At 61.4% G+C, this 57,671-nt stretch carries 52 protein-coding genes, 7 tRNA genes, 1 pseudogene and 1 riboswitch (1 of these 61 running past the window's edge); of the genes and pseudogenes, 52 read left to right on the forward strand and 8 right to left on the reverse strand.

All coding sequences use genetic code 11. The annotated features are described in order from the left end of the window. The first annotated feature begins 166 nt into the window (after positions 1-166). The 3 genes and pseudogenes from FEF26_RS04985 to FEF26_RS04995 all read left to right on the forward strand — a co-directional run bounded on the left by FEF26_RS04985 (position 167) and on the right by FEF26_RS04995 (position 3,012). Complete coding sequence (locus tag FEF26_RS04985) at positions 167-352, forward strand: hypothetical protein (RefSeq protein ID WP_138252448.1); 186 nt, start codon at positions 167-169, stop codon at positions 350-352. Positions 353-458: 106 nt separating this feature from the next. Beyond that, positions 459-1,565 (forward strand): annotated as a pseudogene (locus tag FEF26_RS04990) (carboxylesterase family protein); the annotation flags it as partial. Between the two features lie 106 nt (positions 1,566-1,671). After that, positions 1,672-3,012, forward strand: coding sequence for an endo-1,4-beta-xylanase (locus FEF26_RS04995; protein WP_138252450.1), 1,341 nt, complete (start codon positions 1,672-1,674; stop codon positions 3,010-3,012). 6 nt (positions 3,013-3,018) lie between these two features. Here FEF26_RS04995 and FEF26_RS05000 read toward each other — a convergent pair whose 3' ends face one another. Beyond that, positions 3,019-3,705: a lysophospholipid acyltransferase family protein gene (locus tag FEF26_RS05000; protein WP_138252512.1), complete on the reverse strand. Its 687-nt coding sequence runs from the start codon at positions 3,703-3,705 to the stop codon at positions 3,019-3,021. An 83-nt stretch (positions 3,706-3,788) separates the two neighbouring features. Between FEF26_RS05000 and FEF26_RS05005 the strand changes: the two genes are divergently transcribed. From FEF26_RS05005 to FEF26_RS05015, 3 genes are all read left to right on the forward strand, one after another. Next, positions 3,789-4,154, forward strand: a complete 366-nt coding sequence (locus FEF26_RS05005) for a hypothetical protein (protein WP_138252451.1) — start codon at positions 3,789-3,791, stop codon at positions 4,152-4,154. Positions 4,155-4,287: 133 nt separating this feature from the next. Continuing rightward, a complete protein-coding gene (locus FEF26_RS05010) occupies positions 4,288-6,117 on the forward strand; it encodes an AMP-dependent synthetase/ligase (protein ID WP_138252452.1) in 1,830 nt (609 codons plus the stop codon). Between the two features lie 141 nt (positions 6,118-6,258). Continuing rightward, positions 6,259-7,611, forward strand: a complete 1,353-nt coding sequence (locus FEF26_RS05015) for a class II 3-deoxy-7-phosphoheptulonate synthase (protein ID WP_243730429.1) — start codon at positions 6,259-6,261, stop codon at positions 7,609-7,611. Between the two features lie 10 nt (positions 7,612-7,621). Here the strand turns inward: FEF26_RS05015 and FEF26_RS05020 are convergent, their stop codons facing one another. Next, on the reverse strand, positions 7,622-9,133 hold the full coding sequence (locus FEF26_RS05020; protein ID WP_138252454.1) for a protein kinase domain-containing protein: 1,512 nt from the start codon (positions 9,131-9,133) through the stop codon (positions 7,622-7,624). A 75-nt stretch (positions 9,134-9,208) separates the two neighbouring features. Further along, complete coding sequence (locus tag FEF26_RS05025; protein ID WP_138252455.1) at positions 9,209-10,327, reverse strand: polyprenyl synthetase family protein; 1,119 nt, start codon at positions 10,325-10,327, stop codon at positions 9,209-9,211. A gap of 12 nt (positions 10,328-10,339) precedes the next feature. Here FEF26_RS05025 and dinB point away from each other — a divergent pair, with 12 nt between their 5' ends. From dinB to nrdR, 24 genes are all read left to right on the forward strand, one after another. Continuing rightward, on the forward strand, positions 10,340-11,548 hold the full coding sequence (gene dinB, locus FEF26_RS05030; RefSeq protein WP_138252456.1) for a DNA polymerase IV: 1,209 nt from the start codon (positions 10,340-10,342) through the stop codon (positions 11,546-11,548). A gap of 131 nt (positions 11,549-11,679) precedes the next feature. Next, the gene (locus FEF26_RS05035; RefSeq protein ID WP_138252457.1) at positions 11,680-12,096 is read left to right on the forward strand and encodes a DUF3040 domain-containing protein; all 417 of its coding nucleotides are present in this window, start codon (positions 11,680-11,682) and stop codon (positions 12,094-12,096) included. Between the two features lie 311 nt (positions 12,097-12,407). Next, positions 12,408-12,839, forward strand: coding sequence for a division/cell wall cluster transcriptional repressor MraZ (gene mraZ, locus FEF26_RS05040; RefSeq protein WP_138252458.1), 432 nt, complete (start codon positions 12,408-12,410; stop codon positions 12,837-12,839). A 140-nt stretch (positions 12,840-12,979) separates the two neighbouring features. After that, positions 12,980-13,978 carry a 16S rRNA (cytosine(1402)-N(4))-methyltransferase RsmH gene (gene rsmH, locus FEF26_RS05045; protein ID WP_138252459.1) on the forward strand — a complete coding sequence of 333 codons (999 nt, stop codon included), beginning with the start codon at positions 12,980-12,982 and terminating at the stop codon, positions 13,976-13,978. Continuing rightward, entirely contained in the window at positions 13,975-14,622 is a 648-nt protein-coding gene (gene ftsL / locus FEF26_RS05050) for a cell division protein FtsL (RefSeq protein WP_138252460.1), read from the forward strand. The genes rsmH and ftsL overlap by 4 nt, the downstream gene beginning before the upstream one ends. Before the next feature lie 21 nt (positions 14,623-14,643). Continuing rightward, positions 14,644-16,419, forward strand: a complete 1,776-nt coding sequence (locus FEF26_RS05055; protein ID WP_138252461.1) for a peptidoglycan D,D-transpeptidase FtsI family protein — start codon at positions 14,644-14,646, stop codon at positions 16,417-16,419. Beyond that, positions 16,413-18,035, forward strand: coding sequence for a Mur ligase family protein (locus tag FEF26_RS05060; protein WP_138252462.1), 1,623 nt, complete (start codon positions 16,413-16,415; stop codon positions 18,033-18,035). Before FEF26_RS05055 ends, FEF26_RS05060 begins: the two co-directional genes overlap by 7 nt. After that, complete coding sequence (locus FEF26_RS05065; protein WP_138252463.1) at positions 18,035-19,495, forward strand: UDP-N-acetylmuramoyl-tripeptide--D-alanyl-D-alanine ligase; 1,461 nt, start codon at positions 18,035-18,037, stop codon at positions 19,493-19,495. The genes FEF26_RS05060 and FEF26_RS05065 overlap by 1 nt, the downstream gene beginning before the upstream one ends. Continuing rightward, a complete protein-coding gene (gene mraY / locus FEF26_RS05070; RefSeq protein ID WP_138252464.1) occupies positions 19,496-20,602 on the forward strand; it encodes a phospho-N-acetylmuramoyl-pentapeptide-transferase in 1,107 nt (368 codons plus the stop codon). Beyond that, positions 20,584-22,122, forward strand: coding sequence for a UDP-N-acetylmuramoyl-L-alanine--D-glutamate ligase (gene murD, locus FEF26_RS05075; RefSeq protein WP_138252465.1), 1,539 nt, complete (start codon positions 20,584-20,586; stop codon positions 22,120-22,122). The genes mraY and murD overlap by 19 nt, the downstream gene beginning before the upstream one ends. 11 nt (positions 22,123-22,133) lie before the next feature. Then, the gene (locus FEF26_RS05080) at positions 22,134-23,609 is read left to right on the forward strand and encodes an FtsW/RodA/SpoVE family cell cycle protein (protein ID WP_138252466.1); all 1,476 of its coding nucleotides are present in this window, start codon (positions 22,134-22,136) and stop codon (positions 23,607-23,609) included. Between the two features lie 18 nt (positions 23,610-23,627). Beyond that, positions 23,628-24,722 carry a UDP-N-acetylglucosamine--N-acetylmuramyl-(pentapeptide) pyrophosphoryl-undecaprenol N-acetylglucosamine transferase gene (locus tag FEF26_RS05085; RefSeq protein ID WP_138252467.1) on the forward strand — a complete coding sequence of 365 codons (1,095 nt, stop codon included), beginning with the start codon at positions 23,628-23,630 and terminating at the stop codon, positions 24,720-24,722. Beyond that, positions 24,719-26,131 (forward strand): UDP-N-acetylmuramate--L-alanine ligase, encoded by a 1,413-nt coding sequence (murC, locus tag FEF26_RS05090; RefSeq protein ID WP_138252468.1) that lies wholly within the window; start codon positions 24,719-24,721, stop codon positions 26,129-26,131. Before FEF26_RS05085 ends, murC begins: the two co-directional genes overlap by 4 nt. After that, the gene (locus FEF26_RS05095) at positions 26,128-26,889 is read left to right on the forward strand and encodes a cell division protein FtsQ/DivIB (RefSeq protein WP_138252469.1); all 762 of its coding nucleotides are present in this window, start codon (positions 26,128-26,130) and stop codon (positions 26,887-26,889) included. The genes murC and FEF26_RS05095 overlap by 4 nt, the downstream gene beginning before the upstream one ends. Before the next feature lie 323 nt (positions 26,890-27,212). After that, positions 27,213-28,403: a cell division protein FtsZ gene (ftsZ, locus tag FEF26_RS05100; protein WP_138252470.1), complete on the forward strand. Its 1,191-nt coding sequence runs from the start codon at positions 27,213-27,215 to the stop codon at positions 28,401-28,403. Then, the gene (locus tag FEF26_RS05105; RefSeq protein WP_138252471.1) at positions 28,300-29,148 is read left to right on the forward strand and encodes a purine nucleoside phosphorylase YfiH/LACC1 family protein; all 849 of its coding nucleotides are present in this window, start codon (positions 28,300-28,302) and stop codon (positions 29,146-29,148) included. The genes ftsZ and FEF26_RS05105 overlap by 104 nt, the downstream gene beginning before the upstream one ends. A gap of 43 nt (positions 29,149-29,191) precedes the next feature. Next, positions 29,192-29,998 (forward strand): YggS family pyridoxal phosphate-dependent enzyme, encoded by an 807-nt coding sequence (locus tag FEF26_RS05110; protein WP_166432922.1) that lies wholly within the window; start codon positions 29,192-29,194, stop codon positions 29,996-29,998. A gap of 49 nt (positions 29,999-30,047) precedes the next feature. Further along, the gene (locus FEF26_RS05115) at positions 30,048-30,674 is read left to right on the forward strand and encodes a cell division protein SepF (RefSeq protein WP_138252473.1); all 627 of its coding nucleotides are present in this window, start codon (positions 30,048-30,050) and stop codon (positions 30,672-30,674) included. A gap of 53 nt (positions 30,675-30,727) precedes the next feature. After that, positions 30,728-31,015 carry a YggT family protein gene (locus tag FEF26_RS05120; protein ID WP_138252474.1) on the forward strand — a complete coding sequence of 96 codons (288 nt, stop codon included), beginning with the start codon at positions 30,728-30,730 and terminating at the stop codon, positions 31,013-31,015. Positions 31,016-31,110: 95 nt separating this feature from the next. Beyond that, on the forward strand, positions 31,111-32,073 hold the full coding sequence (locus tag FEF26_RS05125) for a DivIVA domain-containing protein (protein ID WP_243730423.1): 963 nt from the start codon (positions 31,111-31,113) through the stop codon (positions 32,071-32,073). A 93-nt stretch (positions 32,074-32,166) separates the two neighbouring features. After that, entirely contained in the window at positions 32,167-32,790 is a 624-nt protein-coding gene (gene lspA / locus FEF26_RS05130; protein WP_243730424.1) for a signal peptidase II, read from the forward strand. Beyond that, positions 32,790-33,731 carry an RluA family pseudouridine synthase gene (locus FEF26_RS05135; RefSeq protein ID WP_138252475.1) on the forward strand — a complete coding sequence of 314 codons (942 nt, stop codon included), beginning with the start codon at positions 32,790-32,792 and terminating at the stop codon, positions 33,729-33,731. The genes lspA and FEF26_RS05135 overlap by 1 nt, the downstream gene beginning before the upstream one ends. Positions 33,732-33,739: 8 nt before the next feature. Next, positions 33,740-37,279: a DNA polymerase III subunit alpha gene (gene dnaE / locus FEF26_RS05140; protein ID WP_138252476.1), complete on the forward strand. Its 3,540-nt coding sequence runs from the start codon at positions 33,740-33,742 to the stop codon at positions 37,277-37,279. An 86-nt stretch (positions 37,280-37,365) separates the two neighbouring features. Then, positions 37,366-37,866: a transcriptional regulator NrdR gene (nrdR, locus tag FEF26_RS05145; protein ID WP_138252477.1), complete on the forward strand. Its 501-nt coding sequence runs from the start codon at positions 37,366-37,368 to the stop codon at positions 37,864-37,866. A 90-nt stretch (positions 37,867-37,956) separates the two neighbouring features. On the opposite strand, the gene rpe is transcribed toward nrdR, so the two are convergent. The 5 genes from rpe to FEF26_RS05170 are packed head-to-tail and all read right to left on the reverse strand — an operon-like array spanning position 37,957 to position 42,512. Further along, complete coding sequence (gene rpe, locus FEF26_RS05150; protein ID WP_138252478.1) at positions 37,957-38,607, reverse strand: ribulose-phosphate 3-epimerase; 651 nt, start codon at positions 38,605-38,607, stop codon at positions 37,957-37,959. Next, positions 38,604-40,115, reverse strand: a complete 1,512-nt coding sequence (locus FEF26_RS05155) for an RsmB/NOP family class I SAM-dependent RNA methyltransferase (RefSeq protein WP_243730425.1) — start codon at positions 40,113-40,115, stop codon at positions 38,604-38,606. The genes rpe and FEF26_RS05155 overlap by 4 nt, the downstream gene beginning before the upstream one ends. Beyond that, on the reverse strand, positions 40,112-41,062 hold the full coding sequence (gene fmt / locus FEF26_RS05160) for a methionyl-tRNA formyltransferase (RefSeq protein ID WP_138252480.1): 951 nt from the start codon (positions 41,060-41,062) through the stop codon (positions 40,112-40,114). The genes FEF26_RS05155 and fmt overlap by 4 nt, the downstream gene beginning before the upstream one ends. Further along, positions 41,059-41,598, reverse strand: a complete 540-nt coding sequence (def, locus tag FEF26_RS05165; protein WP_138252481.1) for a peptide deformylase — start codon at positions 41,596-41,598, stop codon at positions 41,059-41,061. Before def ends, fmt begins: the two co-directional genes overlap by 4 nt. Before the next feature lie 41 nt (positions 41,599-41,639). Next, a complete protein-coding gene (locus FEF26_RS05170) occupies positions 41,640-42,512 on the reverse strand; it encodes a cytochrome (RefSeq protein WP_138252482.1) in 873 nt (290 codons plus the stop codon). Between the two features lie 119 nt (positions 42,513-42,631). Between FEF26_RS05170 and FEF26_RS05175 the strand changes: the two genes are divergently transcribed. The 22 genes from FEF26_RS05175 to gltB form a co-directional block, all read left to right on the forward strand. Next, a tRNA-Gly gene (locus FEF26_RS05175) sits at positions 42,632-42,705 on the forward strand. Between the two features lie 27 nt (positions 42,706-42,732). Continuing rightward, positions 42,733-42,803: transfer RNA gene (locus FEF26_RS05180), tRNA-Cys, on the forward strand. Between the two features lie 27 nt (positions 42,804-42,830). Beyond that, positions 42,831-42,902, forward strand: a tRNA-Val gene (locus FEF26_RS05185). Between the two features lie 21 nt (positions 42,903-42,923). Continuing rightward, positions 42,924-42,997: transfer RNA gene (locus FEF26_RS05190), tRNA-Gly, on the forward strand. Positions 42,998-43,024: 27 nt separating this feature from the next. Continuing rightward, a tRNA-Cys gene (locus tag FEF26_RS05195) sits at positions 43,025-43,095 on the forward strand. A 27-nt stretch (positions 43,096-43,122) separates the two neighbouring features. Next, a tRNA-Val gene (locus tag FEF26_RS05200) sits at positions 43,123-43,194 on the forward strand. Between the two features lie 21 nt (positions 43,195-43,215). After that, positions 43,216-43,289 (forward strand) — tRNA-Gly (locus FEF26_RS05205). A gap of 71 nt (positions 43,290-43,360) precedes the next feature. Then, positions 43,361-43,485: riboswitch (FMN riboswitch) on the forward strand. Positions 43,486-43,499: 14 nt separating this feature from the next. Then, the gene (gene ribD / locus FEF26_RS05210; protein WP_243730426.1) at positions 43,500-44,579 is read left to right on the forward strand and encodes a bifunctional diaminohydroxyphosphoribosylaminopyrimidine deaminase/5-amino-6-(5-phosphoribosylamino)uracil reductase RibD; all 1,080 of its coding nucleotides are present in this window, start codon (positions 43,500-43,502) and stop codon (positions 44,577-44,579) included. Continuing rightward, positions 44,580-46,607 (forward strand): 3,4-dihydroxy-2-butanone-4-phosphate synthase, encoded by a 2,028-nt coding sequence (gene ribB / locus FEF26_RS16310; RefSeq protein ID WP_138252483.1) that lies wholly within the window; start codon positions 44,580-44,582, stop codon positions 46,605-46,607. Beyond that, complete coding sequence (gene ribH, locus FEF26_RS05220; RefSeq protein ID WP_138252484.1) at positions 46,604-47,101, forward strand: 6,7-dimethyl-8-ribityllumazine synthase; 498 nt, start codon at positions 46,604-46,606, stop codon at positions 47,099-47,101. The genes ribB and ribH overlap by 4 nt, the downstream gene beginning before the upstream one ends. A 23-nt stretch (positions 47,102-47,124) precedes the next feature. Beyond that, positions 47,125-47,388 carry a phosphoribosyl-ATP diphosphatase gene (locus FEF26_RS05225; protein WP_138252485.1) on the forward strand — a complete coding sequence of 88 codons (264 nt, stop codon included), beginning with the start codon at positions 47,125-47,127 and terminating at the stop codon, positions 47,386-47,388. An 11-nt stretch (positions 47,389-47,399) separates the two neighbouring features. Further along, complete coding sequence (gene hisG / locus FEF26_RS05230) at positions 47,400-48,326, forward strand: ATP phosphoribosyltransferase (protein WP_138252486.1); 927 nt, start codon at positions 47,400-47,402, stop codon at positions 48,324-48,326. 45 nt (positions 48,327-48,371) lie between these two features. Continuing rightward, the gene (gene hisF, locus FEF26_RS05235; RefSeq protein WP_138252487.1) at positions 48,372-49,136 is read left to right on the forward strand and encodes an imidazole glycerol phosphate synthase subunit HisF; all 765 of its coding nucleotides are present in this window, start codon (positions 48,372-48,374) and stop codon (positions 49,134-49,136) included. A 12-nt stretch (positions 49,137-49,148) separates the two neighbouring features. Beyond that, positions 49,149-49,472, forward strand: a complete 324-nt coding sequence (gene hisI, locus FEF26_RS05240; protein ID WP_138252488.1) for a phosphoribosyl-AMP cyclohydrolase — start codon at positions 49,149-49,151, stop codon at positions 49,470-49,472. Then, entirely contained in the window at positions 49,472-51,127 is a 1,656-nt protein-coding gene (locus tag FEF26_RS05245) for an anthranilate synthase component I (protein ID WP_138252489.1), read from the forward strand. Before hisI ends, FEF26_RS05245 begins: the two co-directional genes overlap by 1 nt. Beyond that, positions 51,127-51,711 carry a Trp biosynthesis-associated membrane protein gene (locus FEF26_RS05250; protein WP_138252490.1) on the forward strand — a complete coding sequence of 195 codons (585 nt, stop codon included), beginning with the start codon at positions 51,127-51,129 and terminating at the stop codon, positions 51,709-51,711. Before FEF26_RS05245 ends, FEF26_RS05250 begins: the two co-directional genes overlap by 1 nt. Before the next feature lie 83 nt (positions 51,712-51,794). Next, entirely contained in the window at positions 51,795-52,205 is a 411-nt protein-coding gene (locus FEF26_RS05255) for an HGxxPAAW family protein (protein WP_138252491.1), read from the forward strand. A gap of 11 nt (positions 52,206-52,216) precedes the next feature. Continuing rightward, positions 52,217-53,032 (forward strand): indole-3-glycerol phosphate synthase TrpC, encoded by an 816-nt coding sequence (gene trpC / locus FEF26_RS05260; RefSeq protein WP_138252492.1) that lies wholly within the window; start codon positions 52,217-52,219, stop codon positions 53,030-53,032. Between the two features lie 56 nt (positions 53,033-53,088). Continuing rightward, entirely contained in the window at positions 53,089-54,297 is a 1,209-nt protein-coding gene (trpB, locus tag FEF26_RS05265; RefSeq protein WP_138252516.1) for a tryptophan synthase subunit beta, read from the forward strand. Then, complete coding sequence (gene trpA, locus FEF26_RS05270; RefSeq protein ID WP_138252493.1) at positions 54,294-55,085, forward strand: tryptophan synthase subunit alpha; 792 nt, start codon at positions 54,294-54,296, stop codon at positions 55,083-55,085. The genes trpB and trpA overlap by 4 nt, the downstream gene beginning before the upstream one ends. A 13-nt stretch (positions 55,086-55,098) precedes the next feature. Then, entirely contained in the window at positions 55,099-56,151 is a 1,053-nt protein-coding gene (lgt, locus tag FEF26_RS05275) for a prolipoprotein diacylglyceryl transferase (RefSeq protein WP_166432923.1), read from the forward strand. A gap of 216 nt (positions 56,152-56,367) precedes the next feature. Further along, positions 56,368-57,671, forward strand: partial view of a glutamate synthase large subunit gene (gltB, locus tag FEF26_RS05280; RefSeq protein ID WP_243730427.1) — the start only. It continues 3,298 nt past the right edge of the window; 1,304 of the gene's 4,602 nt are visible here — the first part of the coding sequence; the start codon lies at positions 56,368-56,370; the stop codon falls past the right edge of the window.

The following is a 57,671-nucleotide window of genomic DNA, read 5'->3' on the forward strand; positions in this document are numbered from 1 at the left end:
GACCCTACATCGGCGTCAGATCAAGGATCCGGGGCCAACGTGTACACACATTCTTGCCTATAACCCCCGACCTCCGCATCAAAATACCCCATGGGGTATACTTGGGTCGTTCAGCGCCACCCACCAAGGGGGCAGCGCTGGTTTTCACGAAGCGAGGGAGAGTGTGATGTGCCGAGCAGTTAATTGCCGTGTATGCGGCAAAACGACGTGGGCCGGATGCGGTCAGCATGTCGCGATGGTCAAGAAGAACGTGCCCGCCGTGCAGTGGTGCAACGGCAAGCACACTCAGGGGCAGATTGATTCCGCCACAGCAGGCCGAGGAGGGTTCCTGGCGCGTCTGTTCGGCCGCTGAGCCTCTCGCTCCAAGCAGCCGCACATCATCCCAGGTGACAGATTGCTTGCAGACGTAGATTGGTGGCCCATGACAGTCGAAAGGGGACGTTGTCACCGGTGTTCCCTATGCGCGGTCGGGCAGATTCCAGGAGCCTCGCCCACTACCAGACTGGCTGACTCCGTATGACGGAACACAGCCTGCTCCGGCCTGCCCCCAACCTGCGGTCTCAGACCTTGATCCTGTCATCGGCAGCCAGACCGGTGGCCTGCCGCAAGACGAAGACTGCCAGAATCTCTCGATTACGATGCCGGTGGGTCGCGGAGAAGCAGAGCCCTTACCCGTCATGGTGTGGATCCATGGCGGCTCCTACGTAGCAGGCGCCGGAGATGCGCCCGACTACAACCCCAGCTCGTTGGTTTCCGAACAGGGGGTGATCGTGGTGTCGGTGACCTACCGTCTTGGTGTTTTGGTATATCTCGGCGGCAATGGGCGTCCTCCAAACCTTGGGTTACTCGACCAGCTGGTGGCATTGAAATGGGTCCGCCGGAATATCGCCGCCTTTGATGGCGATCCCAAGCAGGTGACACTCTTCGGCCAATCAGCCGGCGGGGACGCCGTGGCTCACCTCATGGCGGTACAGGGCGCTCGCGCCCTCTTTCGCCGCGCCATTATCCAAAGTCCACCACTGGGCATCTCGCGTGGGCGAGATGAGATGGCGAAAGCCATGGTGAGTGCCGCCTCAGTGCTCAGCTCGCGCACACCGATAGGAGAGCTGCTCGCTGCCCAGGATGCGGCCAAAACAGCGGCCGCCCCCTTTGGGCTGAAAGGCCTCATGCCCTTCGGTAACCAGTACCGAGAGGTGCCATTGCCCAAAGAGCAGCACATTGATGCCGCATGGGATGCTGCTGCGCCGCATATCGACATCCTGGTGACGCGCACCGCGCACGAGACCCGGCTTTTCCTGCCAATCGTCCCCGCCGTCCGTCAGCTGCGTGCCTTGCCGCTGGTCGGAGAACACGCTGCGACCTTCATCAGCTGGATCCTGACAAGGAAGGTCTATACCAAGAGCATTAAGGCTTTCGCCCAGCGTCACCGAAAAGCCGGAGGTGCCGCGAGTGAGTTCACCTTCCGCTGGGCTGCCCCGGGAAACCCCTACGGAGCTGCTCACGCGATCGACGTTCGATTCGGCAGCTATGGGCACGTTTTGCACGCGGTGAGGAACCCTTCGTAGAGGTTTGACACCGGCCTCTTGTTACTTTTAGTCTCATGGGAAGACTAAAAGTGATTCAGGTCACTGTGGTCTGCGGCGAAAACTGTACTCAGCGAGCAGAGGAGTCATGATGACTGTCCATGTCCGAAGCATATTTGTGGTCTTGGGGGTGGGTGCGCTGGCGCTCACGGCATGCGCGGAGCAGCCCGAGGAAAACGGCGTCGCGACCAACGGTGAGACCACCGAGAACGGCAACGGGGAGGACGCCCCGGAAACAGAGGACGATAATTCCGCCGAGGACGACGCCGCTGCGGGCACTGAGTGCCAATTCGCTCCGGAGCAGGCATCGGAACATGAACATGACCGTGACAGTCTGGCTTACTGGGCAGAAGAACTGGACCTGAAGGTCGGTAATGTCGCTGCAGGCGGGGGCCACCACGAGGACGAGGACTATCCCGACCCATTCCCCGACGATGAGGGCTACCGCGAGCATTTGGCGGAAGAGTACAACTCGCTGACTCATGAGAACTACCTCAAATGGGAGTTCGTTCAGCCGGAGGAGGGGGAGTATGACTTCTCGGCGGCAGATGCAGTAGTTGAGTTCGCTCAGGAGCATGGCATGGATGTCCGAGGACATGCATTGTCATGGCACTCTCAGAACCCTGAATGGCTGGAGGAGGGCGACTTCTCTGAAGATGAGCTGCGGGAGATTCTCGAAGACCATGTCCGCACCGTTGTCTCCCGGTATGCCGGATGTATCCAGCAGTGGGACGCCGCAAATGAGATTTTTGACGACGATGAGGACGCATCCATCCGCGATGGAGAGGATGGCAACATTTGGATCCGCGAGCTTGGGGAAGAGATTCTCGACGATATCTTCCTCTGGGCGCATGAGGAGGATCCGGATGCGCTGCTGTTCTACAACGACTACAACGTTGACGGCGTCAACGCGAAGTCTGATGCCTACTATGAGCTCATCGAGGAGCAGCTGGACCGTGGAGTTCCAGTCCACGGCTTCGGCAGCCAGACACACCTATCTATGCTGTACGGATTCGATGATAGCTACCGCGAAAACTTGGAACGCTTTGCGGATCTGGGGCTCCACACTGCTGTGACTGAGATCGACGTCCGTGGTGAGGTCGATGAGGACGACGTGATGAGTCAGGATGACCGAGTCGGGGCTGCCGAGCGGTACGTTTCAGTTCTCGAGGACTGCCTGGCAGTGGATAACTGTGATTCGTTCACCATATGGGGAACTCTGGATGAGCACAGCTGGGTTCCCAACACCTTTGAAGGAGAGGGAGACGCCACCCTTCACAAGCGCAGCGATGACGGCGGCTTTGAGCGGAAACCAACGTACTGCGCCATCCAGCGGACCCTCGTCGACGCCGCTGACGACGAGGCATCTTTCGATGATGATGAGGCCTTTGACCAGTGCCGTGAAGTACTGGAGGACTACGACCTCTGAGGAGGCTCAGGGCTCTCCGGCCTGCTGACCTTTGACGGCTGAGGCGTACACGTCGGCGTACTCCTGGCCGGACAGGCGCATGATCTGAGACATGATCCTGTCGGTGACCGCCCGTTGGGCGAAACGATCGTCGGCGTTGGCGAAGTACGCGTCGAAACGCAGCGGCTCACCAATAATGAGTCCCACACGGTGAATCCTGGGGATGTTGCGCTCAATCGGTTGGACTTTGTCTGTGACGATCAGTGCCATAGGTATCACTGGGACCTGGGCGCGCAGGGCCAGGTGTGCCACTCCCAGCTTGCCCCTGTACAGCCGCCCGTCGGGGCTGCGAGTGCCCTCCGGATAGATGCCGAGAAGATCCCCATTGCGCAGTGCCTCCTCGCCTGCGTCCAACGAGTTCTGGCTTGCCGCGCCTCCCGAGCGATCCATCGGGATCTGCCCGGTGATGTCGAAGAACCAACGATTCCACTTTCCAGAGACCCCTTTGCCCTTCCAATAGTCGTTCTTAGCCAGAAACCTCACCTGGCGAGGAACGATGACGGGGATGAACACTGAGTCGGAGAACGAGAGATGGTTCGACGCGAGAATCGCGGCACCTTCAGAGGGGATATTGTCCAGTCCCTTGACCCAGGGGCGGAAAACAGCATTGACTGCCGGTCCGACCAGGAACCTCTTAGCATTTCGATAGAACAACAAGGACGTCACAGACAGACTCTTCCTCTCGGACTGGCGGACACCGCTACTACTCTAACGGCGCGAGCCGATAGTCTTAGTCTATGAGCAACCGACGCGAGGACGGATCCCACTACCGGCGCAGAACGGCCAGGCCGCAGCCAGGCCGTCCGGTCCCCAAGAACCTCGGACAACGTGGCCCACGCGACTTCAGTCCCGCTGAACACGAGGACGACTTCCGTCCGCCCAACCCCAAGAATCCAGTAGCTGGAGCCAAGCCCGGGGTCGTGATCGGTGCTCTGCTGGCCATCGGCGGCATACTCTGCTTAGTGGTCTTCCCCTTCCTGCCTGTGAACTTCCCCGGGTGGACAACCGCAGCACTCATAGGTGCGATTCTGCTGGGCCTCGTGGTGCTCTTTCTACAAATGCCCTCCAAGCGGACAGGCACTGATGACGGAGCCCGCGTCTAAGAGACCTCTCGCGGCCAAATCCGACGTGTGTTCCGCTTATCCTGGGCAGTCCATGCTGATAGTGTGAACTGAAGCACATATACTGGGTAGTAAGTACAAGAAACCAGTACATCCCCTGGGAGGAGAAAGACCTGTGAAGGAATACGCAGTGCCAGCCGCCGTGGAGGTCGATTCAGGCCTCAACACAACTGACCTGCTGGAACGGCAGGTCGCAGAGAACCCCAATAACGTCCTCTTCGGCCGTCAACTGACGCCGGGGGAGTGGACTGACGTATCGGCTGCCTCCTTCCGCGAGGACGTCGTCGCTCTCGCCAAGGGGCTCATAGCTAAGGGCATCGATACCGGTGATCGTGTGGCCATTATGGCCGCCACCCGATACGAGTGGACCTTGCTGGACTTTGCGATCTGGTACGCGGGCGGCATCACAGTGCCGATCTATGAAACCTCCTCGCCCTCCCAAATCGCGTGGATCGTGGAAGACGCCGGGGTCAAGCTAGTTTTCGCAGAAACGGACTCACATGCAAAAGCGGTGGACCGTGCAATCACCCAAGAAAAGCTGGACTCGGTAGAGCACCTCTTGACCATCGACAGTGAAGATCTCAATGAGCTGCGCAGCTCAGGTGGCTATATCGCCGACGATGAGGTTGAATCCCGACGTGCCGCCGCGAACCTGGACGATCTCTCCACCATCATCTACACCTCTGGCACTACGGGGAAGCCCAAGGGATGCGAACTGACTCACGGTAACTTCGTGGAGCTGAGCCTCAACGGCACCGCATCGCTGAGCGAAGCAATCAACTCCCGGTCATCGACGGTGCTGTTCATTCCTCTGGCTCACGTCTTCGCCCGCTTCATCTCCGTGATCTGTGTGGCCGCCGGCGCGAGGGTTGGCCACACTTCCGACATTAAGGACCTGGTGGATGACCTGGGAACCTTCAAGCCCAGCTTCCTCCTAGCGGTCCCGCGAGTGTTCGAGAAGATCTACAACGCTGCCATGATGAAAGCTGAGGGCGACGGCAAGGGCAAGATCTTCCAGAAGGCAGCCCAGACCGCCATCGACTACTCCACCGCTGAGCAGGACGGGAAAGCCGGACTCGGACTGAAGCTCAAGCACGCTCTCTTCGACAAGCTTGTTTACTCCAAACTGCGGGCCCGGATGGGCGGGGAAGTGAAGTTCGCTGTCTCGGGAGGTTCCCCGCTGGGAGCGCGATTGGGACATTTCTTCCACGGCGTTGGTCTGCACGTCATGGAAGGGTACGGGCTCACAGAAACGACGGCGCCACTGACTGTGAACACTCCCACCGCCACCAAGATCGGTTCAGTCGGGCAGCCCCTGCCCGGCAGCGCCGTCAAGATTGCTGACGATGGAGAGATCCTCGGCAAGGGCGTGTGTGTCTTCCGCGGCTACCGCAACCGTCCTGACCTCGCTGACGATACCTTCACCGATGATGGCTGGTACCGCACTGGAGACATAGGGTTCCTAGACGACCAGGGATACCTCAGCATCACTGGTCGAAAGAAGGAAATTCTGGTCACCGCGGCCGGGAAGAACATCGCACCGGCTCAGCTGGAAGACCAAATCAGAGCCGATGCCATTGTGTCCCAAGTTGTGGTGGTCGGCGATGGGAAGCCATTTGTGGCGGCACTGATCACACTTGATCCGGAGACGCTGCCCGCATGGCTGCAGCGGCAGGGCATCCCGGAAGACACCCCCATGGGTGATCTGATCAAGAACCAGACGATTATTGACCACGTTCAGTCAGTCGTGGACAAGGCCAATGAATCAGTCTCCCGAGCGGAATCGATCCGAACCTTCAGGCTGCTGGAAGAGGATTTCACCATCGATTCAGGGCACCTCACACCTTCGATGAAGATTCGCCGTGCCGATGTCATGAAGGATTACTCTGAGGTGGTGGAAGATCTCTACGCCCAGGCTTCGGAGGCTCGGTCTGAGAAGCCTTGACAGCTGCGAGGTGACCGCACTCTCATCATGTGGAACGCTTTCAGCGCCCATTAGGTGTGCTGTCGTGAAGACCCTTACGCTATGGGAGTGAATGCCGCACATGAACCCCGCACTGAAACTCCGCTAACCGCCCCAGGTGAGATCGTCCACACAGGTGCCGCCGAGTTCCCAGGGTTGGACTCATGGCGAGAGCTTCCGCTGAAGCAGCAGCCCGACTGGAGAGATCACCCCGACTTCAGTTCGGCCTGTGCGGAGCTCTCCTCCAACCCTCCTCTGGTGTTCGCCGGTGAGGTGGACAAACTCAAGCGCAGACTCGCTCTTGTCGCCAACGGTGAGGCCTTCCTGCTCCAGGGCGGTGACTGCGCTGAGACATTTGAAGATGTCACGGCGGACAAAATCAGTGCCAAAGTGAAGACCCTCCTGCAGATGGCAGTCGTGTTGACCTATGGCGCCTCGCTCCCCGTGGTCAAGATGGGCCGTATGGCCGGCCAATACGCGAAACCGCGCAGTTCAGACATGGAGACGCGCGGTGACGTCACGCTCCCAAGCTTCCGTGGCGAGATCGTCAACGGCTTCGACTTCACCCCTGAGACGCGAATCCCGGACCCCAAGCGCATGGTCCAGGCGTACCACAAGTCTGCAGCCACGCTGAACCTGATCCGGGCTTTCACTGAGGGCGGTTTCGCTGATCTGCGGGCCGTCCAGCAGTGGAACAAGGGCTTCATGGAGAACCCCGCCCATGCCAGGTACGAGCAGATCGCCGGAGAAATTGACCGAGCTGTGAGATTCATGAGTGCCTGCGGGGTGGAATTCGAAAGCCTCAAGCGCACCGAGTTCTACGCCGCTCATGAGGCACTGCTCCTTGACTATGAGCGCGCACTGACCAGGATCGACTCCCGCACTGGTCAGCCGTACGTCACCTCAGGTCACTTCGTCTGGATCGGGGAACGCACCCGTGACCTGGACGGCGCCCACGTCGACTACCTCTCCAGGGTGCGCAACCCGCTGGGCGTGAAGCTCGGCCCCTCCACCACACCAAGCACAGTGTTGGAGCTCATCGAAAAGCTCGACCCAGAGCGCGAACCGGGACGCCTGACCTTCATCGTGCGCATGGGGACAGCAAACGTGCGCGAAAAGCTGCCCGCGCTGGTGGAGGCTGTCCGTGATTCCGGCGCCAAGGTCGTGTGGGTCACGGATCCCATGCATGGCAACACCATCACCGCCAAGAACGGCTACAAGACGCGCCGCTTCGACGATGTGATGGACGAGGTCAGGGGATTCTTCGAGGTCCACCAAGCCGCGGGCACCTACCCCGGAGGCCTGCATGTGGAGATGACCGGGGACGACGTGGCAGAGTGCCTCGGTGGCTCAGACGTCATTGACGAGTCCGCGTTCGACACCCGGTACGAATCCCTCGTTGACCCACGTCTGAACCACAAGCAGTCACTGGAGCTGGCCTTCCTCGTCGCTGAGCAGCTGACTCGAGTCACCTGAGTCGGCGGCTCTAGCCGCCCAGCGATGGGATGAAGCGGTTGCTGATGCCAAGCTGGTAGCCCAGCAGCATCAGGACCGCCATGAGCATCAGCACGATCACGAATGCCACGGCCTGGCGAACATGCGAAGGCCCATTCAACTGTTCCAGAGGGCGCTGTCTGGTGCGCCGATCAGCGCGCGGATCATAGCTGCGACGACGCCGTTCAGACGTTGCGCTCTGGCGCCCGGTCTGCGGTTCTTCGACACTGAGCCTTCCCAGTTGCAGAGGAACCTCAGCGACCGTCTGGCGGTCTTCGACTGCGAGGCTGCTCCAGGTCTGGTCCGAAGGATCCTCTTCAGTCGCAGGATCTTCCGGTGCTTGAGGACGCGGCGCAGGTGGTTTATGACCTCCGGTTGAGTTGCCAAGAGCCGTGGTCACGTCGTCGTCCCAGCCGTCACGGTGCTCAACAGCTGTGGGAAAATCTTCTGCTCCCATAGCCACCGTGGAAGCTTCTTGAGGGTCCTGACTCTGATCGTCCTGATCCTCCTCCCATCGGGTGTCCGGATGGTGGTGGGAGGGGGCTCCTGCCGGTTGAGCTGACTCTGCGGGCAAGACGTGAGTCGAGGAACCTGGGGCGTCGTCGTGTTCGGGTTCGACACCGTGGTATCGCTGGTGCTTCAGAATGGCCCCATCAAAGTCCAGTTCCTCACCTGAGAGCTGTTCCCGGGCGGACTCCAGCATCTCCAGCATCTCATCGGCGTTCTTCGGCCGCTGTGCCGTCTCAGCTCGAGTCGCGGTGCGGACTAGGTCATCCAGTGGCTGGGCGAGGCCGGGAACGTAGGAGGATGGTGCTGGAACCGTGGAGTTCACATGCTGGAAGGCGACACGCACCGGAGAGTCTCCCGTGAAGGGCTGGACACCGGTCAGAAGTTCATAGAGCAAGATGCCCACAGCGTAGATATCAGCACGTTCGTCGGCGCCTTCGCCGGAGAGCAGCTCAGGGGCGATATAGGCCACAGTGCCCATCAGCGTTGAGGTCCCCGAATGGTGGGTAGCTGCCCTGGCAAGACCGAAGTCCGCGAGCTTGATTCGGCCTTCGGGAGAGACCAGGACGTTCTCTGGCTTGATGTCACGGTGAACCAAACCAGCGCGGTGGGCTGCTGAGAGTCCGCCAAGGATCGCCTGAGCGTATGCGAGGGCCAGGCGGGGGGTCATCGGGCCACGCTTGAGCAGAGTTCGCAGGGTAGCGCCGGGCACATACTCCATGACCATGTACGCGGTTTCACGAGTCTGGCCCTGATCCAGGACCTGCACCACATTGGGATGGCTGATCAGCGCGGAGTTGCGGGCCTCCTGCTCGAAGCGCTGGACGACCTTGCGGTCCTCCGCCATATGGGGAAACAGCACCTTGATGGCGACATCCCGGTGCAGCCGCTCATCATGGGCCAGGTACACAGTGGACATGCCGCCACGAGCGACGCGCTTATCGATGGTGTAGCGATCCCCGATGGTGGCGCCGATCCAACTTTCTTCGGTGCTCATTGGATCAGGGTACCCAAGTTGGCAGGGGAGGCGTTCCAGAATCGGTGCATTGGGGCCGCGCTCGCGATGAGAGTGTCATGAGGTGCGTGACACCAGCAGTTCTGCGACAGCATCAAAGTCGCGCAGTATGCCCGGGGTGAGACCGAGGTTTACCAGCTTCGCCCTCGCTTCTGTGCTGCGTGCGGTGAGCCGCTCGATCTCGGCCTCGACATGTGACAACGCTCCAGCCGAGGTCAGGATCTCTTGGATTTGAGTAGCGTCCTGCTCGGTCAGGTCAGGGTTGCCGAGCATCGATTCCAATTCGGCGCCTGCGGCCTCCGGGGCCCGATGCAACCCGTAGGCAATCAGCTCAGTCCGCTTGCCTTCGCGCAGGTCATCACCCACAGGCTTTCCCGTGACTCCTGGGTCGCCGAACACGCCGAGCACGTCATCGCGCAGTTGGAAGGCGATTCCCAGGGGAAGAGCCGCTTCAGCCAGTGCGGCGGACAGCTCCGTGGTGCCCCCGGCCAAAGCGCAGCCGAGCTCAATGGGGTATTCCGTGGAGTACTTTGCCGACTTATAGGTCAGGACGGTCCTCGCCCGGCGCACTGCTTCTTCCTCCGTGGCGGTGGGTCCTGACACTTCCGCCACCACGTCTAGGAACTGTCCGGTGATGACTTCGGTGTGCATCTGCCGGAAGACCCTCCCAGCGCGAAGAGCATTGGCCGGCATGGCCTCGGCAGCCAAGTCGAACAGTTCCGAGGCCCAGGAGAGTGCGAGGTCGCCGCTCAGGATCGCACCTGTGGTGCCGAAATGCGCTGTATCCCCGGCCCAGCCAGATGCGCGGTGCCGCTGCTCGAACTGAATATGGACACTCGGCTGGGAACGTCTCGTAGCTGATCGATCGATGACGTCATCGTGGACCAGGGCGGCGGCCTGAAAAAGCTCAAGAGCAGCCGCCAAATTCAGCAGTGGTTGGACATCTTCGGTCTCAACGGGAGCATGCACCCAGGCTGCTCGCCACCCGATCCACGCCAAGACCGGCCGAAGCTTCTTGCCGCCCCTGCTCAGTGCGATGAGCGAGTCGACAAGCGGTGCTGCCTGAGGGTCTATGGCAGCGACTTGGTCCTTCTTCTCAGCGAGGAAAGTTCCGATGCGCTGATTGACCGCCGCCACGAATTCAGCCTGATCGTAGAGATGTCCTGAGGTGGGCATACCCTTGATCTTATGGGTTCAGAGCAGTCCAGGTCTCGAGGACGCGCCTCATCAATCTTCGCGCATGTCGACATGGATGCCTTCTACGTTGAGGCGGAACTGCTGGACAAGCCAGAGCTGAGAGGCCGGAAGATCATCGTGGCCGGAGACGGCCGTTCCGTTGTGCTGTCGGCCTCATACCCGGCACGAACGGACGGGGTGCGCTCGGCCATGCCGCTTTCGCGGGCGTGCAGGCTCAGCCCAGACTCCGTGGTGCTCACACCGCAGATGGATCGCTATCGGCGAATTTCCGCTGAGATTATGAACTACTTCGACACTCTTACTCACCGGAAAGAGCAGCTCAGCGTCGATGAAGCCTTCCTGGACCTCACCGGAGCCCGACGGCGGCTCGGGGAACCAGAAGAAATGGGTCGGCTGATCCGGGAAGGCTTGCGCGAACGAGTGGGCATGCCGGCCTCAGTGGGTATAGCCGACCGGAAATTCATCTCGAAAATTGCTTCTACGCAGGCCAAACCCGACGGACTGCTCGTGGTGCCCCCGAACAGGAGACTCCAGTTCCTTCACAGCCTAGAAGCAAAGCAGCTGTGGGGCGTCGGAGCCAAGACCGCTGAAGTTCTGGCCCATATGGGGCTACGCACGGTGCGGCAGATCGCTGAGACGCCCAGGGACGTTCTCGTTCACCGATTCGGAGCAGTCGGAAGCCATCTTCATGATCTGGCCTGGGGTATAGACCCTCGGCAGGTTGAGACTCACCGTGCTGAGAAGAGCATCGGAGCGGAAGAAACATTCGAAGCCGATGTCAGCGACGACGCCGAGTTAAGGCGAGAACTGCTTCGACTGGCGCATCGAGTCGCTGCAAGGCTCCGCGCCGCTGGGCTCAGTGCCAGTGGAGTGAGCCTGAAGCTCCGGTGGAAGGACTTCTCTACCCTGACCCGCGCTGCCTCCCTGCCGCATCCTACGCAGTCTGCGCCAGAGCTCCACCGGCACGCGGTGCGGCTGCTGGAGGCGTTGGGGCCGCGCGCGCAGCCGGTGCGCCTGATCGGAATCCGGGCCGAGCGGCTCAGCGGCGGCGACGGCAGTCTGCAATTGAGCTTTGACGCCCACGATGACGACTGGCAAGCCGCACAGCGCACACTGGATGACGTGGCGGGCAAATTCCCGCAGGCAGCGCTGCGGCCAGCGACTCTGCTGGAGCCGAGGAAGCGCGAAGCAGAGGACTGAAACTGAAGTCCGGCTGGGAGTTGCGTGACAAAATCGTCACAGCATAGACCCGGGCTATGTGGACACGGGCCTCAGAAGATAGACTGGTTATCCAGGACCCCAGAGACAACAGGACGACATAGGAGCATCCCATGCCACTTTCGGAGCGCGAGCAGCGGCTGCTGAAAGAGCTGGAGCAGCAGCTCCAGTCCGACGACCCGGGCTTTGCCAGCTCGTTAGAAGAGTCACCGGTAGGTGGTGCTTTCAATGTGCGCAACCTCGTTCTCGGTCTCTTAGTGACCGTAGCCGGTATCGCGGTCCTCATCGCGGGGATCTACCAGCAGTGGATTCCACTTGGCATAGCTGGCTTCATCATCATGGGGGCAGGAGTCTATTTCGCCACCACAGGTGGACCTATCGGCCCCAAGAACAAGGGCAATGGTGGAAACGGCAACGGAAACGGCGGTGGATCCGGTGGGTCTGGCCCACGCAGCTCTGCACCCAGCCCCTCCGGTGGCAACTTCATGAGTAATCTCGAGCAGAAGTGGGAGGAGCGACGCCGGTCCTAAGACCCAGGCAGCCCCCACTTCCCACCACCCATACGAAAAACCCTCGCTTCGGCGGGGGTTTTTCGTATGTCCGCAGACAGGTGCGCTCCACCAGCCTACGGAGCCCCTCCACCATGCTCCACCTCGCGCCACCTGCCCAAATGGGCATTAAGCCCCAGGTCACAGGCGCGCTGTGACCGCCCCACTCATGCCCTTCTGGGGCGCCAGTGGGACGGTCTGCGTGAAAGTGGTTGGAAAGTGGGGGAAAGTGGAGTAAAGTGGAGCGCGATGGGACGAAGTGTCCGGATTGTCCAGAGCGAGGAGACGGGGCCATGTTTCTCGGCACCTACACTCCCCGCCTCGACGAAAAGGGCCGTCTGATTCTGCCAGCGAAATATCGGGACGAGCTTTCAGCAGGGCTTGTTCTGACTCGTGGGCAGGAACGCTGCATATACGTCTTCAGCACTGATCAGTTCGCGGCAGTGCATGGGCAAATGCGCCAGGCGCCGCTGACCTCCCGTCAAGCACGTGACTACATTCGCGTGTTCCTCTCTGGAGCCTCTGACGAGACCCCAGACAAACAGGGGCGAATCACCATTCCTCCTGGTTTGCGGGAATACGCGGGACTGGACCGGGAAGTCACGGTCATCGGAGCGGGAGACCGCGCCGAGATCTGGGACTCCACGGCCTGGAACACGTACCTGGAAGAGAAGGAATCCGAATTCTCCTCCACTGACGAGGAAGCCATCCCCGGCCTCTTCTGACAACTCCATACGGGCCCTTGAGTACGCCTCCTTACCGGACTGAGCAATCCTGACTTCACTTCCCCGATGTCAGGCCGCAGCAGGCCCGGTGGGGGAGCAGATTCAAGGGCCCGATTTCGTTCAGACGTGCGGAGGTGACGATGAGTACTCAGCAAGCAGCCAACCGGCATGTGCCGGTGATGGTGGAGCGTTGCACTGAGTTGCTCGCGGAAGCCTGCCAGCACGTCGAAGCTGGACAGGCACCTGTGATCATCGACGCAACGTTGGGAATGGGTGGTCATACAGAGGCACTGCTCAGAGAAGTCCCTCAGGCGACCGTTATCGGCATCGACCGGGACCCACAGGCGCTCAACCTAGCTGGCCAACGGCTGCAGCGGTTCGGCGCGAGATTCCGGTCAGTCCGGGGTGTCTACGATGCAGTCGCCGACGTTGCTGCCGAGCTTGAAGAGAATGAGATTCTTGTCGGGGTGCTCTTCGACTTGGGGGTCTCCTCGCTCCAGCTCGATGAAGCCGAGCGTGGATTCGCGTACTCCTATGACGCTCCATTGGATATGCGCATGGACTCCGCAGCCGACTCGGAGGACCCCACCGCCGCTGAACTGGTCGCGGACATCTCCGAATCGGAGCTCAAACGCATCCTGTCGGAATACGGCGAAGAACGGTTCTCCGGCAGAATCGCCTCAGCGATTGTGCGTGAACGCGCAAAGGCCCCTCTGCGGACCACTGCCCAGCTTGCGGCAGTCATCGACTCGGCAGTCCCGGCGGCGAGTAAGCGAACCGGCGGGCATCCGGCCAAACGCAGTTTCCAAGCGATCCGCATTGCGGTGAACCGGGAACTCGAAGTTCTCGCCCGAGCTGTTCCATCGGCAATGGACGCAATCGCAGTGGGCGGGGCCGTCGTCGTTCTCTCGTATCACTCCCTAGAAGACCGGATCGTCAAAAGGGCCTTCACGGCGCGCACCACCTCTTCGGCGCCTGCAGGGCTGCCCGTTGAGCTGGAACAGCACAAACCGACGTTCGCGCCGCTGCTGCGTGGGGCGGTTCCTCCGACGGACGAGGAAATCGCCGCTAATCCCCGCGCTGCGTCCGCCAAGCTCCGGGCAGTCAAGAAGACCAGAACACAGGCAAGGAACACATGATGAGCGTTCTTCCACTGGCGGAGCCCCAGCCGGCTGAGCACGCGGCCCGACGACGAGCCGCTGCCTCCGAGGGAGCAAAACCCGACCTGAAGGCGTTGCCCACTGTCCAGCGTCGCCAGAAGGGACTCATCGTCGGAGTTCTGATGCTGCTGATCACCGCACTCGCCGCAGTGCTGGCCACCAACATCTATGTCGCCAACTCCCAATACGACGTCGTGCAGATGACCAATGAACATCGAGACCTCGTACACCAGAACCAGGCGTTGTCCCAGCAGGTCCAGTTTCTAGAGTCACCACAGTCGCTGTCGAACTCCGCCGTCTCCCTGGGAATGGTCATGCCAGCACCGGCCGGCACGATCGATTTGAGCACCGGAGACATTGTCAGCGGTGCCGAAGTAGCATCCAGCTCCGAGGTCCCGTCCAGCTTTGTCAGCGCGCCCAGCTCTCTACAACCTGAGCTTTCCGCTGGTGACGTGGCAGAACATGCTGAGACCTCCGCCAGCGGTCTTCTCGGTACCGGCGCGTTGCACACGCTCAGCCAGCCTTCGGCGGGAGAGAATAGTCCCGGCACAGCCACAGGGGGCACTTCCCCTGGCACTGATCTCCACGGCGGAACAATACCCGCACCGAAACTGACCGACTGACACCGCAAGGAGAACGCACTTATGGCGCGAACCCTCTCTCTGCGGATGCGCATCGGACTGGCGATCGTCTTGGCCTTGCTTGTAGTCCTCGGTGGTCGCCTTTTCCACATACAAGGATTGGACCCCGCCGGCCACGCCCACCAGGCGATCTCTAACCGCCTCCACACCGTAGAAGTACCCGCAGCGCGCGGAGACATTATTGACACGCAAGGTCGGCTGCTTGCGGGAAGCGCAGACCGGTATGACATTGTGGCCGACCCCAGGCTCACCGGTGACTACACCGTGCCGGACGAAGAATTGGGGATGCAGCGGCCCGTGACGGTGGAAGAAACCGCGGAGGAGCTGGCGACCCTTGTGGAATCCGACGCTGAGGACGTCCTAGAACGCCTCACTGCCGAGGACACCCACTACTCCACCATCGCTCGGAACGTCACTCCCGAGGTTCACCAGCGCATCATGGAGTTACGTGCCCCTGGCGTCTACGCAGAACCCGTATCCGAGCGCACGTACCCTTCCGGGCCTGTTGCCGGGTCCATCATCGGTTTTGTCGGTGTCGACGGCCCTTTGGAGGGACTCGAGGCGGAGGAAAACGAGGCGCTCACAGGTGAACCCGGAGAACGTATCTATGAAGTGGGCGCCGATGGCGTCCGGATCCCCACGGCAACATACGAGGAGATCCCAGCGGAGGATGGCCAGGATCTTCGCCTGACCATCGACCAGGACATTCAGTGGTTCGCTCAGGAAGCCATCGCTGAAAAGACCAGCGAGTACAACGCCCAATGGGGCAACGCGACAGTGGTAGATCTCCGGGAAGGCCGTGAGGGAGAAATCCTCGCGATGGCCGACTCCGAGACAGTGGACCCTTCAGATCCAGCAGCCACTGATGAACTCTTCCGCAGACCACTGGCGCTGACCCAGGACTTTGAACCAGGGTCCGGCGGCAAGTCAGTGACGTTCGCGGCAGCACTCGAAGAAGGCGTCGTCGAGCCTGAGTCAGAATTCAGCGTGCCCTACAGAATGACCGTGGACGGTGAATCCATCCGCAATGCCCGTTCCCACGCTGAGTACGATATGACGGCCGCCGGTATCTACGCTCGTTCGTACAACACCGGCACGCTCATGATCGGCAACCGGATGGAGGAGCAGACCCGCTACGACTATCTGCGCCAAGTCGGCTACGGAGAGCCCATGGACATCGGATTGGGAGTCGAAGGACAATCCATCCTCCGGCCTCCGGAGGAGTGGGACCGCCGCCAACCGCTGACCACACAGTTCGGTCAGGGCTACACCGGCAGTGTGCTGCACAATGTTCAGCTCTACCAGATGCTCGCTCAGGACGGGGTTAAGCACCCGTTGCGGATCGTGGACGCCCACGTCGACCCGGATGGGGAAGAGCACCTCGTCACCAGCGAACCCGAACGGATCTTCTCCTCCAACACCTCCCAGGAAATGCTGAAGCTCATGGAGGGTGTGGTGGACTACGGCTCCGCCATGGGCGCACAGATTGACGGCTACCGGGTAGGCGGCAAGAGCGGAACCGCTGAAGCTGCGGGAGCAGCAGGAGGCTTCGACGGTTACACCGTCAACTTCATCGGGGTCGCGCCCCTGGATGACCCGCAGTTCGTCGTGTCCATCACCGTGCACCGGCCGGCCGGCCAGTTCGGCGACTGGGACCTCACTAACACGTTCAGAGACATCATGACGCATGCCCTGACGAGCTACGACGTCCCGCCCTCTGAGGAAGAGTCTGGGGCCTATGATGGTTTCGTGGGTGAACGTCAGGACTATCCGTGGTGAATCTTTCAGGCGCTGCTGGCGCCGATGTCGGCACCCTAGCCGAACAGCTAGTTGCTGCCGGCTACAACCCCATTGTGACGCCAGTCGCTGCAACAGCAGATCGTGTGCACCTCACTGGTGCTGCCATGAGTCCGAAGCTCGTCGAGCCGGGAGACCTGTTCGTCGCAGTCACCGGGGCGCGGGCACATGGCGCTGACTTCATCCAAGAGGTCATAGACCGCGGAGCCGCTGCCGTGCTGACTGACCCAGCAGGAGTTGTGAAGGTTCGTGAGGCTGCGGGCTACCGGCTCCCAGTGATCGAAGTCGCCGGAGTTCGGGACGCTGCGGGCCCGGCCGCGGCGGCCATCTACGGCACCACCGCCACATCCGATCCTGCACTTTTCGGAGTCACCGGCACCAACGGCAAGACGACAACCACCTACTTCCTTCGCTCATTACTCCGAGCCGTGCTCACGCCACAGGGTCGAGAAACCGGGCTCATCGGAACCATTGAGATTGCCGCAGGTCAGGAGCGGATCGCTTCGGAAATGACCACGCCCGAAGCCGTCGCGCTGCACAAACTGATGCACTCCTTCCGAGGGAAGAACGTAGCTGCCGCCGCCATGGAGGTTTCCTCCCATGCCATCAGCTATCAGCGAATCTCCGGGCTCTACTATGACGTAGCCGGGTTCACCAACCTCACTCAAGACCACTTGGACCTGCACGGAACCATGGAAGACTATTTTGCCGCCAAAGCTGACCTCTTCCGCCGCGCACGCACCCGAACGTCGGTGATCACTGTCGACGACGCTGCTGGGCATCAGATGGCTGCTGAGGCCACTGGTCACGTCGTTACCCTTTCGACCAACGGCCAGCCCGCCCAGGCGCACTGGGAGGTCTCAGAGGTGGAGCCCGCTGGATTGGGCAGCGCCTTCACGCTGGCGAATCGCCATACCGGTGAGCGGATCCGCACCTCCACTGCTCTGCCCGGTGCTTTCAACGTGTCGAACGCGGCGCTGGCTGCGGTCATGGTGCTTGAAGCTGCAGCAAGCAGTGAACGGACCCAAGCTTTCCATCGGCAGGATGTTGTCGAAGCCCTACAGACTGCACAGCCCTTCCACATTCAAGTGCCAGGCCGTATGCAGGTCATCGCTGAGCAACCGGCAGCCATCGTGGACTTCGCGCACAACCCCGATGCCATGATCCGGGCTCTGGAGGCTGTGCGGCGCCCCACAGGGCGGCTCATTCTGGTCATCGGCGCAGCGGGGGAGCGCGACGCCACCAAACGCCCAACTATGGGGGCGATAGCTGTGCGTATGGCAGATCACGTCATCATCAGTGACGACGACCCCCATGGAGAGGACCCCGCGGAGATCAGAGCTGGACTCCTGAACGGGGCCCGAGACGCGATCGCCACTGGCGGCCTCAGCACCACGCTGGAGGAGATCTCCCCGCGCGCTGATGCCATTGCTGCAGCCGTAGCTGCAGCAGAGCCTGAAGACACCATTCTGCTGGCCGGTCGAGGTCACGAAGTCCACCAGGATGTCGCCGGAACGCGCGTCGAGATCGATGACAGGGAAGAACTGGCCCGCACCCTGAAGGCTAAGGGCTTCGCGACATTAGACGGAGGCGCCTGATGATTGACCTTACTGCTGCTGAGATTGCCCGTGCAGTATCGGGACGGCTGAGGGGAGTGGAGGACCCGCATCAGCTCACACTGACCCATGCTGATACCGACTCCCGGACGATGCGCCCATCAGCACTGTTCATCGCCAAGCCAGGTGAGGTCACCGACGGTCACCGCTTCATCGACAATGCCCTGGCGGCAGGGGCCGAACTTGTGCTGGCCGAACGTGAAACCGATGACCCCTCAGGAAACCCCCACCCAGCTGTGATCGTTGACGATGCGATCGTGGCTATGGGAATGCTGGCGCAGGAAATCGTGACGAGAATCAAAAACCACTCTGCGACCACCGTGATCGGTATCACCGGCTCCGCAGGAAAAACGACTACCAAAGACCTCCTTGCGGCGCTGTTGGCTCCAGAGGGGCCGACCATCGCCCCACAAGGGTCCTACAACGGTGAGGTCGGAGTGCCGCTCACTGTGTTCACCGCCGAGCTGGAAACCCGCTACCTCATCATCGAAATGGGAGCTGACGCGCCCGGAAACATCCGTGATCTGTGCACGATGGTGCAGCCGCACATCGGTGCAGTGCTCATGGTCGGCACCGCCCATGCAGGCAAGTTCGGTGGTGCAGACAAAATCGCTCAGACCAAGGGTGAACTGGCTGAACTCGCCACTGACCATGTCATCCTCAACGCCGATGATGCTCAGGTCTCTGCCATGGCAGAGCGTGCATCAGCGCCCATCACCTGGTTTGCGTCCGAACCAGCCGCAGAAGGTGCGTATGGTGTGGCCGCCGATGCCGTGCGCCAACTGCCCGACGGCCGTATGGAGCTGACCTTGGTCTTTGATCAGCCGGGCAAGCAAGGTCAGACTGAGTTCCGGACCACAAGCGGGCTTATCGGCGCGCACCACGTGACGAATCTCTTAGCTGCCGCAGCCGTTGCCTACCGGGCCGGTGTGGCGCCTTCGAACATCGCCGCACGGCTCGACGGGTTGGGCCCGAGCTCCAGATGGCGCATGGAACGCACCGAGATCAGCTGGGGGGGCCAGCAGGATGCCGTCACCATTGTCAATGATGCGTACAACGCCAACCCCGAATCCATGCGGGAAGCGCTGCGCACATTGGCGATCCTCTCGCGTGACAATCAGCGGCGCGGGGTGGCCGTGCTGGGTCCGATGCTCGAACTGGGCGAGGAGTCAGTCTGGCTCCACCACAAGCTCGGCGAGACAGTCGTCAGGCTCAACATTGATCTCACCCTGGTCGTTGGGAAAGAGGCGTATGCCCTCTACCGTGGCGCCATAGCCGAAGGGTCATGGGGCTCAGAAGTGCAGTGGGTGGCCACTGTCGATGAGGCTGAATCATGGTTGCGCACAGCGCTGCAGCCGGGCGACATCGTGTTGTTTAAGTCTTCTCACTCCGCTGGGCTTAGACTTCTGGGTGACAAATTCGCCACCGAGGAAAGGAACTGAGTGATCGCCGTTGTCATCGGTGCCGCCACTGGGCTGATCCTCACCCTCCTCGGTACCCCACTGTTCATCCGTTTCCTTGTCAAACGTGGCTACGGCCAGTTCATTCGCGACGACGGACCCACCACCCACCACGTGAAGAGGGGAACACCCACTATGGGTGGCGCCGTGATCATCCTCGCGGTGATCATCGCCTATGCCGCGACCCATGCGGTGCTGTTCTTCACCAGCGACGTCGCCGCCGGCCCCAGCGCCTCGGGGCTCCTGCTTTTACTGCTGATGACCGGTATGGGACTGGTCGGGTTCTTCGACGACGCCGCCAAGATCACCAAGAAGCAGTCGCTAGGTCTGAGCCCCTGGGCCAAGATCACCGGACAGGCTTCCGTCGGCGTCCTGTTCGCCGTTCTCGCCCTGCAGTTCCCCAATGACCAAGACATCACCCCGGCGTCGACCGCGATTTCCTTCGTCCGCGAAACCGTCTTGGACTTTGCCGTGCTCGGAACTGTGGTGGGAGGAATCCTCTTCGTCATCTGGGCCAACATCATCAACACCGCCGCCACCAACGCGGTGAATCTCACCGACGGTCTCGACGGGTTGGCCAGTGCCGCTACCGCGATGGTCACCGCCGCCTATGTGATCATCTCCATCTGGCAGTACAACCAGTCCTGCGGCGGCGTTCGTGCTGTGGACTCTGTCTGCTACTCAGTGCGGGACCCCATGGATATGGCCACACTTGCAGCGATCATCACCGGAGCGCTGATCGGGTTCCTGTGGTGGAACACCTCGCCGGCAAAGATCTTCATGGGAGACACCGGCTCACTGGCCCTGGGTGGGGCACTGGCCGGTTTCGCCATCCTGACCCACACCCAGTTGCTGTTCGTCATCCTGTGCGGACTGTTCGTCATCATCACCGTCAGCGTGATCATCCAGGTCGGCTACTTCAAGCTCTCCAAGGGCAAACGTGTCTTCCTCATGGCCCCCCTGCAGCATCATTTCGAACTCAAGGGGTGGGCTGAGGTCACCGTGGTGGTTCGGTTCTGGATCATCGGAGCCCTCGCCGTCGGCATGGGCCTCGCCGTGTTCTACGGAGAATGGGTGCTCGCCCAGTGAGCGAACACCGCACACTCCCACAGCTTCACGGATGGGACGGACCCTGGGCAGGCCTGCGGGTTCTCGTCACCGGGTTCGGGGTCACCGGATTTTCCGTTGCGGACACACTGGCGGAACTCGGAGCCCACATCGTCGTGGTTGACGGCACCGCAACAGGAACAAAACAAGACGACGCCGCCACGCTTTCCACCATGTGGGGAGACCGTCTGGAGTTCCGATTCGGCGAGGACCACACGACCACACTGCGACACTTCGCAGCAGCCGACGGCACCACTGACATTCCGGAACTCATCGTCACGTCACCTGGATGGCGGCCAGACTCCCCGATCATCGCAGCAGCCGCAGTCCACCACGTGCCTGTCTGGTCAGATATTCAGCTCGCCCGACGGCTCGGGGCCCGTCCTGGTGCCAAAGACCCCGACTGGTTGGTCCTCACCGGAACCAACGGCAAGACCACCACTGTCATGATGCTGGAGGCCATGCTGAGCGCCGACGGACGACGCGCAGCCGCCTGCGGAAATATCGGCATGCCCATCCTGGACGTCATCCGCGACCCCGAAGGCTATGACGCACTTGCTGTGGAACTGTCCAGCTTCCAGCTGCACTACACCGAACCGCTGCACCCGGTGGCCTCCGCAGTGCTCAACATCGCTGAAGACCATATGGACTGGCACGGAGGACTTGAGAGTTATTTGGCGGACAAGGCCAAGATCTACGAGTCAACCCAGGTGGCCTGCGTCTACAACGCCCAGGACTCCGTGACGGAGAAGATGGTCGCTGCCGCCGATGTGGTCGAGGGAGCCCGCGCTATCGGCTTCACCACCGACTCCCCGGACGTGTCGATGCTCGGGCTGGTCGACGACATCCTGATTGACCGTGCCTTTCTGGACAACCGTCGGCACCAGGCCTTGGAGCTCGCTACCCGTGCGGATTTCGGAAGCCTCGCCCCACAGCACCTCGTGGCCAATGCCCTTGCGGCCGCCGCCCTGGCCCGGGCGGTCGACGTGGCCCCGGCATCCGTGCAACAGGCTATTCGGGCCTATGAGCCGGCGGAGCATCGCATACAGCCAGTGGCCAAGGCGGACGATGTCCTCTGGATCAACGACACCAAAGCCACCAACCCACATGCGGCAGCAGCCTCACTGGCGAGCTTCACTGATGTGGTGTGGATCGCCGGAGGGCTCTCCAAAGGAGTCGACTACGACCCTCTGGTTCAGCAGGTCGCCGCCCGTCTGCGACATGTGATCCTGATTGGTACAGACTCCACCCAGCTTCGCTCCAGCCTTGAGCGACACGCCCCCCAGGTGCCCGTCACAGAGGTCTCCGGCAGTGATGATGGAGAGGCAGTCATGCGCAGCGCTGTCCGATCAGCAGACCGGTACGCCCAACCAGGGCAGGCCGTAGTGCTGGCTCCGGCCGCAGCATCCATGGACCAGTTCGCCTCGTACATCAGTCGAGGAGAGCAGTTCATTGCCGCGGTGACCGCGCTGATGCAGGACAAAGGTTTCTCGACCGAGTAAGGAGGAGCACCATGGACAAGAGGCCCCCGCGCCTACCCTCCTCCAAAAGGCCAGATATTCACGGCGACTCGGCAGTTCTCACGCCGCCCAGCGCTGCCTCGCCGGAGGAGCCCGACGAGCAGCACACCGGTGACGTGCCCCAGGGCTATCTGCGTCTGGTGGACGATATCGACGACGACGCCGCGGGCCCAGACGCTGCGGAAGAACCCGGTGATGGGTCACTGGGGCGGGCATGGAGAGCCCAGCAGGCCGAGCGCCGAGCTGAACGCATCACCAAATTCTGGGGCATCTTCGAAGGGGGCAATCCTTACACCAACTACTGGTTGGTATTGGGTGCCACGATCGCACTTGCGGCGTTCGGACTGACCATGGTGCTCTCTTCCACCTCAGTCGATGGAGGCGGACAGCCCTTCACCACCGCTACTCGGCAGGCAGTATGGGCCGGTATCGGCGTCATCGGCATGCTGTTCATGACGGTCATTCCCACCCGATGGATGGGATGGATCGGCTGGGCAGCCATGATCATCGCCAGTGTCCTGCTGGCACTGGTGGCGTTCTCGCCCTGGGGCTACACCGGAGGCGGCTCGACGAACTGGCTGCGCATCGGACCAGTTCAGGGGCAGCCCTCAGAGGTCGCCAAGCTGGCGCTTGTGCTCTGGGGGGCAGCCGTGCTGGCGCGCAAAGGGAAACTGGTCAATCAGTTCACGCACTGGATGATGCCGTTCGTGGCCCCCGGTGCCCTGTCCGTTCTGGTGCTCGTACTCGCAGGTGGCGACCTCGGGACCAGCCTGGTGATCATTCTCATCGCCGCGGCGCTGCTCTTCACCGCCGGAATCGGTATGCGCTGGTTTGCTCTTGCCGGACTCTTCGCCTCTGGCGCAGTTGCGCTGCTGATGTGGATCACTCCCTATCGCATGATGCGCGTCTACGCCTGGTTGGGAATGAACTGTGACCATCCCACCGAGCCCTGCTACCAGACGGAGCAGGGCCTCTTCGCTCTCGCGTCTGGAGGCTTCTGGGGCGTAGGTCTGGGGCAGTCCCGGCAGAAATGGGACTACATTCCCGAAGTGCACAATGACTTCATCTTCACCATCATTGGCGAGGAACTGGGTCTCCTTGGAACGGTGACAGTTCTGGGACTCTTCGCCGTCCTGGTCGTCGGCATCTTCCGAGTCGCCAACGGCATCACGGGAGACACCTACCACGCGCGGTTCGTGAAACTGGTCTGCATCGGTATCATCGCGTGGATCGTCGGTCAGGCCTTCATCAACATCGCGATGGTCACCGGGCTGATCCCTGTGGTGGGTGTGCCCCTGCCGTTCATCTCCTACGGCGGGTCCGCCCTGACTGTTGCCCTGATCGCCGTCGGCGTGATTCTCAACTTTGCCCGTAGGCAACGGATTGAGGCGCGAACACCTAAACGGCGCAACAGAAAACGGCGCAAGCGGTCTACACTGACACCGCCAGCCACGTCCGCCCCCTCCTGAACTCCGCAAAGGAAACACATGACAGCTGCCAGCGTCGTCCTCGCCGGCGGAGGAACTGCCGGGCACATCAGCCCGATGCTCGCCATCGCCTCCGCCATCGAACGGCTCGACACATCGGTGAGCCAGTCGATGATCGGCACTGCCACGGGACTTGAAACGCGCCTGGTGCCCGCCGCCGGCTACGAACTCGACCTCATTGAGAAGGTCCCCTTCCCACGGAGGCCGAACCGCGACACCCTGAGCTTTCCCTCCCGTTTCGCCCAGGCGAGCCGAGAAGCCCAGAACATCCTGCGCAGGCGGGGAGCCGACGTCGTTGTGGGTGTGGGTGGATACGTATGCCCTCCCGTCTACCGTGCCGCGAAGAAGCTCGGTATTCCCGTAGTTGTCCACGAGGCGAACGCACGGCCCGGCCTAGCCAATAGGATTGGCGCCCGACAAGCTGCCTTTGTGGGAACGGCCTTTCAGGAGACCCCGCTCAAGGGGGCCACCCATGTGGGCATGCCGATGCCACGGCAGGTCTCGCAATTGGATCGTGAGCACATGCGCGTTCAAGCCCGCCAGGAGCTGGGCCTGCAGACTGATCGGACCACCTTGGTGGTCACCGGTGGGTCCTCCGGTGCGCAGAACCTCAATGCGGCAGTCGCCTCCGCACTGGAGGACCTGCTCAGCACCGGCGCGCAGGTCCTCCACCTGACCGGACAGGACAAGGAAGTCAGAGATGACACCGGCGCGCTCCTCGAGGCGGACGGATACCACCAGCGGGAGTACCTCGACGGGATGCACCTCGCCTATGCTGCTGCAGACCTGATCGTGGCTCGTGCCGGGGCGGCCACAGTATGCGAAGTCGCTGCCGTAGGCCTGCCGGCGGCATTCGTGCCACTTCCCATAGGCAACGGTGAGCAGGAGCTGAACGCTCGAGGCCTGGTCGATGCAGGAGGTGCACTCCTAGTCAAGGACGAACATTTCACCCGATCCTGGATCGGACGCAACCTTTTGCCCCTTCTGGAAGATCCCCGACTTCTGGGCACCATGCAGAAGCAGTCCGCCGCCCGCGGTATCACTGACGCCGATGAGCGTATGGCTCGTGCGGCTCTGGAGGCGGCTGCCAAATGAGCCTTGACTCTCTTGGCCGCGTCCACTTCCTCGGCCTAGCCGGCGTCGGGGTTTCCGCAGTCGCGCGGCTGATGCTTGCAGCCGGGGTGCCCATCTCCGGAACCGACGCCAAGGAACTGCCCGTGCTCGATGAGTTCAGGGCAGCCGGTGTTCCCGTCAGGGTCGGATACAGCGCGGAAAACCTCAGCTCCTTGGAAACTGAGACGGGTTCGACCATCAGCACCGTCGTCGCCTCCTCCGTGGCCACCGCCGGTAACCCCGAGTACGACGCCGCGGCAGCAGCTGGCGTGCGCCTGCTGCACCGTTCAGAGGGCCTGGCTGCCTGTATGGAGGACAAGCAGGCGATCGCGGTCGCAGGAACCCATGGCAAGACCACCACAAGCTCTATGACGGCCATCATGCTCCACGGCGCCGGGTGCGATCCCAGCTTCGCGATAGGTGCCAATGTGGCCGGGTTTGGAACGAACGCCAGATTAGGAGCAGGGGAGTGGTTCGTCGCTGAGGCCGATGAGTCGGACGGGTCTCTGCTGAACTACTCAACGGCGATCTCCGTGGTGACCAATGTCGAACCCGACCACCTAGACCACTACGGAACCGCCGAGGCGGTAGAACAAGTCTTCATTGACTTCACCGAACGCATCCAGGAATCTGGAGCGCTCGTGCTCTGCCTGGACGATCCCGGAGCCCGCGACCTACTCCACCGGGTCCAACAGCCCCTCACAGAACGCGGGGTGCGGATCCTGACCTATGGCACGTCCCAGGATGCCGACCTCACACTCAGTGCTGTCACCCCATCTGGGTTTCGGCAGGAAAGCGTCCTGACGCTTGGCGCAGATACGGACCGGCCGCAGCCGCGCAGCGCCAGTATGGTGTTGCAGGTTCCAGGGCTGCACAACGCCCTCAACGCCACCGCAGCGGTGGCGGTAGGGATCGCGGCAGGCCTTGACCTTGAGCGGTGCACGGCCGCACTGGGACGGTTCAGCGGAAGCTCCAGAAGGTTCGAACTTCGCGGCGAGGTCAATGGTGTGGCGGTCTACGACGACTACGCCCACCACCCCACAGAAGTTGCCGCTGTACTGAGCGGGGCCCGCAGTGCGACAACGGGAAAAGTGCACGCTGTCTTTCAACCCCACCTGTTCAGTCGCACACGGGACTTTGCCGCAGACTTCGGCGCCGCCCTCAACGCCGCAGATACTGCCATCGTGCTGGACATCTACCCTGCGCGTGAGAAGCCCATTGTGGGAGTCACCGCAGAACTGCTCGGCCACCCGGTGCTCAGCCGGTCTGAGGCTGCCGCCGCAGTTGCCAACGCGGCTGAACCCGGAGATATCGTTCTCACCATCGGAGCTGGAGACGTCACCTACCTGGCTACCGAGATAGTGAAAGTACTGCAGGAGCCCACAAGGTGACGCTGGACCCTGAGGCCGCTCTCGAGTTCCCTGAACCCGAGGCGGTCGGAGCTAGGCGACGGCGTCGTCGTTATCTCATGAGCCTGGCAGCAGCCTTCCTCGGCCTACTGGCGGTGGTCGCCACGATCTACTTCTCACCGCTTTTTCCCTTACGCACTATCGAAGTCCAGGGCAATGAGCTGCTCACCGACCAGCAGGCAGATGAACTGCTCTCTGACCTTTATGGCCAGCCGGTGGCACAGGTCGGCACCGGCGAGGTCCACGAGCGGCTCGATGCGGAGAACGTTGTGGCAGAGGTCTCGAGTCGGATCGAGCTACCCGGCACCTTGCATGTCGAGATTGTTGAGCACCCCCCTGTGGCAGAGGTCCACCAAGACGGGGATGTCCTGCTGTACTCCGATCTCGGAGAAGTCATCCGTACGTTCGCAGGCGCGGAACAGTTGGAGGCCGAGGACTATGCGACTCCGGAGATATCCTCTGAGGCCGCCCTGGAAGATGAGGCCGTCTTCGGCACCATCGTCTCCGTGCTCGGAGAACTGCCACCCGATGCGCGATCCCAACTTGACTCAGCAACAGCCGATTCGATCGATTCCGTCCAACTGGAACTAGCGGATGGGCGAACCGTCGTCTGGGGGTCCGATGACCGCGGAGAAGAGAAGGCCGTGGTCCTGCAGTCCATCCTCGGCTCCTCTGAGGAAGCCTTCCAGGAGGCTGACATCATCGACATATCCACGCCGTCAACTCCGGTTACGCGGTGAGAGCTGACCTCGCGGGTAGGCTGGGGACACAACTGAAGATCGCCGCACCCCCTGATCAGCTAAGGTTCAAGCTCAACTTGAACCTTGCTGACGGTACCTGCGGAGCAGAAGAATGAGCCCTGTTACGAAGACTCCCGGCCGGTGAGAGGCACGTCGAGTCGACGTCTCCGGTGCACAGGCTTCCCGAGGCACCCGCGAACTGCCTCGGTAGGTACCGAACGCACTGGAGACGGGGAAGACAGTGAGGAGTCGTTCTCGGCTTCGCTCACCGGCGGGGGTCTTCGTGCATCTGTGACTTTTCAACAGCTAAGGGACAAACACACGTGGCTACACCGAGCAATTACCTCGCCGTGATTAAGGTCGTCGGCATAGGCGGCGGCGGCGTCAACGCCGTCAACCGCATGATCGAAGTCGGTTTGCGCGGCGTGGAGTTCATCGCCATCAATACAGACGCCCAGGCGCTACTGATGTCTGACGCCGACGTCAAACTCGATGTGGGTCGCGAGCTGACCCGCGGACTCGGGGCCGGCGCCAACCCTGAGGTGGGCCGACAGGCTGCAGAGGACCACACCGAGGAGATCGAAGAAGTTCTCCGAGGTGCCGATATGGTTTTCGTCACCGCAGGTGAGGGAGGCGGCACCGGAACGGGCGGCGCCCCCGTGGTGGCACGGATCGCCCGCAGCCTGGGAGCGCTGACCATCGGAGTCGTCACCAGGCCGTTCACCTTCGAAGGACGCCGGCGCGCGAGCAGCGCTGAGGCTGGTATTGAAGGGCTGCGCGATGAAGTCGACACCCTCATCGTCATCCCCAACGATCGCCTGCTCTCCATCTCGGACAAAAACGTCTCCGTCCTGGACGCTTTCCGCTCCGCAGACCAAGTCCTGCTTTCCGGTGTCCAAGGCATCACTGACCTGATCACCACCCCCGGTCTGATCAACCTCGACTTCGCAGACGTGAAGTCAGTCATGCAGGGGGCTGGCTCAGCTCTGATGGGCATCGGTTCCGCCAACGGTGAGGACCGCGCGGTGAAGGCTGCTGAACTTGCGATCGCTTCACCCCTGCTGGAAGCCAGCATTGACGGTGCCCACGGTGTGCTGCTCTCTATCCAAGGCGGCTCGGACCTCGGTCTCTTCGAGATCAACGAGGCTGCACGGCTGGTCCAGGAAGTCGCGCACCCCGAGGCGAACATCATCTTCGGTGCTGTGATCGACGACGCTTTGGGAGATGAGGCACGGGTCACGGTCATCGCCGCCGGGTTCGACCAGGCAGATGTGACATCAAAGCCCGCCGCCCCCGCTGCTCCAGCTCAGCCACAGCGGCCTGTTGCCCCGGTCGCTGGAGCCACTGCAGGTGCCTACGCCGCCTCTGCGGGCTCTCAGGACACCGCGCCTCAGAGTCGTACCTCCCCAGATGCGGCCCAGGAGCGATCGGAAGAAAAGCTCCCCGAGATCGTTGAGTCTGACTACACCGGTAAGAACGACGACGACCTCGACGTTCCCGATTTCCTCAAGTAGAACGCCTCCGGCGCCGGGAACGCGAGCTGACTTGGTGTCAACACTCTGGTGGCAGGACCGCAGCGGGCGAGTGAGTCTGGGGTTCACCTCAGTTGAAGTTGGAAACTTGGCACATCATGTGGGCGACAGCAGTGATGCCGCGGTCAACCGTGGCACACTCGAAAGTCAGCTGAGTCTGCCCCAGGGCTCGTTCCGGTACCTCAACCAGGTCCATTCGGCGAACGTCATAGATGCCTCCACAGCTGATTCGATCCCGACCGGTGACGCCTGGATCTCCACCGACGGGTCCCATCCGCTGGCGATCATGGTGGCCGACTGCCTGCCTGTGCTGTTCATCGCCCGCAATGGTGGAGGCAGCCAGCTGACAGCAGCCGCGCATGCAGGACGGCCTGGTCTTATCGGCGGGGTCCTCCAGAACACTGTCGCCGAGCTTCTGCGTCATGGTGGCGACTCCGTTACCGCCTGGATTGGCCCTGGAGCCTGCGGCGCATGCTACGAGGTGCCCCAGGAGATGTTCGATGAACTCACCGACGGCAGACCTGCACTGGCCTCCACAACCCGCTGGGGCACACCTGCGTTGGACCTGCGCTCCGAAGCCCGCGCCATCTTGGAGTCCCTAGATGTCACGGTGGTTGATATCGACGGCTGCACGATTGAGGACCCGACGCTTTTCTCACATCGGGCCAGCCAACAGAGCGGAGCCCCGGAGGGGCGCATCGCCGGACTCATCTGGGCAGACAGCTAGCCGCGTTGGGACTAGTGAACAGAGGCCAAGTAGGCTGGACACCGTGGACTTCACAACTGCTTTTCGCTCCGCGGCTGACAACGCCGATGATCCTCGCACCCGCCAGTTGGCGCTGAACCTCGCCGCAGTCCACGAAAGAATCGACAAGGCAGTGGCCGCCTCCGGACGGACCGACCGCCCTGAACTTATTGTGGTGAGCAAATACTTCCCACCTGAAGATGTTCAGCGCCTGTTCGAACTTGGTGTCCGGGATATCGGAGAGAACAAAGACCAAGAAGCCGCGGCCAAAGCGGCCTCTGTGGCAGAGCTGCTTCAGGATAGAGACCGCAGGTCATCCCCTGAAGATCCTCACGACACAGCGTTGCGGTGGCACTTCATTGGGCAGCTGCAAACGAACAAGGCGAAGTCCGTTGTTCGCTACGCTCATTCTGTCCACTCTGCAGACCGTCCCAAACTGGTCAAAGCTCTGGACAACGCGGCCGAACGTGCCTCCGGGGAGGGAGTCCGCAGCCAACCGCTGGAAGTTCTCATCCAAGTGGACCTGCGCAGCCCTCTTCCTGAGGACCACCGCGGGGGCGCCTCCCCCACAGACATGCTGAGCCTCGCCGAGATCATCGCCTCCTGCGAGCACCTGCATCTCGGGGGCCTCATGGCAGTAGCTCCATTGGAGGAAGCGCCGGAACCTGCGTTCGCCAGGCTGGGAGAACTCGCTCAACTACTGGTGACTGAGCATCCAGTGGCTACGCAGATCTCTGCCGGGATGAGTCAGGACCTTGAAGCGGCGGTCAGCTGCGGAGCGACACGCCTACGCATCGGACGCGATGTCCTCGGTGAGCGGCCCCACCACTAGTAATGTCGGGATCGCGACACAACCATAACCTTCCCCAGGAGCTTGAACCATGGCCGGTGCATTCAAGAAAACAATGATCTACCTCGGTTTAGCCGATGGTGACGACTACAACGAAGACAGCTTCGGCAGCGAGGAACGACCCTCGTCCCGCCACGCCGCATCATCCGGTGGTACTGCCACCACAACACGCCCAGCACCTGCGGCCGCTCAGCCTACAGGTGCGGTGGTGTCACTGGCGGATCGCGCCGCAGCAACGACTCCTGACAGCAGCGACGACGCTGACCCGGCAGGCTCGTACAACAGCACCAACCTTGCGGTGGCCCCGGACTACCGGGCCCCAGTAACCCCCATCAAGCGTGCACCCTCCTCTCGGGACGAAAGCTCAGAAATGCGAAAGATCACCACTGTTCACCCCCGCTCCTACAATGACGCCAAAATCATCGGTGAGTCCTTCCGCGAGGACATCCCCGTCATTATGAACGTCACGGAGATGGGTGAGGGCGAAGCCAAGCGCCTTGTGGACTTCGCGGCGGGCCTCGTTTTCGGTCTCGGCGGGTCCATCGAACGGGTCACCAACAAAGTGTTCCTCCTGACTCCTCGCAACGTAGAAGTTGTCGCCGAGGAGAAGGCCGCAGCTGAGCCTGAAACGAACGCCAAGTTCTTCAACCAGTCCTGACACAAGATTGTGAAGATGGCTCAAACGGGTTCGCTGAGGTAGCCTGAGCACCCGTGGACCTCATCACTGCACCCCTCTATCTCGTCCTTACCGTCTATCAGTTTGCCCTGATCATTCGGATTATCTTCAACATCACGGAGTCATACGCGCGGAACTGGCGACCAAAGGGCCTGGTGCTCATGCTGGCGGTCGGTATCTACGCTGTGACTGACCCGCCATTGCGCTGGTTGAACCGCAAGATTCCACCCCTGAACCTCGGTGGTGTCTCGCTGGATATGGCGTTCATCATCGTGTTCTTGGCCGTTGTGATCGCCAAATCTCTGATTGCCGGTTTCGCCTGATCTGTGAACCCAGACGTTCCCAGTGAAGCCTGACTTGAAGGTTCGGGTCGAAGCGGCCAAAGTTGGCTGGGTATTGTGTGGGATGAGACGCTTTTATGCCACAACCTGCCACTGACAATGAGGTGACGCTTTCCATGGCTCTGATGCCAGATGACCTCCTGAACAAGGAGTTTCCGGAGACCAAATTCCGCCCTGGGTACGACAAGGACGAGGTCGACGACTTTCTCGATGAGGTGGTCGTCGAATGGCGCCGTCTGATTCAGGAGAACGAGGAGCTGCGGGCAGAGAACGCCACGTTGCAAGAGCAGCTCGACGGTAGCGACTACGTCGAGCCCGATGAGCTCAAAGACGCAGGTCTCTCCGGCTACGCCGGTACCTCCGCAGAGGTCACCGGAACATTCGAATCCGTTGACGATGACGCCGCAGCGGTGCCCGACACGCCGGAGTCCGACCAGGACCACACACAGTCTGTGACCCCGCAGGGCGACCCCAACGTCACCGCATACCCGGAGTACGCGCTCGGCACCCGACCAGCACAGGAACGCCCAGAAGCGCAACCGGACACATCCGCCGGAGGCCCAGCGGCCGAGGCAGCCGGTGTGCTTGCCATGGCGCAGAAGCTTCACGATCAGTACGTCGCTGAGGGCGAAGAGAACCGTGCAGCATCGATCGCCGAAGGTCAGTCAAAGCGCGCTGAGCTCATCCATGAAGGTGAAACAACCAAGGAAGAACTCATCAATGAGGGCACATCCAAGCGTGCCGAACTGATCGCAGACGGTGAGCAGACTCGCGCTGAGTACATCGCCGAAGGTGAAGCCAAACGCTCCGAGCTGCTCACCGACGCTGAGACTCGCGCTGAGTCCATGATCGAAGAGGCCGAACTGACTTCCACTCGCACCCTCAACGCACTGGAGCGGAAGAAGGGCGACCTGGAGGCTCGAGTGAGCGAACTCACCGGCTTCGAACGTGACTACCGCGCCCGGTTGAAGGACTACATTGAGAATCAGCTGGCAGAGCTGAATTCCCAAGGAACTATCGAAAAAGAGACGTCAGGCTAAATCCGCGCTCTCGATCATAGAAGAAGGGGACTCCCATGTTGGGGGTCCCTTTCTTGCGTGCTGAGGGCATAGACGTGCTTGTAGACTCGACAGGTGCCATCAGCCGAATCTCCTTCCCAGCCTGACCCGGAAAACGCGACTACGCCCCAGCCCCGGACCAAAGGGCCTCGCCGCGGCGTCGCCATCGGTGTTGCTTGTCTCATCGCACTCAGTGCGTGGCTGCTGGACCAGGCCACCAAACTATGGGTGGAAAGAACTATGGAGATCGGCCAACAGCTGGACGCGATCCCACCGGTGCTGTACTGGCGCTATCACCTCAACCCAGGTGCCGCATTCTCCATGGGGACCGATCACACGTGGGTCTTCACGATTATTCAGGCCATCGTGTTGAGCGTCGGTCTGTTCTATCTGTTCCGACTGGGGGGGTCATGGTTGTGGACACTCGGGCTGGGCGGACTGATCGGTGGAGTCGCCGGGAACTTGACGGACAGGCTCTTCCGGGCGCCTTCCCTCGTGGATGGAACCTTCGAACAGTTCGGCCAGGGTCACGTGGTGGATATGATCGCGGTGCCGCATTTTGCGGTATTCAATGTCGCGGACAGCTTCATCGTCTTTTCCATTATTGGGCTGTGCGCCATGATGTTATTCGGTCTGAACCTGGACGGCACTCGAGACGTTAAGAACACATCCGCACCCGAAGACACAGAGGCAAACTGATGACTGAATACTCCGTTCCAGCAGAGCTGGCTGGGAAACGGGCTGACGCCGTCGTGGCGGGCGTCAGTGGGGTTTCCCGGACCGAGGCAGCTGGGTGGATTGCCGACGGCAGAGTCACCTGGGCCCAGTACCGGACTCAGGGTCGGGAGGCAGGTGTGCCGGTGAAGAAGTCGGAAAGGCTCCACGAAGGCGCCCAGATTGCGGTCCATGAGCCAGATCCAGTCGACCTGACCGATATTAAGGCGGAATCCGTGCAAGATATGACGCTGCTGTATGAGGACGACGACCTTGTGGCAGTCAACAAGCCGGTAGGTGTGGCCGCGCACCCCTCTCCGGGGTGGCGGGGTGCCACGGTCATCGGAGGGCTATTGGCACAGGGCGTCAACATCTCCACCTCAGGGGCTCAGGAACGCCGCGGGATCGTGCACCGACTAGACGTTGGAACCTCCGGAGTGATGGTGGTGGCGAAGACTGAGCGGGCCTACAGCGTGCTCAAAGACGCCTTCCGTGACCGGACCCCGGCAAAGACTTACCACGCACTCGTTCAGGGACTTCCAGATCCACATGAGGGAACTATCGACGCCCCCATCGGCCGCCACCCCGGACATGACTGGAGGTTCGCGGTTATGGAGGGCGGACGTGAGGCTCGCACCCACTACGAGCTCATCGAGGCCTATGGACGTGTCAGCCTGATGAACATCCGCCTAGAAACTGGGCGGACACACCAAATCCGTGTGCACTTTGCAGCGCTCGGGCATCCCTGTGCTGGTGATCTGACCTATGGTGCTGATCCACATCTGGCCGCTGATCTGGGGCTCACTCGGCAGTGGCTGCACGCCTTTGAACTGGGCATAGATCACCCGGTCGGCGGTGAAAGGCTGACTATCCGCAGCGACTATCCGCAGGATCTTACTGAGGCACTGCGCATCTTGGAGGGCTAGGAGAGCTTATGGTTGAGAACTTCGTCCACCTGCACAACCACACCGAGTACTCGATGCTTGACGGTGCCGCCAAGATCGATGACATGTTCGCACGAACAGAGGAACTGGGGATGCCGGCGGTTGCCATGACCGACCATGGGTTCCTTTTCGGCGCCTACGAGTTCTGGAAGACCGCGCAGAACTACGACGTGAAACCCATCATTGGGCTCGAAGCCTATTTGACCCCTGGCACTCATCGTTCGGAACGGAAAAGAGTGCGCTGGGGCGAAGGGTCAGTGGGTGAGAAGGACGTCTCCGGCGGCGGTGCCTACACCCATATGACGATGTGGGCGCAGAACACCGAGGGTATGCACAACCTCTTCCGGCTCGGCTCGCGAGCCTCCGTGGAGGGCACCTTCTATAAGCCGCGCGCAGACCGGGAACTCCTCTCGGACTTCGGCAGAGGAATCATCGCTACGACAGGGTGCCCCTCCGGTGAGATTCAGACCAGACTGCACCTGGGCCAGTATGAAGAGGCTAAGCGGGCAGCCGGCGAATTTGAAGAGATTTTCGGCAAAGGTAACTTCTACTGCGAACTGATGGACCACGGCCTGCCGATCGAGCGCCGAGTTCGCCAGGACCTTCTGCAACTGTCCAAAGATCTGAACCTCCCCCTGGTGGCCACCAATGACCTCCACTACACGCATCAGCACGACCATAAGGCGCACGGCGCTCTGCTGTGCTTACAGACCGGTGCGACTCTGGATGACCCCAACAGGTTCAAGTTCGATGCTGAAGAGTTCTATCTCAAGTCTCCAGCCGAGATGCGCCACCTGTTCCGTGAGGTGCCTGAGGCCTGCGACAACACGCTCGAGATCGCAGAGCGTTGTGAGGTCACGTTCGATGAGAACGCCTCCTATATGCCCAGGTTCCCTGTCCCAGAAGGCGAGACAGAAGAGTCCTGGTTCATCAAAGAGGTAGAGAAAGGGCTGCACTACCGCTTCCCGGACGGCATCTCAGAGGAAACCCGGGAGCAGGCCCGGTACGAAATCGGCGTGATTACCCAGATGGGCTTCCCCGGTTACTTCTTGGTCGTGGCAGACTTCATCAACTGGGCTAAGGAGAACGGCATCCGAGTCGGTCCCGGTCGTGGGTCCGGGCCAGGCTCAATGGTCGCCTATGCCATGCGCATCACTGACCTCGACCCCTTGCAGCACGGGCTGATCTTTGAACGGTTCCTGAACCCTGACCGCGTGTCCATGCCCGACTTCGATGTGGATTTCGATGATCGTCGCCGCAGTGAAGTTATTGACTACGTGGTCAAGAAATACGGCGATGAGCGCGTGGCCATGATCGTGACCTACGGCTCGATCAAATCCAAACAGGCCCTCAAAGACGCCGCCCGAGTCATGGGCGAACCTTTCCAAACTGGTGAGACGCTCACCAAAGCTATGCCGCCGGATCAGCAGGGAAAACCCATCCCACTGGCGGACATCCACGACAAAGACTCCAAACGGTACGCCGAAGCCGGCGAATTCCGTGAAATGGTCGACTCTGACCCTCGGCTGAAAGAGATCTTCGAGGTCGCCGTCGGACTGGAAGGCCTGAAGCGTCAGCCCGGTGTGCACGCCGCAGGTGTCATCATGTCCTCCGACCCACTGATCGACATTATCCCCCTGATGCGCCGTGAGCAGGATGGGGCGATCATCACGCAGTTCGACTACCCGATCTGTGAGTCGCTCGGCCTCATCAAGATGGACTTCCTGGGGTTGCGCAACCTCACCATCATCTCCGATGCACTGGAGAACATTCAGCTGAACAAAGGCGTCGAGATCGATCTGGAAACTCTGGATCTCAACGATCGTCCGTCCTACCAACTGCTCTCGCGCGGCGATACTCTGGGTGTGTTCCAACTCGACGGCTCTGGGCTGCGTTCACTGCTGCGGCAAATGCGCCCCGATAACTTCGAAGACATCTCCGCGACGATCGCCCTGTATCGACCCGGTCCGATGGGCGCGAACTCCCACACCAACTACGCCCTGCGCAAGAATGGTCAGCAGAAGGTCACTCCTATCCACGCGGAGCTCGAAGAGCCGCTGGCGGAGATTCTCAACACCACCTACGGTCTGATCATCTATCAGGAGCAGGTGATGGCCATTGCTCAGAAAGTCGCAGGCTATAGCCTCGGCCAGGCGGATATTCTGCGTCGGGCCATGGGTAAGAAGAAGAAGTCTGAACTAGACAAGCAAAAGGTCGGTTTCTTCGAAGGAATGGCAGCAAACGGGTACTCCGAGCAGGCATCCCAAACTCTCTGGGACATCCTGCTGCCGTTCTCCGACTACGCATTCAACAAGGCCCACTCTGCCGCCTATGGGCTCATCGCCTATTGGACGGCGTATCTGAAGGCCAACTACCCGGCTGAATACATGGCTGCATTGCTCACCAGTGTGGGAGAGAACCGCGATAAGCTCGCGATCTACCTCTCCGAATGTCGTCATATGGGGATTACGGTCACCGCTCCGAGCATCAACGAATCAGCACTGACCTTCACCCCAGTGGGGGACGACACCATCCGATTCGGCATGGGGGCAGTCCGAAACGTTGGAGCAAACGTCGTCGCCGGCATCGTCGATGCTCGCCAGGAGAAGGGCAAGTACACGTCCTTCGTGGACTTCTTCACCAAGGTCCCAGCACAGGTCTGCAATAAGCGCACTATGGATTCACTCATCAAGGCCGGAGGCTTCGACGAGCTCGGGCACACTCGCCGGTCCCTGGTGACCATCCATGAGTTGGCTGTCGACCAGGCGATCCGGCAGAAGAAAGACTCGGAGCAGTACGAGACAGATATTTTCGGTGCTTTTGCTGAAGCCGACGATGAACCCGGCGGAGGTTTCGAAGCCGTCAAGGTTCCTGAGCTGCCTGAATATGAGAAGAAGGACAAGCTGAACTTTGAGCGGGAAATGCTCGGACTCTATGTCTCTGATCACCCACTATCAGGCATGGAGCGCACGCTAGCCTCCCATGCAGACCGGTCGGTGCCCAGCGTGGTCAGTGAGGATGGACCACCGGACGGCGCCACAGTGACCATATGCGGCATGATCACCTCCCTGGCCCGCAAGATCGCAAAATCCGGCAACCCCTACGCGCGCGCCGAAATCGAGGACCTGACCGGATCTGTCGAAGTGATGTTCTTCGGTAAGACCTACCAGGCAGTGTCGATGGTGCTCGCTGAGGATCTCATCGTCGCGGTCAAGGGACAAGTGGACCGCCGCGAAGACGGGGGAGTGGTGCTCAAGGCGATGGACGTTACTGTTCCGGAGGTCACCGAAGATGGTGTGTCGGGGCCCGTCGTGGTGTCGATGCCGGTGCAGAAGGCAACCGAACGCATCATCACCGAACTGGGATCCACACTCCAGGCGCACCGGGGCACCTCGGACGTCCACATCAGGCTGCTGACAGGCGAGAAGGTCGAAGTCATGAAGCTGGGGGTGGCCTATCAAGTCTCTCCCTCACCGTCGCTGTACGGAGACCTCAAGGTCCTTCTGGGTCCCTCGTGCCTTGAGAGTTGAGCGCTCACCACTAGATGTTGAGTTGAACGAGTTGTTGGACACAATATGTAGTGGATAGACTGTGATGTGGGAGAGGAGGCCCACAAATGTTCTGCCCTTATTGCCGTCACGACTCATCTCGTGTGGTGGACTCAAGGACGCTGGAAGACGGATCCGGAATCCGCCGTCGTCGGCAGTGTCCGCAATGTTCTAAGCGTTTCACCACAGTGGAAACCACAAGTCTCAGTGTGATCAAGAGGTCCGGGGCGGCAGAGCCCTTCGACCGGTCCAAAGTGATCAATGGTGTGCGAAAAGCCTGCCAGGGCAGGCCCGTGACTCCTGATGATCTGGCAGTCCTGGCCCAGGAAGTCGAGGAAACGGTCCGCGCCTCCGGAAACGCAGAAATCGACGCCAATGACGTCGGTCTGGCTATTCTTGGTCCACTCAAAAGGCTCGACGTCGTCGCCTATATGAGATTCGCCTCCGTCTACAGGGGTTTCGAGAATCTCGACGACTTTGAGGCAGCTGTCGAAGAGCTTCGGAGGGAAGAGCTGGAACCGGAGGGCGTCGCAGCGAAAGTTGTTCAGCCGCGATTCGGATTCAGGTAGACTCTCAGACATACCGGTGGTGGTCTCTTCAGGGGAAGGTTGAGACCACCGCCGGTTTTCTTATCTCCGGCACTCCCTCAAGGCACGGCCCTAGCTCCCTGCCAAGTGGCGCAGACCAGCGATAGCCGCCTCCGGATCATCCGCGGAGTAAACCGCCGATCCCGCCACAAAGGTGTCAGCACCGGCTTCTGCAGCACGCAAGATGGTCTCGCTGTTGACGCCGCCGTCTACCTGGACGGCAATTCGGCCTCCGAGATCATCGGATGCTCGACGTGCCGCAGCGATCTTCGGCAGCATCTCATCCATAAAAGACTGCCCGCCGAAACCAGGTTCCACCGTCATGATCAGCAGCATGTCCAGCTCGCTGAGAAGTCCCAGGTGGGGTTCAAGGGCGGTCCCGGGTTTCATAGCCATGGCGGCTTTGGCCCCGTGCGACTTCAGATCCCGGGCAACCTGAACCGGCCGGACAGCCGCCTCCACGTGGAATGTCACTGACTCCGACCCAAGCTCCGCGTAAGCAGGCGCCCAGCGGTCAGCATCATCGATCATCAGATGCACGTCCAGCGGCAGAGCAGTCGCGGCGCGGATGGCTTGGACCACAGGCAGCCCGAGCGTCAGGTTGGGAACAAAATGATTGTCCATCACATCCACGTGGACGGCATCCGCCGAGGGAATGCGCGCAAGCTCGGAAGCAAGGTTCGCGAAGTCGGCGCTGAGAATGCTCGGGTGGATAGCGGTCATGGGGCCTCTTTTCTCAACAGGGCAAAAAACATGGCATCAGTTCCGTGGGTGTGAGGCCACAGCTGCACGCATTTGGCAGCCGTTTCACCAGTGGCCGCGGGACGTTTCTGGATCAAGTCTGCTCCTGCAGGCAGCGCCAGATCTTCCATGAGGACATGAGCATCCAACAGCTCAAGCTCCGGATGCCTCTTCAGCGTGTCCTCGACCTGAACCAGAGTTTCAGCAGGGTGCGGTGAACAGGTCACATAGGCCAGTAGGCCATCGTCTGCAAGGACTGCCGCAGCGGAATCGATCAGCTCCGCCTGCAGGATTGTCAGCTGAGCCAGATCCCCGGGCTGCCTTCTCCAGCGAGATTCAGGACGACGCCGCAGCGCACCTAATCCTGTACAGGGAGCATCCACAATGATCCGGTCGAATGTCTGACCCAATTCTCCGATGCTCTGTCCATCCCCAGTGCGGACCTCCCAAAAGTCTGAGTTGATCGGCTGCAGAGCCTTTCTGACCAGTTCAGCGCGATGCGGCGCAGGCTCGTTGGCAGTCAAGTGAACCTCGTAGTCCGCGGCGAGGCTAGCCAGCAGGGCGGCCTTGCCGCCTGGCCCTGCGCAGAGGTCGAGCCACTTTTCCCCGGGAGCTACGGCGGGTTCAGCCAGGGCCCGGGCGATCCATTGAGAGCCGATGTCCTGGACCCGGAGCACATTCTCCCGGACTCCGCTGAGCCGGCCGATGTCACCTCCCCGGAACACCGCTGCCCCATCAATGAGTTCGGAGCCCACCGCACCGGACTCTATGGCCAGCTGCAGGGCTTCGGGGCCGCTGGGCTCCGCGCCAGCGGGAATGCCCACCAGGTGAACTTCTGGGGCTGCGTTATCAGCTTCCAGCAGCTCTACCAGCTGATCCTCATACCCATGGAGCTTCAGCGACTGTCGCATCGCGCGTACGATCCAGCGTGGATGGGCATGACGCAGGGCGAGGGCCTCCAGGTCACCGAGGTCAGCGGTGAGGTCGTCCAACCATTCCTGCAGGGGCTTCGCCCCTACTTTTCGCAGGACGGCGTTCACCAACCCAGAAGGTCCTGCCCCGACCTGGTCGCGAACCAACGCTACTGTTTCATTAACTGCTGCGTGGTCGTCAACGCGCATGGCGAGCAGCTGATGAGTGCCTAGGCGCAGGGCGTTGAGCACTGGGGGATCCAGCTGCTCCAGCTCTCGGTCAACGTTCTGGCGAAGAATCGTGTCATACGTTCCCTGGGCACGAAGAGTGCCGTAGGTGAGTTCCGTGGCGAACGCGGCGTCGCGTTTATCCAGCTTGGCATGACGGATCTCCGTAGGCAGCACGAGGTTGGCGTACGCGTCATCGAGAGCCACTGCTCGCAGCACCCGGAACGCCGTCAGCCGAGCTGGGTCGGACCGCCGGGTGCGTCGAGAGGGAGCTGATTGGCTGAACTGGCGGTGTCCGCCGCGGTGCCGCTGGCGACCCTTCTCATTCCGGCGTTGTGAACCATCGCTCACCGTTGACCTCCCAGTAGTACGTCCTCGTGCTGGCCGCGGAGCCAGTCAGCAGCCGGCATCATCTGCTTCCCAGCCGGCTGCACCTCGGTAAGCACCACTCCAGCCCCGTCGCCTGTTGTCATGACGACTACCCGTTCACCCGAATGCCGATCGGAGGCCAGCAGGGAGACCTGCCCCGGGTCTCCGCCAGGACTGCCGTGAAAAGCGCGGGCCACTCCCAGCTTCACTCGGGATTCACCATTGAGGGTCCATGCACCGGGTTCAGGAATCGTCGCGTTGATCCGGTCAGCGACCTGAGGCGCTGCCGACCTCGGGTCAATGAAAGCGTCCTCGCGGGTGAGTTTCGGCGCGAATGACGGCTCGCCCACCTGGGGAACAGGAGACACTGAGCCTTCCACCAAACTAGGTAGTAGATCCAACAGCATGCGGCTTCCCAAGGTGGTGAGGTCCTCCAGCACCCTTCCGGCGGAGGCCAACTCCGGAATCTCATAAGTCCGTGCGGCGTGGACGGGGCCTGTGTCCATCCCCTTCTCCAGCTGGAAGATCGTGGCCGCCGTCGTGCGTTCGCCATTGAGAATGGCATGCTGAACCGGTGAGGCTCCGCGGTACTTGGGCAATTCTGAATAGTGAAGGTTCACCCAGCCCTGAGTGGGGACCTGCAGGGCTGGTTCAGGCAGCAGCGCTCCGTAGGCGACGACCACTCCGAGATCAGGCCGGAGTCTGCGGATCGCCTCTGTGACGTCATGATCGAGCTTCGATGCCTTCAGCAGAGGCAGCCCGGCGTCCCGGGCGACCTCAGCCACAGGGGAGGGGGTGAGCACTTTGCGCCGACCCACCGCGGCATCGGGCCGCGTCAGCACGCCCGCCACAGAGACGTCAGAGGTGATGAGTCCCATCAGGACATGGGCTGCGATCTTCGGGGTGCCAGCAAAGACTATTCCGCTCATGCCATCACTCCATTCCGTAACGCTCGGTAGGCATGTTTCTTATGCTCTCCGGTCAATCGGTCCAGAAAGAGCTTCCCATCCAGATGATCCAGTTCATGTTGCAAACAGGCTGCCAGCAGGCCGGTGGCTTCGATCCGCAGGCTCTCACCATCGGGGCCCACGCCGGTGAGCACGGCATGGGGGAAGCGTTCTACCGGGGCGTAGATTCCGCCAGGAACGGAAAGGCATCCCTCCCGGAGGACAGCGTCCGCATCCTCTTCCTCAGGACGGGGGACGAACGAGGGGCTTCCGGACCACGTGATTTCAGGGTTGATCACTGCACCTCGGGAGTCCTCCACATGCCATGTGAAGATCCGCAGGCTCACTCCCACCTGTGGTGCGGCGAGGCCGATGCCGTTGACGTGTTCCATCGTATGGTCCATGTTATGGATGAGCTGGCTGATGCGTTGGTCCGGGGTTCCGTCATTGAGCGGAACAGCAGAAGCAGGGCTGCGCAGGACCGGATCACCGATCTGCCGAATTTCGAGGACAGACATGTTCACCATTCTTTCATCACCGGAAGCCAGCACCCGGCGGCTCAAACAGTCGGGGCAGCCGCTGCAGGCGGCGGACCGATAGTCCGCAGCGCATGCCCTTGCTCGGTCACGGTTCGGGAATGCTCCCAGACTTGCCGCAGCGCCCAGAACTTCTTCCAATGCGCTCGGAGCCCCGAGGCCTGGGCCTGAACCGGGACCACCTCGGCCTCAGAGACTGCCACAGCGATCAGCAGGGGCAGCTCACCTTCGTCACCCCGGTGCGGCCATGGCTCCCACGTGCCAGAGGCCGCGTCAACCAGGACCTCTTCAGCTCGCATTCCCGCCACGAGCTGCATCACCACGGAGTCACGAACCGGTTTCGCCCGGCCGTCACGACCGAGGCCTTTCGTCTTGAAGTCAAGAATGCACGTCCTGCCGCCAATCTCAGCCAACAGATCCAGTGTGCCGGCGTAACCGACGGTGTGATTCCACACCGTGACCTCCGCGGCGAGTGGCTTGACCTGGTAGAGCTCCCACCACTCGTCGAAACGGTCAGCAAAGCGGGACTCCCCGTACTCGGACAGAACTGTTCGCGCGGCGTCGGGATCAGCGGCTTCCCCCAGGGTGTGCAGAGCCACCTGCTCAGCGTAGTGATGGACCCGATCTCCACGAGCTGCCGCAGCATCGCGGAATCTCTCTGCAGCAGAAGAAGCGTGGCGGGCCAGTTTCCGAAGGTCGCCGGGGGAACCTACCGAGCTGGTGAGACGTGCATCATTGATGAGTTCGGTCGCCGCCATATGACCAGACCAACCTGTCATGTCCTGCGACTCCTGGGCGATGACTGTGGTGATCGAAGGGACCATAGGTGGCTCGGACAGGGAGCGAGAGTACATTCGACCGAAGTCTGTAGCGTGGGCGAGCCTGGGATCCGTCATAGCTGTTCAGTCTGCCATGAGGCCCCGAAACCGTGGTGACGACGAGGCGATTGGACGGTCTGCCTCGGAGTGGGTTAGAGTTTCATGTCGTTGACCTGCCGGTTTCGGCAGTAAGACAAGCGGATGTAGCTCAGCTGGCTAGAGCATCACCTTGCCATGGTGAGGGTCGCGAGTTCGAATCTCGTCATCCGCTCGCGAGGGAAATAACCCAAGCAACCCCGGTGGGGTGGCCGAGTGGTGAGGCAGCGGCCTGCAAAGCCGTTAACGCGGGTTCGATTCCCGTCCCCACCTCGCACCGGTCCTACGGCCGGGCAGTACGCGTGATTGGCGCAGCGGTAGCGCGCTTCCCTGACACGGAAGAGGTCACTGGTTCGATCCCAGTATCACGCACAGCTGGCTTTGGTCAGCAACGCGGATGTAGCTCAGCTGGCTAGAGCATCACCTTGCCATGGTGAGGGTCGCGAGTTCGAATCTCGTCATCCGCTCGCGAGGGAAATAACCCAAGCAACCCCGGTGGGGTGGCCGAGTGGTGAGGCAGCGGCCTGCAAAGCCGTTAACGCGGGTTCGATTCCCGTCCCCACCTCGCACCGGTCCTACGGCCGGGCAGTACGCGTGATTGGCGCAGCGGTAGCGCGCTTCCCTGACACGGAAGAGGTCACTGGTTCGATCCCAGTATCACGCACAGCTGGCTTTGGTCAGCAACGCGGATGTAGCTCAGCTGGCTAGAGCATCACCTTGCCATGGTGAGGGTCGCGAGTTCGAATCTCGTCATCCGCTCAGAACGACACACATGACGCTCGGTTTCTTCGGATACCGGGCGTCATTGTTTTTGTGGCACCATAGATGCCACGTGCTTACGGGATCGGTGAAAGTCCGAACCGGCGGTGATAGTCCGCGACCCGGCGCCCACTGCGCCGGTTGAACCGATGAAATTCCGGTACCGACAGTTAGAGTCTGGATGGGAGTAGCACAGAAGGAGACTGTTCATTGGGCACTGCCCACCCGTCCTCCAGTGACGACACCATGCAGACCGCCCTGGAGGCCGCAATTCTAGGCCCCAGAGGCGCAAACCCACTTGTCGGGTCGGTACTCGTCGATGCCCACGGACGGATCCTCGCGACGGGTCACCACCGCGGAGCCGGCACCTACCATGCCGAACGTGACTGCCTCACAAGAGCTCTTGCAGCCGGAGTCACCGACTTTTCCTCCACAACGCTCTACACGACCTTAGAACCGTGTACGCACTACGGGCGTCAGCCAGCGTGCACGGACCTCATCTCTGATGCGGGAGTTCGTACCGTTCTCGTCGGAGCAAGAGACCCTTCGCCCAATGGTGGCGGCGTCGAAGTGTTGCGCACCAGAGGTACCGAGGTCGTCGACGGCATTCTCAGAGAGCAGTGCGAAAAACTCAACCATCGGTGGAATGAAGCGGCCGGACAGCAGCGCATTTTTGTCACCGTCCACCTCGCGCAGAGCATTGATGCGCGCATCGCAGCGGCCGATGGCACGAGCCAGTGGATCACCTCGGAGACGTCACGGGAACACACCCATATGATTCGCCAGCGAGTCGACGCCATCCTCGTAGGCACTAATACGGTCAGAACCGACGATCCGCGCCTTACAGCCCGCGATGAGCGTGGCGCGCTGACGCCAGCCCAGCCGTTGCGCGCGGTCATGGGGCTCAGCGACGTACCCGAGAAAGCCCAGCTCAAACAGGGCCGCCCCGAAGGTGAGGGGTGGATCCACCTGAGGACTCGGGACCCCTTGAAAGCGCTGAAGGATCTGGCCACCACCCAGCACAACGGTCACCCGGTCAAGCATGTGCTGGTTGAGGGCGGTCAGTCGGTGCTCTCCGCATTCTTCGCCGCTGACCTGGTGGACGAGATATTCCTCTACACAGCCCCACTGATTCTGGGGTCCGGCCGATCAAGCCTGGCCGATCTCGGCGTCACCACACTGACTGAAGCTCGCCGCTACACACTCGACGTCGCCGACGGCGGCCCCACCACCATTATGGACAACGATGTCTGCATCCACTTGCAGCCGGAGCCGAAAGGAGCGCGCTAAATGTTTACGGGCATCATCACCGGCATTGGCAGCGTTATCGACAGAACCCCTGACCCCACAAAGGGGGTGGAGCGGCTTGTCTTCTCCGCACCCGGCCACGTGGAGGGTCTGGCACTGGGCGGTTCCATCGCGGTCAATGGCGTGTGCGTCTCCGCGGTGGAGATCAGCGGTGACCGCCTCACGGCCGAGCTCATTCCCGAGACCTTGAAACGGACCACCTTCGGTGAACTCGCATCAGGGGACGCGGTGAATCTGGAGCGCTGCCTTCCCTCAGGGGCGCGGCTTGACGGCCATGTGGTCCAAGGGCATGTGGACGGTATCGGCACTCTCATCGAGCGAGACACCAACGACGGTCGGCACCGTTTTGCCATTCCAGCCGAACTGGCGGAGTTCGTCGCGGAGAAAGGCTCGATCGCCATCGACGGCGTATCCCTGACCGTCACAGCTGCCAGCACGGCCGGTCACGCTTCTGAACCCGACCCAGCGCAGGAGTCTCCATGGTTCGAGGTGGGACTCATCCCAGCTACCTTGGCGGACACTACGCTGGGACGCAAAGAACTGGGCAGCAATGTGAACCTCGAGGTGGATGTCCTGGCGAAGTACGTCCGCCGCATGCTGACCTTCGAGACCCACGCTGCAGGCTCAGCCGGCTCGGAGGACACTCCCTCTGAGGCGGGATCCCTTCCTTCGATACCGCAGCCAGCAACTCCGGCGCCGCTACTTGACCCTGTTGAGGTGGCCCTGAACCACCTCGCCGCCGGACGCCCCGTAGTCGTCGTCGACGACGCCGACAGGGAGAACGAAGGCGACCTCATCTTCCCCGCCTCGGCGGCAACGGCGGAGCTGATGGGTTTCACCATCAGGCACAGCTCCGGTGTGATCTGCGTGCCTATGACCGCAGAGCGGGCACGTCACCTTGATCTTCCCCCGATGGTCAGCAGCAATGAGGACCCCAAGGGAACCGCCTACACGGTCAGCTGCGACGCAAAATCCGTGGAGTCCACTGGTATCAGCGCCTACGATCGAGCGCTGACGGCGGCAGTGCTGGCCAGTTCGGAAACTGAGCCAGCCGATCTCACCCGGCCCGGCCACATGTTTCCGCTGATCGCCGACCCACGTGGTGTTCTCGGACGCGATGGCCACACTGAGGCCGCAGTGGATCTCTGCCGGCTCTCGGGGCAGTCGGAGGTAGGTGTCATCGCTGAACTGGTCCATGACGACGGTTCAATGATGCGGCTGCCTGCCCTACGCCAGTTCGCCGACACTCATGAGCTCGCCCTGATCAGCATCGCCGATCTCATTGAGTACCGAGGTGGAACGCCCCGCCCCGACGCCGTCCGGGAGTCGTACCTGACCTCCTGGGAAGCCCCCAAAGATGAGGCCTCCAAGCTCGTCAGCGGCGGACCTGTGGTGACTCTTCCCACAGACTTCGGAGTTTTCAACGCTCAGGTGTGGACCGAGCACACCACAGGTCATGAGCACCTGCTGCTTTCGGCCCAGAACCCTGATCCGGACCAGCCCCTGGTGCGCCTGCACTCAGAATGCGTCACAGGAGACGTCATCCACTCACACCGTTGCGACTGCGGCACACAGCTGGCCTCGGCCCTCGACACTGTTCACGAACTCGGCGGTCACCTGTTGTACCTCCGCGGGCACGAAGGGCGCGGCATCGGCCTGGCGAATAAGCTGCGCGCCTACAAGCTCCAGGAGAAAGGCGCCGACACAGTGGAGGCCAATGAGATGCTCGGTCTTGCCGCAGAGCTCAGAGACTTCACCGGGGCGGCAGCGATCCTGCACGCTGCGGGAATCAGCGACCTGCGGCTGCTCACCAACAATCCGACCAAAGTTGATGCGCTCGCTGCGACTGGTCTGACCGTGAAGCAGGTGCCCAGCAACGGGGTTGTTCACCCCGACAACGAACGTTACCTGCGCACTAAGCGCGACAAAATGGCCCATATGCTCGATCATCTTGCGCTCAATGAACAGAACGAATCCAAGAAACACACTGCGACGAAGGAGACCTCATGAGTGGAGCAGGAGCACTGAGCATCGATCCCCAAGAGATGCTGGAACTTCGTGAAACAGCCAAGGATCTCCGGATCGCCGTGATCTCCTCCCGGTGGCACACCCAGATTATGGATGGTTTGAGAGCCGGGGCCGACAGGTTCCTGACAGAAGTCGGGATTGAGCACGACGCCGTCACCAGGCTCGCTGCCCCCGGCAGCTTCGAACTGCCGGTGCTCGCCGCGCGGGCAGCACAGAGCCACCATGCCGTCGTCGCACTGGGTGTCGTGATTCGGGGCGGGACACCGCATTTCGACTACGTGTGTTCCGCAGCCACCGATGGCCTGGTCAAAGTATCGGTGGAGAGCACAACTCCCGTGGGATTCGGACTGCTGACCTGCGACGATGAGCAGCAGGCGCTTGATCGAGCAGGTCTTGAGGGATCTCGTGAGGACAAAGGCTACGAAGCCGCGCACGCAGCTGTGGCCACGGCTGTCCAGATCGGCACCATCGGCTGAAAGCTCAGAGTAAGCTGGAGGCGATGAAAACCTTTGACGAACTCTTCACCGAACTGTCCCGCAAGGCCGCCGAACGTCCTGAAGGTTCTGGCACCGTCGCTGCACTGGACGCAGGAGTCCATCAGATCGGCAAGAAAGTCGTCGAAGAGGCCGCTGAGGTCTGGATGGCTGCCGAATATGAGTCAGTTGATGCAGCCGCAGAAGAGATCTCCCAATTGCTTTACCATCTGCAGGTCATGATGCTCGCCAAGGGAATCAGCCCCCAAGACGTCTACCGCTACCTGTAAGAAAGGCCACTATGTCTGAGCTTTCCGCTGAGCCCACCTCCGTCCCCGGGCCACGGGACGGCCAGAGACTCCGTGTTGCGGTGCCCAATAAGGGCGCACTCTCTGAGGCGGCCATGTCCATGCTTTCCGAGGCAGGCTACCTGCAACGTCGCGACCGCAAAGAGCTGGTCATGGTGGATGAGGAGAACGGCATTGAGTTCTTCTACCTCCGACCACGCGATGTCGCCGTCTACGTCGGTTCGGGGATTCTCCACGTCGGGATCACTGGTCGTGACCTGTTTCAGGACGCGCGAGTAGATACTGGAGCCCAGGAGATCATGGGGCTTGGCTTCGGCCGCTCCACTTTCCGGCTGGCCGGGCCCAAGGGGCACTACAGTGTGGCCGCAGACCTCGCCGGCAAGCGCGTCGCCACCTCCTACGATGCCCTCCTGACCCATTGGTTCGCCTCCCAAGGGATCCCAGATGTTGAAGTTGTCCACCTTGACGGTGCCGTCGAATCTGCGGTCCGGCTCGGCGTCGCAGATGCCATTGCCGATGTCGTCGAAACCGGCAACACGCTCAAGGCTGCAGGGATGGAAACCTTCGGAGAGCCTGTGATGGTCTCAGAGGCCATCCTCATCTCCGGCAGGGGTTCCGACCAGGACGACGACACGGTCATTCAACGCGATACTGAGCGCCTGATCCGTCGACTGCAGGGCGTGCTGGTGGCTCGGCAGTACGTGATGATGGATTACGACATCCGTCGCTCCGATCTGGAGGCAGCCACCGCCATCACCCCAGGGCTGGAGTCACCCACGATCTCCCCGCTGGCAGACCCGGACTGGGTGGCGGTGCGTTCTATGGTTCCGGCCAAACGCACCAACCAGTTGATGGACCACCTGTATGAGCTCGGGGCCCGGGCTATCCTGGTCACCACCATTCACGCCTGCCGCGTCTGAACTGACCGAAGCAGCGCGCTCACCGTTGAAACAAGAAGGAGTGCCGTGTCACTGGCTGTACGGGTAATTCCCTGCTTAGATGTGGATGCTGGCAGGGTCGTCAAAGGTGTCAACTTTGAGAAGCTCCGTGACGCCGGTGACCCAGTCGAGCTCGCCCACCGGTACAACCTGGCCGGTGCCGATGAGTTGACCTTCCTCGACGTGACTGCATCCTCCTCTGACCGCGTGACCACCTACGATGTCGTCACCCAGACGGCCCAGGAGGTCTTCATTCCACTGACCGTCGGTGGGGGAGTGCGCAGCGTTGAGGACGTGGACCGACTCCTGAAGTCCGGGGCCGATAAGGCCTCCATCAACACTGCAGCTGTTGCCCGGCCAGCGGTGATCAATGAAATCGTGGCGCGTTTCGGCAACCAAGTGCTCGTTCTCTCCGCAGACGTTCGGCGCAGTCTGACCACTGATTCCGGGTTCGAAGTCACGACTCACGGGGGTCGAGAAGGCACCGGACTCGATGCCCTGGACTGGATTGCAGAGGCCTCCGAACGCGGTGTCGGGGAAATCCTGCTGAACAGCATCGATGCCGACGGCACCCAAGACGGGTTCGACATCGCCATGATCTCCGCGGCACGTGCGGTGACCTGGGTGCCACTCATCGCCTCCGGCGGTGCAGGAAAACCCGAACACTTCCCTGACGCCATCGACGCCGGGGCGGATGCCGTTCTAGCGGCCAGCATGTTCCACTTTGGTCCGGTGGACATGATCGCCCGGGTCAAGGATGCGCTGCGCCAGGCCGGACACAGCGTCCGATGAAGGAGAATCCCGATGACAACGCTTGAGAACGTGAAGTACAACGCCGACGGCCTCGTGCCCGCAATCGCCCAGGACACACAGACCGGGTCAGTGCTCATGATGGCGTGGATGAACGCCGAGGCGCTCAACGCCACACTGGAGACCCGGCGTGGCACCTACTGGTCCCGTTCGCGGGAGAAACTCTGGGTGAAGGGCGAGTCCTCCGGCCACATCCAGCACGTGAAGTCGGTGTCGCTGGACTGCGACGGCGACACCATACTCTTAGCGGTTGACCAGATCGGGCCAGCCTGCCACACAGGAGCCGAAACCTGCTTCACCGGAAGAGAGATCAGCTGATGCACGCCCTGGGTGCTGTTACCCCGACCAAGGACGAGTTTCTCCACCTGGCACGTCACCACCGCGTCATCCCAGTAACGATGAAACTCCTCGCGGACGCTCACACACCCCTGAGCATTTATCGCGCCCTCGCGGCTGATGAGCATGGTGCTGGCCAACCGGGAACGTTCTTGATGGAGTCTGCCGCGCCAGGAGCTGCATGGTCGCGGTACAGCTTCATCGGTGTCAGATCCCTGGCTACTTTGACGGAAAAGGATGGCCAGGCGCATTGGCTCGGTGACCCGCCTGCGGGGACCCCCACCACCGGGAGCACCGCAGAGGTGCTTCGCAAGACTTTGGACTTCTTGGGCAGCCGTGCGTTCGCCGAGGGGCTTCCCCACTTGACCAGCGGTCTGGTGGGCTACGTCGGCTGGGATGTGGTCCGTCAGTGGGAACGGCTTCCCCATCCACCTGCCGATGCTCTCGGTCTGCCGGATATGGCCATGAACCTGATCTCAGACGTGGCTGTCCACGACAACCGAGACGGCACGGTGACGTTAATTGCCAATGCCATCAACACCGATGGTCGCTCCTCCGGGGCAGAGCAGGCCTACGACGACGCCGCGGCGAGACTCAATTCGATGCGGGACGAGTTGGCTCGTCCGGTGGCTCCCGGCCTCTCAGCCGCTCAAGAGGACTGGACCGATGCGGTAGAGGATGACCTCCAGCACAAGGTCAAACACAGCTGGGACCAGAACGAGTACCTGGCCACGCTGAGCAAAGCCAAACAGGCCATCGTCGATGGGGACGTCTTCCAAATCGTGGTGTCCCGCCGCTTCGAAGTCGAGACCGATGTGGACGCCCTGGCCGTCTACCGCATGCTGCGCCTGCTGAACCCGAGCCCCTACATGTACCTGATGCACTTCCAGACGCCGGGGGGTCAGCCGTATCAGGTGGTCGGAGCCTCGCCAGAGGCACTCGTCACTATGGATGCCCAGCGCAATGTGGTCTCCCACCCAATTGCCGGGACTCGCCCGCGCGGGGCCACGCCAGCCGAGGACAGTACTCTTGCGGAAGATCTGCTCGCCGATCAGAAGGAACGCGCTGAGCACATTATGCTCGTCGACTTGGCGCGCAATGACCTGGCCAAAGTCTGCGTGCCCGGTTCCGTGGAAGTCACAAAGTTCATGGGAGTCGAGCACTTCAGCCATGTGATGCACCTGACCTCGCACGTTCAAGGAAAGGTGGCGGCGTCATCGTCACCCTATGATGTGCTGGCAGCGACCTTCCCAGCCGGCACACTCTCGGGGGCACCCAAACCCCGGGCGCTTCAGCTGCTCGACGAGTGGGAACCCACACGTCGCGGCATCTACGGAGGAGTGGTGGGGTACTTTGACATCTCCGGCCGAATGGACGCAGCCATCGCCATCCGCACCGCGGTGCTCACCGGGGGCCGTGCCTACGTCCAGTCCGGCGGGGGTATTGTGGCGGACTCTGATGATGAGACCGAACGGCAAGAAACGGTGAGCAAAGCCGCAGCGCCGCTGCGAGCAGTGTTGGCCGCGGCACGACTCATCCCGCTCCAAGAAGACGGGCCCTCGGGTACTGCGGCACTTCCCCACGGTGAGCGGGCTACCCCGGGCGTCGAAACTCCTACTGATAGGTTGCACCACTGATGGGCCATCTCGCGTTTATCTTCCAGCGGAAGAACACCATCCTCATCATCCAGGTGGGTGCGGTGCTTCTGCTGATCTCCACAGCCCTGACCTGGGTGACGGCGACGGGCCTGCCCGATACTGCAGCCGCCGACGAAGTGGCTCTGCTCGGTGGCGATATGTCACCGGCAGTCCGAGCCATGGGACTGGTCGGAGTGGCTGGTGGCGTGGCCGCCACCATTGCGCGCAAGTGGGTCCGCGGACTCATTGGAGCCGTTCTGCTCGGGGCGGGCGTGATCTCACTGACAGGTGCGGTGCTCACACTCATCGACCCCGCAGCAACGGCCGCCCCTGCGCTGTCAGAGTTCACCGGGACGACGGACCCTGCAGCAACATACGCTCCAGGGTTCGCGGTCTGGTTAGCCGTTCTCGGTTCAGTCATGCTCGTCATCAGTTCCCTGGGAATGCTGCTGTTTTCCCCCGGCTGGAGTGATGAGAAGGCAGCCAAGAAGTACTCCCGTGGACAGTCCCGCGCGGAAGACCCCGATGAAATTGACCTGTGGGACGATCTCTCCGATGGGGATGATCCCACCGATCGGCGCTGATCATGACGGCCGTGCAGACCGCCGACGGCCGATCTGGCAGAATAGGTCTAAAGGATTTCGACATCGTGTAGAGGAGTAGGTCTATGGCTGCCAACCAGGCGACAGCACAGGCTCAGAAGCCCGTTCGTGACGTGGAGCAGAAACCCACATCGGATGACGCGTACATCCATCATGATCACATCGGCCACGGTTCCACTCCCGCTGCGTGGGCACTCTCAGGAACGATCGTTCTGGGCAGCGTGATCGCTGGTGTGGGCTTCATCGGACTGGCCTGGTCGGACGCCTGGTGGATCGCCATCGCCATAGGTGCTGCCCTGATACCCGTGGCGCTCATACTTGGCGTGGTATTGAAGAAAGCCGGCTATGGCGTGGAAATGGACTCTGCGGCAGTTTTGAGTCGCGGGCAGGATCCACGGAACTACTCAGGTCCGGCGACACCGGACAACACGAGGGGCGGCGTCGAAAAGCGCCAGCCCGATGCCAGCACCAGCTGAAGCCGTACTGAATGACCACAGTCCTCGACTCAATCATTGAAGGAGTCCGCGAAGACCTGGAGGCGCGCGCCCGGCAAACCCCGCTGAGCGAGATGCAGGCACTAGCGGCGTCAGCGGACTCAGCTCTCGACGCCCACACCGCCCTGGAGGCCGGACGGGACGACCCTTCAGGTGTCCGGATCATCGCCGAAGTCAAACGTTCCTCCCCATCGAAGGGCGCCCTCGCGGAGATCCCGGACCCTGCGGCTTTGGCTGCTGCCTATCAATCCGGCGGTGCCAGTGTCATCTCGGTGCTGACAGAGTCTCGCCGCTTCGGAGGTTCCCTTTCCGATCTCGCGGCGGTCCGCGCGGGTGTGGACATTCCGGTGCTGCGCAAAGACTTCATGGTCGATGAGTACCAGTTCCATGAGGCGCGGGCCTATGGTGCCGACCTTGTGCTTCTCATTGTCGCCGCACTCGACGACCGTCAACTCCGAGATTTCCTCTCGCTGACTCATGAACTCGGAATGAACGCCCTCGTTGAAGCCCACACCGAAGAAGAGATTGAACGAGCAGTTACGGTGGGTTCGCGGATTGTCGGCGTCAATGTTCGTAACCTGAAGACACTCGACGTTGACCTCAACCACTACTCAGCGATGGCTCGTCACCTTCCGCACGACGTGGTGCGGGTCGCGGAGTCCGGAGTCAGTGGCCCCGACGGCGTCCTCGACTACGCTCGGCAGGGTGCTGACGCCGTATTGGTGGGCGAGGCTCTCGTGAAACATGGGGACCCGACCGCAGCTGTTAAGAGTTTCCGGTCTGCAAGCCTTTCTAAGGAGGCACAGTGAACACTCATTACCGCGATGCCGCGGGCCCCTATTTCGGTGACTACGGTGGTCGCTGGATGCCGGAGTCCCTCGTGGCCGCCCTCGACGAAGTCGCCGACACCTTCGCCAAAGCCAAGGCTGATCCAGAGTTTACGGAGGAATACTTCCGGCTCTGCCGGGAATACACCGGCCGACCCTCCCTGCTGACCGAAGCGAAGCGATTCGCAGCCGAGGCAGGGCATGCGCGAATCTTCCTCAAGCGCGAGGATCTGAACCACACCGGAAGTCACAAGATCAACAATGTCCTCGGGCAAGCACTCATTGCTCAACGATTGGGCAAGACCCGGCTCATCGCTGAAACAGGCGCTGGGCAGCACGGCGTTGCGACAGCTACGGCCGCAGCCCTTTTCGGAATGGACTGCGTCGTGTACATGGGCTCAGCTGACACTCGTCGCCAGGCGCTCAATGTGGCACGCATGCAACTGCTAGGCGCAGAGGTAATTCCCGTTGACCACGGGGCCCAGACCCTGAAGGACGCGATCAACGAGGCACTCAGGGACTGGGTCGCGAGCGTAGAGACCACCCACTACGTTCTCGGCACAGTCGCCGGGCCACATCCGTTCCCAGAAATGGTCCGCTGGTTCCACCAAGTCATCGGTGAGGAGGCTCGGGAGCAGATCATCACCCAGACCGGTAAGCTGCCGGAGGCCGTTGCCGCTTGTGTGGGAGGCGGGTCCAACGCAATAGGAATCTTCCACGGGTTCCTCGATGACCCCGAGGTCGGGCTCTACGGGTACGAAGCAGGAGGAGACGGGGTCGAGACAGGACGTCACGCCTCGGCCATCACATTGGGCCGCTCAGGCGTTCTCCACGGCGCTCGGAGTTACCTCATGCAGGATGAGGACGGCCAGACAGTAGACAGCCACTCCATCTCAGCAGGTCTCGACTACCCGTCCGTCGGCCCCCAACATGCGTACCTCAATGACCAGGGACGAGTGACCTATCAGCCGGTGACTGATGCCGACTGCATGTCAGCCTTCGAATCTCTCTGCAGAACTGAAGGCATCATCCCCGCCATCGAGTCAGCCCACGCATTGGCAGGAGCCGCACGACTCTCGGCTGAGTGGGGCTCTGAGGGTGAAGGCAAGGTGATCATCGTGAACCTGTCCGGTCGCGGTGATAAGGACGTTGCTACTGCTGCTGAATGGTTCGACCTTCTTCCCGACCAGGAAACTGACGTCGAATCAGCTGATGCCGAAGCACCAGAGGTAGGGATCCAAGCATGACCGCAGTAGTTCAGTCGAAGAGCGCGGCCGCGATTGACGCCGCTGCCGCCGAGGGTCGGGCGGCCTTCATCGGTTACTTGCCGGCCGGGTACCCGGACAAGGAAACCTCGATCCAAGCTGCGATCGCTCTGATCGAGAACGGCGCAGATATTCTCGAGGTCGGCATCCCGTACTCGGACCCGGTGATGGACGGCCCTGTCATCCAGCAGGCGACCACCGAGGTTCTCGCCCGCGGCTTCCGAATCAGCGAAGTGTTCGAGATTGTCCGGGCCGTCACAGAGGCCACTGGTGCTGCTGTGCTGGTCATGACCTACTACAACCTCATCGACCGGATGGGCGCAGATGAGTTCGCCCGCCGCCTGGCTGAGGCCGGGGGAGCAGGTGCCATCACCCCGGATCTGATTCCCGACGAGGCCGAGGACTGGCTGGCCGCAACCGACAAATACGGATTGGACCGCATCTTCCTCTCGGCACCCACCTCCGCCCCTGAACGGGCGCAGATGGTCGCAGAATCCTCCCGGGGGTTCGTCTACGGAGTGTCTATTATGGGCGTCACGGGAACCCGAGACTCCGTGTCCGACCTCGCCGAACAGGTCGTTGTCGCATCCAAAGCGGCTGGTGCCCGCAGGGTCTGCGTAGGGCTTGGAGTCTCTGCGCGCTCCCATGTGGAGGAGATCGGAAGCTACGCTGACGGTGTGATCGTCGGCACCGCACTCGTGGCAGCTCTGCGGGATGGCGGGCCTGACGCTGTGGGAGAGTTGGCTCGCCAGCTCTCTGGAAAGTCCTGATACGGTTCCATCTATGATGCTCTCTACTCTATCTTCTGGTGCCCAGACACTTACGGGCTTCCCCCCTCCGCCGATACGCGGTATCGACCTTCCCGGACCGTTCTTCATCGCCTTTTACACCCTGGTCATCATGATCGGAATTGTGATGGCCGTGGTAGTCGCCACCCGACTGTGGAAGTCCCGTGGAGGACAGAGCGACGACGTCTTCTCAGCGATGCTCTGGGCGGTTCTGATTGGAATTGTCGGAGCGCGCATCTATCACGTGGTCAGCTCACCTGATGCGTACTTTGGTCCTGATGGCGATCTCACGAGGATTCCCCAGCTCTGGCTGGGTGGGCTCTCCATCATTGGAGCGGTAATGGCCGGCTCATTCGCCGTCTGGTTCTTCTGCCGCAAGAACGGCATCAAATTCGGAGCATTTGCTGACGCGATTGTCCCCGGCGTCATACTGGCCCAAGCCATCGGCCGCTGGGGAAACTGGTTCAATCAGGAGCTGTTCGGACGTGCCACCGACCTCCCCTGGGGTTTGCGCATTGACACTGATCAGCAGCATCAGGGACTGACCGGGAGCCTCCCCGCATATGCCGCTGACGGCGGATTGTTTCACCCCACCTTTCTCTACGAATCACTCTGGAACCTACTTGGTTTCGTGGCCCTGATCCTGCTGTTCAAGCGCTTCCAGTTCCGCCAGGGCCTGATCGCATGGACCTACGTGGCGTACTATGCGCTGGGCCGCTTCTGGATCGAATCCATGCGAATCGATGAAGTCAACAAGTCCACCCAGTACCCGCTTCGGGACCTCCTGGGATTGGACTGGCGTCTGAACCAAATCGTCGCTTTCGTCATCTTTGTCGTGGCTATGGCTATTCTGGTATGGCTGTTCATCAAACGGCCCCAGACCGAAGCGGAGATCGCCGAACACGCCGAAATATACTCGCCCGACTCTCCACATCGCACCGGAGACATGGCTCTGGCCGGAAGCGCCGGTGGCGAAGCCGATGCAGAGAATGCGGCAGACCGCGCCCCCGATGAGAGCCCCGGTACGGGTCCACGGAGTGAAAACTGAGGACATTGACTTGCGCCTGCCCAAGCGCAGGCGCAAGATAGAACACCGACCACTCGAACGCTGAGTGAGCGCCGTACCTGCAGTCACGCACCCAATATGATGCAGGCGCACCCACAGTGCCCACCCATGGCACTGCATCAGGTCTGACGACGTTGTCACGCACCCCAGCGAACGCCCCCTGAAGATGCCGCTCCCTTGAGGAAGGAACACACGCCTGTGAGCCCGAATAAGGTGATCTCCCCTTACGAGCGATACGCCGCCTTCCCTGAAAAGGCCGGGTTGTACAACCCAGCCAAAGAACATGAGAACTGCGGTATGGCCGCCATCGCGACTCTGCGTGGCGAACCAGGTCATGACATCGTCGACTACGCGCTCCATGCGCTGCGCTGCGTCGAGCACCGCGGTGCCACCGGCGGAGACGTCGGCACCGGTGACGGTGCAGGAATTATCACTCAGATCCCTGACGAGTTCTTCCGCGCCGTCGTAGACATTGATCTTCCCGCCGCCGGCGAGTACGTGGCCGGAACGGCCTTCCTGCCCCAGGAGCAGGATGAGCGGGAAGAGACCATGGCGAACTTCGAGGAAATGGCCGGAGTCCAAGGGCTGAAAGTTCTCGGATGGCGCGATGTCCCAGTCGATGATTCCCTCATCGGAAGTCTGTCGCGTGAGGCCATGCCGTTCTTCAAGCAAGCCTTCCTCACTTTCGCTGATGAAGATTCCATCGAGTTCCAGGAATCCGCAGACGGCACGCTGGACCAGCGGGCATGGCGGCTTCGCAAACGCGCTCAGGTCCGCCTGGGCATCTACTTCGCTTCACTGTCATCGCGGACCATCACATATAAGGGCATGCTGACAACAGCTCAGCTTGAACCGTTCTACCCTGACCTGTCGGATGAGCGCTACAAGTCGACCCTGGGGATCGTTCACTCCCGCTTCTCCACCAATACGTTCCCCTCCTGGCCGCTGGCTCAGCCACTGCGGTACCTCGCCCATAACGGGGAGATCAACACTGTGGAGGGTAACCGCAACTGGATGCGTGCCCGGCAGGCCACCATGTCTGGTGCCGTTCTCGGTGACGATCCCGAGTATCTGTTCCCCATCTGCACACCGGGGGCATCAGACTCCACCAGCTTCGACGAAGCCGCTGAGCTGCTGATGCTTTCCGGAAGGCCGCTGTCGATGGCTATGCGGATGATGATCCCAGAGGCTTGGGAGAACCATGAGTCAATGGATCCCGATCTGCGAGCCTTCTACGAGTACCACTCCACGCTGATGGAGCCCTGGGACGGCCCAGCAGCAATCGCCTTCACCGACGGTGATCAGCTAGGCGCGGTGCTGGACCGCAACGGGCTGCGTCCTGCCCGGTGGTGGGTGACCGAAGACGGCCTGGTCGTGCTCTCCTCAGAGGTCGGCGTCGCTGAACTGGAACCCTCCACAGTGGTCCGCAAGGGACGTGTGGCCCCAGGGATGATGTTCCTCGCCGACACCAAAGAGGGTCGGATCATCGAAGATGAGGAAAT

The sequence above is a fragment of the Nesterenkonia salmonea genome (genome assembly GCF_005771525.1).
Taxonomy (GTDB): domain Bacteria; phylum Actinomycetota; class Actinomycetes; order Actinomycetales; family Micrococcaceae; genus Nesterenkonia; species Nesterenkonia salmonea.

Bases quoted from the DNA above. Each gene is read 5' to 3' on its own strand.
- FEF26_RS04985 (WP_138252448.1), top strand. From the start codon at position 167: ATGTGCCGAGCAGTTAATTGCCGTGTATGCGGCAAAACGACGTGGGCC.
- FEF26_RS04995 (WP_138252450.1), top strand. From the start codon at position 1,672: ATGATGACTGTCCATGTCCGAAGCATATTTGTGGTCTTGGGGGTGGGT.
- FEF26_RS05005 (WP_138252451.1), top strand. From the start codon at position 3,789: ATGAGCAACCGACGCGAGGACGGATCCCACTACCGGCGCAGAACGGCC.
- FEF26_RS05020 (WP_138252454.1), bottom strand. From the start codon at position 9,133: ATGAGCACCGAAGAAAGTTGGATCGGCGCCACCATCGGGGATCGCTAC.
- FEF26_RS05025 (WP_138252455.1), bottom strand. From the start codon at position 10,327: ATGCCCACCTCAGGACATCTCTACGATCAGGCTGAATTCGTGGCGGCG.
- dinB (WP_138252456.1), top strand. From the start codon at position 10,340: ATGGGTTCAGAGCAGTCCAGGTCTCGAGGACGCGCCTCATCAATCTTC.
- FEF26_RS05035 (WP_138252457.1), top strand. From the start codon at position 11,680: ATGCCACTTTCGGAGCGCGAGCAGCGGCTGCTGAAAGAGCTGGAGCAG.
- mraZ (WP_138252458.1), top strand. From the start codon at position 12,408: ATGTTTCTCGGCACCTACACTCCCCGCCTCGACGAAAAGGGCCGTCTG.
- rsmH (WP_138252459.1), top strand. From the start codon at position 12,980: ATGAGTACTCAGCAAGCAGCCAACCGGCATGTGCCGGTGATGGTGGAG.
- ftsL (WP_138252460.1), top strand. From the start codon at position 13,975: ATGATGAGCGTTCTTCCACTGGCGGAGCCCCAGCCGGCTGAGCACGCG.
- FEF26_RS05055 (WP_138252461.1), top strand. From the start codon at position 14,644: ATGGCGCGAACCCTCTCTCTGCGGATGCGCATCGGACTGGCGATCGTC.
- FEF26_RS05065 (WP_138252463.1), top strand. From the start codon at position 18,035: ATGATTGACCTTACTGCTGCTGAGATTGCCCGTGCAGTATCGGGACGG.
- murD (WP_138252465.1), top strand. From the start codon at position 20,584: ATGGGTGCTCGCCCAGTGAGCGAACACCGCACACTCCCACAGCTTCAC.
- FEF26_RS05080 (WP_138252466.1), top strand. From the start codon at position 22,134: ATGGACAAGAGGCCCCCGCGCCTACCCTCCTCCAAAAGGCCAGATATT.
- FEF26_RS05085 (WP_138252467.1), top strand. From the start codon at position 23,628: ATGACAGCTGCCAGCGTCGTCCTCGCCGGCGGAGGAACTGCCGGGCAC.
- murC (WP_138252468.1), top strand. From the start codon at position 24,719: ATGAGCCTTGACTCTCTTGGCCGCGTCCACTTCCTCGGCCTAGCCGGC.
- FEF26_RS05105 (WP_138252471.1), top strand. From the start codon at position 28,300: ATGCGGCCCAGGAGCGATCGGAAGAAAAGCTCCCCGAGATCGTTGAGT.
- FEF26_RS05115 (WP_138252473.1), top strand. From the start codon at position 30,048: ATGGCCGGTGCATTCAAGAAAACAATGATCTACCTCGGTTTAGCCGAT.
- FEF26_RS05125 (WP_243730423.1), top strand. From the start codon at position 31,111: ATGCCACAACCTGCCACTGACAATGAGGTGACGCTTTCCATGGCTCTG.
- FEF26_RS05135 (WP_138252475.1), top strand. From the start codon at position 32,790: ATGACTGAATACTCCGTTCCAGCAGAGCTGGCTGGGAAACGGGCTGAC.
- dnaE (WP_138252476.1), top strand. From the start codon at position 33,740: ATGGTTGAGAACTTCGTCCACCTGCACAACCACACCGAGTACTCGATG.
- nrdR (WP_138252477.1), top strand. From the start codon at position 37,366: ATGTTCTGCCCTTATTGCCGTCACGACTCATCTCGTGTGGTGGACTCA.
- rpe (WP_138252478.1), bottom strand. From the start codon at position 38,607: ATGACCGCTATCCACCCGAGCATTCTCAGCGCCGACTTCGCGAACCTT.
- fmt (WP_138252480.1), bottom strand. From the start codon at position 41,062: ATGAGCGGAATAGTCTTTGCTGGCACCCCGAAGATCGCAGCCCATGTC.
- def (WP_138252481.1), bottom strand. From the start codon at position 41,598: ATGTCTGTCCTCGAAATTCGGCAGATCGGTGATCCGGTCCTGCGCAGC.
- FEF26_RS05170 (WP_138252482.1), bottom strand. From the start codon at position 42,512: ATGACGGATCCCAGGCTCGCCCACGCTACAGACTTCGGTCGAATGTAC.
- ribB (WP_138252483.1), top strand. From the start codon at position 44,580: ATGTTTACGGGCATCATCACCGGCATTGGCAGCGTTATCGACAGAACC.
- ribH (WP_138252484.1), top strand. From the start codon at position 46,604: ATGAGTGGAGCAGGAGCACTGAGCATCGATCCCCAAGAGATGCTGGAA.
- FEF26_RS05225 (WP_138252485.1), top strand. From the start codon at position 47,125: ATGAAAACCTTTGACGAACTCTTCACCGAACTGTCCCGCAAGGCCGCC.
- hisG (WP_138252486.1), top strand. From the start codon at position 47,400: ATGTCTGAGCTTTCCGCTGAGCCCACCTCCGTCCCCGGGCCACGGGAC.
- hisI (WP_138252488.1), top strand. From the start codon at position 49,149: ATGACAACGCTTGAGAACGTGAAGTACAACGCCGACGGCCTCGTGCCC.
- FEF26_RS05245 (WP_138252489.1), top strand. From the start codon at position 49,472: ATGCACGCCCTGGGTGCTGTTACCCCGACCAAGGACGAGTTTCTCCAC.
- FEF26_RS05250 (WP_138252490.1), top strand. From the start codon at position 51,127: ATGGGCCATCTCGCGTTTATCTTCCAGCGGAAGAACACCATCCTCATC.
- FEF26_RS05255 (WP_138252491.1), top strand. From the start codon at position 51,795: ATGGCTGCCAACCAGGCGACAGCACAGGCTCAGAAGCCCGTTCGTGAC.
- trpC (WP_138252492.1), top strand. From the start codon at position 52,217: ATGACCACAGTCCTCGACTCAATCATTGAAGGAGTCCGCGAAGACCTG.
- trpB (WP_138252516.1), top strand. From the start codon at position 53,089: ATGCCGGAGTCCCTCGTGGCCGCCCTCGACGAAGTCGCCGACACCTTC.
- trpA (WP_138252493.1), top strand. From the start codon at position 54,294: ATGACCGCAGTAGTTCAGTCGAAGAGCGCGGCCGCGATTGACGCCGCT.
- lgt (WP_166432923.1), top strand. From the start codon at position 55,099: ATGATGCTCTCTACTCTATCTTCTGGTGCCCAGACACTTACGGGCTTC.